The following is a 57,119-nucleotide window of genomic DNA, read 5'->3' as shown; positions in this document are numbered from 1 at the left end:
CCACATGGACTGGCAGGTGGTCGAGAAGGACCATCGCAAGGGCCTGCGCCTGACCTTTCGCGACGAAGGGCCGGGCATCCCCGACATCAAGCTGGCCATGACCGATGGCTGGACCAGCGGCGGCGGCCTGGGCCTGGGCCTGACCGGGGCAAAGCGCCTGGTGGACGAGTTCGAACTGGATACCGCCCCCGGGGCCGGCACGCGCGTGACGATTCTGCGATGGGCCTGAGTATCCTGGGCAGCCTGACCCAGGTGCTGCCGATAGAAGACGAGAGCCAGGTCGGTCATGCCCGGCGCTGCGTGCAACGCCTGGCCGAACAGCAGGGTTTCGATGACACCGACGCCGGGCGCGCCGCGCTGCTGGCCACCGAGCTTGCGAGCAACCTGCTCAAGCATGCCGGGCGCGGTGAACTGCACCTGCGGGTGCTGCCCAACAGCGGCTACAGCGGGCTGGAACTGATCGCCATCGACCGTGGCGCAGGCTTCGACCTGCACCACTGCCTGGCCGACGGGTTCTCCACCGGCGGTACCCAGGGCATCGGCCTGGGCGCGATCAAGCGCCTGGCCGATGTGTTCGATGTGTACGCCGACAGCCGTGGCGCCGCCGTGCTGGCGCGCCTGTACCCGCGCAGCAGCGCGGCCTGCGACCTGCGCTGGGGCGCCAGCCAGCACAGCCTGCATCACGACCCGGCCTGTGGCGATGCCTGGTACCTGGCCTACGACGGCCAGCGCATCAGTGCCCTGGTGGTCGACGGGCTGGGCCACGGCGAGCTCGCCGAACGGGCCGCCCACGCCGGCACCCAGGCCTTTGCCCAGGCCCCGTTCGCCGACCCCGCGCAGGTGCTCGAGGCGATGCACGTCAACATGCAGGGCACCCGTGGCGGCGCCGCGGCCTTCGCCCAGTACGACAACGGCGCGCTGCGTTTCAGCGGCGTCGGCAACATCGGCGCGCACCTGCTCGCACCCGGTAGCAGTCGTGGCCTGGCCTCGCACCCGGGTATCGTCGGCGGGCAATTCCGCCGCGTGCGCCCCTTTGACTATGCTGATGTGCAAGCCAACCTGCTGGTGCTCTACAGCGACGGGCTGCAATCGCGCTGGGACCTGCAGCAGTATCCTGGCCTCATGCATCAGCACCCGGCACTGATCGCCGCCGTGCTGCATCGCGACTTCTGCCGAGGCCGCGATGATGTCACCGTGCTGGTTGTTGCCCTGGAGACCCTAAGTGGCTGATTCCCCTACCCTTGCCGACACCGAGGCGCAGGCGCTGATCGCGCGGCTGCGTGAAGAGGGCGACGCCCTGCGCGCCGAACTCGAAGAAACCAACCAGGGCGTGCTGGCCCTGTATGCCGAGCTGGATATCCAGGCCGAGCAACTGCGCCAGGCCTCGGACCTCAAGAGCCGCTTCCTGTCGTACATGAGCCACGAGTTTCGCACGCCGCTGGGTTCGATCCTGAGCATCGCCCGCCTGCTCAGCGACGAGCTGGACGGCCCGCTGAGCCCCGAGCAGCACAAGCAGGTGACCTTCGTCAGCAATTCGGCGCGCGAACTGAGCGACATGGTCGACGACCTGCTCGACCTGGCCAAGATCGAGGCCGGGCGCATCACCATCTCGCCGGCCTGGTTCGACATGCTCGACCTGTTCGCGGCCCTGCGCGGCATGTTCCGGCCGATCGTCGATGCCTCGGCGGTCGACCTGATCTTCGAAGAGCCCCAGGGCCTGCCGCGCCTGTACAGCGACGACAAGAAGCTGGCGCAGATCCTGCGCAACTTCATTTCCAACGCGCTGAAATTCACCGCCCGCGGCGAAGTGCGGGTATCGTCGCAACTGGAAGACGACGGCCAGATCCGCTTTGCGGTGCACGACACCGGCATCGGCATCCCGGGCGAGCTGCACGATACGCTGTTCGAGGACTTCGCACAGATCGACTCGCCGCTGCAGAAGCGCCTGCGCGGCACCGGCCTGGGCCTGTCGCTGTGCAAGCGCTTCGCGGCGCTGCTGGGTGGCCGGGTCGGGGTCGAGAGTACGCCCGGGGTCGGTTCGACCTTCTACGTAGTGATCCCCTTGGCGCTGGCCCAGGAGCCTGGTGATGAAGCCTGACATCCGCCTGCTGATCGTCGACGACAACATCGTCACCCGCTATGCCCTGCGCCGGCGCCTGGAATGCCATGGCTACCGCATCGACGAGGCCGGCACCGGTGGCGAGGGCCTGGAGCTGATTGCCAGCCAGACCTACGATGCGCTGATCCTGGACGTACACCTGCCGGACATGAGCGGCTTCGATATCGTGCGCATCCTGCGCGCCACCCCGGCCACCGCGTTGCTGCCGGTGATCCACGTATCGGCGGCCGCCATCGGTACCGGCGACATCATCACCGGGCTGGACGCCGGGGCCGACGCCTACCTGATCCACCCGGTCGACCCCGAGGTGTTGCTGGCCACCCTGCGCACGCTGCTGCGGGTACGCGACACCGAGCAGGCGCTGCGCGAGAGCGAGGCGCGCTTTCGCGAGATCTTCGTCAGCACCGCCGCGCCCATCGCGCTGCTGGGCACCGGGCTCAAGGTGCACGAATGCAACCAGGCGTTCGCCCAGCTGATCCAGGACAACCTGAGCCCCGACACCCTGGTCGAGTGCTTTGCCGACGACCAGCAGCCGGTGATCGACGAACTGCTGCGCAGGCTCGGCACCCGGGACCGCTGGAAGGGCCTGCTGCACATGCGCGTCAACGGCCAGCTGCGCGAGACCCAGTGGCAGGTGTCGCCCTACCGCAGCGGCGAGTCGAGCCTGATCTTCGTCGAGGACGTGACCGAACAGCGCCACCGCGAACGCACCCAGCGCGCCGAACTGGACAGCGCGACCACCCTGCTGGCCCAGGAAGTGGCCGAACGCGCGCGCACCGAGGCGCAGTTGCTGCAGGTGCAGAAGATGGACGCACTGGGCAAGCTTACCGGCGGCATCGCCCATGACTTCAACAACATGCTCACCGGCATCATCACCAGCCTGGAGCTGATCAAGAAACGCATCGAGCAGGGCCGCGTCGACAAGGTGCAGTCCTACGCCGACGCTGCACTGGGCGCCGCCATGGGGGCCGCCACCCTGACCCACCGCCTGCTCGCCTTTGCCCGCCAGCAACCGCTGGACCCCCGCCCGGCCGACATCAACCAGCACATCCGCTCGCTGGAGGAACTGCTGCGACGCACCATCGGCGAACACATCAGCCTGCACCTGAACCTGAGCGAGCACCTCAGCGTGGCCCTGGTAGACCCGATCCAGCTGGAGAACGCCGTGCTCAACCTGGTGATCAACGCGCGCGACGCGCTGCCCCAGGGTGGCAACATCTGGATCAGCACCTACGCGGCGCACACCCAGGACGACCTCAAGCTGGCCGATGGCGCCTACGTGGCATTGTCGGTGCGCGACGACGGCAGCGGCATCGCCCCCGAGGTGATCGGCAAGGTCTTCGACCCGTTCTTCACCACCAAGCCCATCGGCCAGGGCACCGGGCTGGGGCTGTCGACCATCTACGGCTTCGCCCGCCAGTCGGCCGGCGACGTGCAGATCCGCAGCACCGGCGGGCGCGGTACCGAAGTGACGCTGCTGCTGCCGGCCAGCCAGAGCCCGCTGTTGAGCATCACCGAACCCACACCCGACACCGTGATCAGTACCGCCGGCGAGCATGTGCTGGTGGTGGAGGACATGTCGGTGGTGCGCAGTTTCGTCTGCGAGGTGCTGACCGATGCCGGGTACCGCTGCACCCCGGCGCCGGACGTCGAAAGCGCCCTGCAGAAACTGCATGCCGACCCGAGCATCGCCCTGCTGCTCAGCGACGTGGGCCTGCCGCACATGAACGGGCGCGAGCTGGCCAATGTCGCGCGCACGCTGCGCCCGAGCCTGCCGGTGCTGTTCATGACCGGCTACGCCGAGAACGCCATCGACCGGCAGCATTTTCTCGGTGAGCGCATGGACATCGTCACCAAGCCGTTCCAGATCCACGAACTGCTGGACAAGGTTCGGCGCAGCCTCGACGCCTGAGCCGCCTCAGCCCAGGGCCCGGGCCAGAAACGGCGCGGTACGGCTGTGGGCACTGGCCGCCACCTGCTGCGGCGTGCCGCAGGCCACCAGCGTGCCGCCCTGGTCCCCCGCCCCCGGGCCGATGTCGATCACCCAGTCGCTCTGGGCCACCACGCGCATGTCGTGCTCCACCACGATCACCGTATGCCCGGCATCCACCAGGCGCCCCAGTTGCAGCATCAGCCGGTCGATATCCTGCGGATGCAGGCCGTTGGTGGGTTCGTCGAGCACATACAGGGTGGCCCCGCGGGCCATGCGCTGCAGTTCGGTGGCCAGCTTGATGCGCTGCGCCTCACCGCCCGACAGCTCGGTGGCCGGCTGGCCCAGGCGCAGGTAGCCCAGCCCGATTTCGTGCAGCACCGCCAGGGCACGCTGCACCGCCGGCTGCTGCTCGAACACCGCCAGCGCCTGGGTCACCGTCAGCTGCAGCACCTGGGCGATGTTCAGGCCCTGCCAGGTGACCGCCAGGGTCTGCGGGTTGTAGCGGGCGCCATGGCAGGTGGGGCACGGTGCGTAGACGCTGGGCATGAACAGCAGCTCGACGCTGACAAAGCCTTCGCCTTCGCAGGTTTCGCAACGGCCCTTGGCCACGTTGAACGAGAAGCGCCCGGCATCGAAGCCCTGTTCGCGGGCCGCATCGGTGGCGGCGAACAGTTTGCGCACGTGGTCGAACAGGCCGGTGTAGGTCGCAAGGTTCGAGCGCGGGGTACGGCCGATGGGCTTCTGGTCCACCTGCACCAGCCGGCGGATCTGCTCCAGGCCCGCCGTGACCTGGCCGCCGCTGGCCTGCGCCACGTCATCCTCCAGGCTCTGCTCCTGGGGCTCGCTGGGCGCGGTGGCCTGGCCCAGGTGCGCGCCCACCAGCTCCAGCAGCGCCTGGCTGACCAGGCTGGACTTGCCCGAGCCGGAAATCCCGGTGACGGCCGTGAAGCACCCAAGGGGGAAGGCCGCATCGAGGTTGTGCAGGTTGTTGCGCGTCACGCCCTCCAGGCGCAGCCAGCCGCCGGGTTCACGCGGGGTGCGCGGCGCGGCGGCCTGGGCGCCGAACAGATAGTTGCGGGTCTGCGAGGCCTCGACCTCGGCCAACCCGGCCGGGGGCCCGCTGTACAGCACCTGGCCGCCCTGCTCGCCCGCCGCCGGGCCCACGTCCACCAGCCAGTCGGCGCGGCGCATGGTGTCCAGGTCGTGCTCGACCACGAACACCGAATTGCCCGCGGCCTTGAGGCGCAGCAGGGCCTCGTACAGCGCCTCGCCATCGGCCGGGTGCAGGCCGGCCGAGGGTTCGTCCAGTACATAGATCACGCCGAACAGCTGCGAGTTGAGCTGGGTGGCCAGGCGCAGGCGCTGCAGCTCGCCCGACGACAGGGTCGGCGTGCTGCGCTCCAGGGCCAGGTAACCCAGGCCCAGGTCGATCAGGGTGGCCACCCGTTCGAGCAGGTCCTGGGCGATGCGCTGCGCGGCCAGGCGTTTTTCCAGCGAGAGGTTGGGTGTGTGGCGCACGTCCGGGCCGCCGGCATGGGCGTTGTCGCCCCTGGCCGCGCGCTGCTGGCGGGCGTCACGGGTTTGCGCGTGGGTCAGCACCGCACCCTGCTCGTCGCCATGCTCGACATAGGTGGCGCTGGCCACCGGCTTGAGCACCTCGGCCAGCTGCAGCAAGGGCAACTGCGCCAGCTCGGCAATGTCCAGCCCGGCGAAGGTCACGGTCAGGGCCTCGCGCTTGAGCCGCTTGCCCGCGCACAACGGGCAGGCGCTGGCCCGCATGAACTGGCTGACGCGCTTGCGCATCAGCGCGCTCTGCGAATGGGTGAAGGTGTGCAGCACATAGCGCCGCGCGCCGCTGAAGGTGCCTTGATAGCTGGGTTCGAGCTTGCGCTTGAGGGCGTCGCGGGTCTGGGCCGGGGTCATGCCGGCATACACCGGCACGGTGGGGGTCTCTTCGGTGAACAGGATCCAATCGCGCTGCTCCTGGGGCAGGTCGCGCCACGGAATGTCGACGTCATAGCCCAGGGTCACGAGGATGTCGCGCTGGTTCTGGCCCTGCCACGCCAGCGGCCACGAGGCCACCGCACGCTCGCGGATGGTCAGCGACGGGTCGGGCACCATCGAGGCCTCGTCCACCTCGTAGACCCGGCCCAGGCCGTGGCACTCGGGGCATGCGCCCTGGGGCGTATTGGGCGAGAAGTCCTCGGCATACAGCATCGGCTGGCCGTCCGGGTAACTGCCGGCGCGCGAATAGAGCATGCGGATCAGGCTCGACAGCGTGGTCACGCTGCCCACCGAGGAGCGCGCGCTGGGGGTGCCGCGCTGCTGTTGCAGGGCCACCGCCGGCGGCAGGCCTTCGATGGCGTCCACATCCGGCACCCCGACCTGGTCGATCAGGCGTCGCGCATAGGGCGCCACCGACTCGAAATAGCGGCGCTGGGCCTCGGCATACAGGGTCGAGAACGCCAGCGACGACTTGCCCGAGCCGGACACGCCGGTGAACACCACCAGCGCATCGCGGGGGATGTCCACATCCACGTTCTTCAGGTTGTGTTCGCGCGCGCCGCGCACCTTGACCATGCCGGCCGGGCCGGCATGGGGCGTGGTGGATCGAGGTGAATTCATGGTCGGACCTTGGTCGGCGAGGGTCTGGAATTGGAGCGGCGTGCGCGGCGGAACGTTCCACCGCCGCCCTGGGGCCTCAGCTCAGCGCGGCCCGCAGGCGTTGACGCAGGCGCGAGCCGAACACATTGATCAGCAACCCCACCATCACCAGCACCCCACCCCAGCATTGCAGGGTACTCAGGCGCTCACCCAGCAGCAACGCCGAGGAGCTCAGCCCCACCACTGGCACCAGCAGCGAAAACGGTGCGACCTTGCCCGCCGGGTAGCGCGACAGCAGGCCGCTCCACAGGCTGTAGCCGAGCATGGTGGCGATGAAGGCCAGGTACGCCAGGGCCAGGATCGAGTTCAGGCCGATGCCGCGCAGCGAGCTTTCGATCAGCGCCGGCCCTTCGAGCCACCACGACAGGGCGAAGAATGGCAACGGCGGAATCAGCGCGCCCCAGATCACCAGCGCCACCAGGTCGATGTTGCCGAAGCGGCGCGTGATGATGTTGCCCATGGCCCAGCATGCGGCGGCGCACAGGGTCAGCACCAGCGCCAAAAATGGCACGTGGCTGCCATTCTCGCTGCCGATCAGCGCCAGGCCCCCGGCGGCCACCAGCAGCCCCAGCAGGCTGGCGGCGCGCAGCCGCTCACCGAGAAACATCGCGGCAAAGAACAGCGTGAAGAAGGCTTGCGACTGCAGCACCAGCGATGCCAGGCCCGGCGGCATGCCGTTGCCCATGGCCTCGAACAGAAAGGCGAACTGGCCCAGCGAGATGGTGGTGCCGTAGGCCAGCAACCAGCGCCACGGCAGTTGCGGGCGCTTGATGAAGAAGATCGCCGGAAACAGCACCAGCACGAAGCGCAGGCCACCCAGCAGCATGGGCGGCAGGCCGTCGAGGCCGACCTTGATCACCACGAAATTCAGGCCCCAGGCGACGATCACCACCAGCGCCAGCAACAGGTCCTTTAACGGCATTCTGCCCTCACCAATTTGTAATATTTCGAAACAGCATATCCTTATTCCCAGGTTCAGTTGTACCCGTCGGCGGCGCATGCCTGTGTGACCAGCAGCTGCCCGGCAGCCCACACCACAAAAAACGCCGCGCAACCTGCAGAACCGTCGTATAAATACTGGCCCGGTGCCTAACGCCCCGTCCTGCCAGAGGCCAGTCTCCATGCCCCTCAAACCCTTCTGCGGTGCCAAACTCGCCCTGCTGTTCCACGACCACCTGCTGACCTACAAGCGCGACGTGAAAAGCACCATCCCCTTCCCCGGCTGCTGGGACTTTGCCGGCGGGGGGCGCGAAGGTGATGAGACCCCGGTGGAATGCGCGCTGCGCGAGCTGGACGAAGAGTTCGCCCTGCGCCTGCCCCCCGAACGCATCGAATGGCGCCGCAACTACCCCAGCCTGGCCAGACCCGGCTGGGAGTCCTGGTTTCTGGTGGGGCACATCACGCAGGGGGAAATCGATGCCATCGAATTTGGCGACGAAGGCCAGTACTGGCAGATGATGCCGATCAGCGATTACCTGAAACACGCTGAAGGTGTGTGGTATCTGCAGGATCGGCTGCGGGACTATCTGGCGCAGGCCAGTTGAACCCGTTGGGTGGCGAACCACCCGGCAGGAACGGATTGCGCCGGCGCAAGGGCCGGCGCGGCGGGTACTTACATGTGGCTGTGGTCGTGCATCGAGTGCTCGCCGTGACCGTCGGTGGCGGTCAGCGAACGCACCGGGGCGTCGACCTTGATCGACTCCTTCTGGCCCTTGGCGTCTTCGACGATCAGGGTCAGCGGCACCGTGTCGCCTTCCTTCACCTGCTTGACCAGGCCCATCAGCATCACGTGGTAGCCATTGGTGTCGAGCACCACCGGCTTGCCGGCGGGCAGGTCCAGCGCCTTGACTTCACTCATGCTCATCACGTCGTTGTGCATCTGCATCTGGTGCACCTGCACGGTCTTGGCCACCGGCGACTCGACACCCACCAGCTTGCTGTCGGTGCTGGCAGTGAGGGTCATGAACGCACCGGTCGACTGCTGCTGCGGCACGCTGGCGCGCACCCAGGGCTCGCCCACGGTGGTCTGGGCAACGGCGGGCAGCGCCGCACCGAACAGGGACAGCAACGCCATCGCGCCAAGCGCGTGTTTCACGGGAGAACGCATTAACAAACCTCCATTACGGTAAGCAGGTCTTCGGTGCATTCCTTGGCATTGAGGGAATGCGAGAGGCCAAGGCGCAGCACGCCACGCGAGTCGAACACGTAGCTGGTCGAGCTGTGGGAAATGGTATAGGTGTCGCCGGCCGGCACCTTCTCGTAGAACACGCCGAATTCCTTGGCCACTGCGGCCGTCTCTTCCAGGGTACCGGACAGCGCCACGAACGAGGGATCGAAGGCCTTGACGTAGGCGTCCAGCACTTCGGGGGTGTCGCGCTCGGGGTCCAGGCTGATGAACACCACCTGCAGGAAGTCGGCGTCGCGGCCCATCAGCTTCTTGATCTGCACCGCGCGGGCCAGGGTGGTGGGGCACACCGCCGGGCATTGGGTGAAGCCGAAGAACACCATCGGCATCGAGCCCTGGAAGCTCGACAGGGTCATTACGTTGCCTTGCGGGTCCTTGAGCTTGAAGGTGCGGCCGAGGATCTTGTTGCTCAGGTCCTTGCCGTATTTGAAGTCCAGCGCGCCGGAGTTGTTGCAACCTGCCAGGGCACCGAGGCCGAGCAGGCCGAGCCCGGCGATCACCGTGCGCCGGGTCAGTAAATCGTTCATGTAACCATCCTTTTGGGAAGGTGCCGGCCCCGAGAGCGGGAGCCTTGTGCAAGGGTTTTGCGAGGCGGCATTTTGTCACGCAGGGTCGACGGGTTCCAGCGCGCAGCGCCAGATGGGTGCGGTCTGATGTCGCAGCATGGCAGTCAAGATTGTAAGGAAGATTTACCGAGCAAATAGAAATGTTATACAGTAACCATTCAATTCGCCCCCTCTGCCTGCGACCTTTCAATGACTAGCGCTACTGCCCTCCCCGCCGCCGCCAAACCGAGCCAACGCCTGCTGTCCATCGATGCCCTCAGGGGCCTGGTGATCCTGTTCATGCTGCTGGACCACGTGCGCGAAACCTTCTTCTTGCACCGCCAGGTCAGCGATCCGATGGCCATCGACAGCACCGAACCTGCGCTGTTTGTCAGCCGTACGCTGGCCCACCTGTGCGCCCCGGTGTTCGTGCTGCTGACCGGTCTGTCGGCCTGGCTGTATGGCCAGAAGCACCAGGGCCGGGGCGATGTGTCGGCCTTTCTGTTCAAGCGCGGGCTGTTTCTGGTGGTGCTGGAGTTCACCCTGGTGAACATCGCCTGGACCTTCCAGCTGCCACCCAGCGTGATCTACCTGCAGGTGATCTGGGCCATCGGCATCAGCATGATCGCCCTGGCGGCCCTGGTGTGGTTGCCGCGCCCGCTGTTGCTGGTGCTGGGCGCCGCGATCGTGGCCGGTCACAACCTGCTCGACGGCCTGCACTTTGCGCAGGGCTCTGCGCTGCACGTGCCGTGGGCGATCCTGCATGACCGCGGCTGGCTCGAGTTCTCCGACAGCCTGCGCCTGCGTACCTCGTACCCGGTGCTGCCGTGGGTCGGGGTGATCGCGCTGGGCTACGGCCTGGGGCCCTGGTTCGCCCACTCGATGCCGGCCGCCACGCGCCAGCGCCGTCTGCTGCTGGCAGGCCTGGCAACCCTGATCGGCTTTGTCGCCCTGCGCCTGCTCAACGGCTACGGCGAGGCGCCATGGACGGTTCAGGCCGACACCGCGCACACCCTGATGAGCTTCTTCAACATCACCAAGTACCCGCCCTCGCTGCTGTTCCTGGCCCTGACCCTGGGGGCTGGCCTGCTGTTGCTGCTGGGCCTGGAGCGCGCCGGGCAGCGCCGGTGGATCAGTACCCTGGCGGTGTTCGGCGCCGCACCGATGTTCTTCTACCTGCTGCACCTGTATGTGCTGAAAGTGGCGTACCTGGCCTGCGTTGCACTGCTGGGCCTGAACCAGGGCAATTACTTCGGCTTCGATGGTATCTGGGCGGTGTGGCTGACCGCCGTGCTGCTGGCCGTGGCGCTGTTCCCGCCGGTGCACTGGTTTGCCGCGTTCAAGGCCCGCCGTCGCGACATTGCCTGGCTCAAGTACCTCTGAGGCTGGCGGGGTTTTGTTTCCCTGCGGGCGGCGTGATCGACTACCATGCCGCCCGCCGGTTTCCACACGGAATCAATAGGGAATCCGAGACGCCACTGCATGGCGTCAAACGGAACTGCCCCCGCAACTGTAAGTGCCGAGCCTGCTCCTGAAATGCCACTGGGTGACCCCCGGGAAGGCCGGAGCCAGGTGACGACGCACCAGTCAGGAGACCTGCCGGCACAGCAACAATCACTAACCGGCGGGGTGTCCGGGGAGTACATCTGTGCCGCGAGCGCCCCGCGCGCCGAACGGCCTTGCCCTGCCCTCGCGGCAGCGCCTGTCGATGTGTTTCCAGGTTGTACACCCCTGCCCGTGTACGGTTCGAATGGAGATCGCATCATGCAGTTGCCCCGCCTTGTCACCCTGCTCGCGGGCCTGGGTCTGTCGACCCTGGCCCAGGCCGCCCCGACCCACTACCCGCTCACGCTGCAGAACTGCGGCATGCCGCTGACCTTCCAGCACGCGCCCGACAGCGCCGTGACCATCGGCCAGGCCGGCACCGAGATGTTCTACGCACTGGGCCTGGGCGACAGGCTGGTCGGCACCTCGCTGTGGTTCAACGATGTGCTGGCGCAGTACAAGGTGCAGAACGACAAGGTCGAGCGCCTGGCCGACAACGACCCCAGCTTCGAGGCGGTGATCGGCAAGCGCCCGCAACTGGTGGCGGTGCAGCTGGAGTGGATGGTCGGCCCGCAGGGCGTGGTCGGCACGCGCGAGCAGTTCCATGAGCTGAACATCCCCACCTACCTGATGCCGTCCGACTGCGAGGGCAAGGACAACCTGGTCGGCGCCGACGGCACCCGCCTGGAGCCGTTTCGCATCGACAGCATCTACAACAGCATCAGCCAGCTGGCCGAGATCTTCGACGTGCAGGCGCGTGGCGAGCGGTTGAACAGCGAGCTCAAGGCACGCCTGGCCAAGGCTGCCGCCACCGTGAAGGGCAAGGATCTGAAGGACACCAGCGCCCTGTTCTGGTTCTCCAGCGCAGACCTGGACATCGACCCGTACGTGGCCGGGCGCAAGGGTATCCCCGACTACATGCTGCAGACCCTGGGCGTGCGCAACGTGGTGCAGTCCGATGAGGAATGGCCGACCGTGGGCTGGGAAACCATCGCCAAGGCCAACCCCACCTTCCTGGTGATCGCGCGCATGGACCGTCGTCGCTTCCCGGCCGATGACTACCAGAAGAAACTCGAATTCCTGCGCAGCGACCCGGTCACGCGCAACATGGACGCGGTCAGACACAACCGCATCGTGATTCTCGATGCGCACGCCATGCAGGCCAGCACGCGCCTGTTCAGCGGCATGGAGACCCTGGCCTCGGCCATCAACGGCTTCGACCTGGCGCCATGACAGGCAGCGTTGTGCGCGGCCTGCTCGCGTGCCTGGCCCTGCTGCTGGCGATACTGGCAGGGGTGGCGATTGGCGAAACGCCGATCGCCCCCTCGGTGGTGCTGCAGGTGCTGGCCAACAAGCTGTGGGCCGCCGGGCACCTGCTGGACCCGATCGATGAAGGCATCGTGTGGAACTACCGCCTGACACGTGCGCTGGTGGCCGCCGCCTGCGGCGCGGGGCTGGCCACCTGCGGGGTGGTACTGCAGTCGCTGCTGCGCAACCCGCTGGCCGACCCGTACCTGCTCGGCATCTCGGCCGGCGCCTCCACCGGCGCGGTGCTGGTGGCGCTGCTGGGGCTGGGCGCGGGGGCGATCACGCTGTCGCTGGGCGCCTTCGTCGGGGCCATCGCGGCCTTCGCGCTGGTGGCGCTGCTGGCCCGTGCCAGCGGGCCGTCCAACAGCACGGGGCAGATCATCCTCGCCGGGATCGCCGGCTCGCAGCTGTTCAACGCGCTCACCGCCTTTCTGATCACCCGGTCGGCCAGTGCCGAGCAGGCGCGCGGCATCCTGTTCTGGCTGCTGGGCAACCTCAGTGGCGTGCGCTGGCCGTCGGTGTGGCTGGCGCTGCCGGTGGCGCTGGCCGGCCTTGCGGTGTGCGTATGGCATCGGCGGGCGCTGGACGCCTTCACCTTCGGCAGCGACTCGGCCGCCTCGCTGGGCATCCCGGTACGCCGCGTGCAGGTGCTGCTGATCAGCTGCGCGGCACTGGTGACGGCAGTGATGGTGTCGATCGTGGGCGCCATCGGCTTTGTCGGGCTGGTGATTCCGCATGCGATGCGGCTGCTGTTCGGTACCCCCCATGCGCGCCTGCTGCCGGCCAGCGCGCTGGGTGGCGCGCTGTTCCTGATTGCCGCCGACGTGCTCTCGCGCACCCTGATCAAGGGCCAGGTGATTCCGGTGGGGGTGATCACGGCGCTGGTCGGCGCACCGGTGTTCGCATTGATACTGATTGGCCGCAGGAGCGCCCGATGAACGCTGTCACCCACCCGCTGGATGAAGCTGCACTGCGCTGCACCGGGCTGGGTTTGAAGGTGCGCGATGCCGTGCTGCTGGACGCGGTCGACCTTGAGGTGCGCCGTGGCGAGACCCTGGGTATCGTCGGCCCCAACGGCTCGGGCAAGTCCACCCTGCTCAAGCTGCTGGCCGGGCTGCGCACGCCCACCTGCGGCGAGGTGCAGCTGGGCAGCAACGCGCTCAGGCAGCTGCCACGCCGCGAGGTGGCGCGGCGGTTGGCAGTGGTCGAGCAACAGGCCGACACCAGCGATGCGATCAACGTGTTCGATGCCGTGGCCCTGGGCCGCACGCCGTGGTTGTCGGCGTTGCGCCCGTGGTCGGCAGACGATCACGCCATCGTGCAGCAGGCCCTGGCCGACGTGGATGCCACCCACCTGGCACCACGCAGCTGGCGCAGCCTCTCCGGTGGCGAGCGCCAGCGCGTGCACATCGCCCGGGCCCTGGCGCAACGCCCGCAACTGCTGTTGCTCGACGAGCCGACCAACCACCTCGACATCCAGCACCAGCTGGACATTCTGCGCCTGGTTCAGGCGCTGCCGGTGACCACCCTGATCGCCCTGCACGACCTCAACCAGGCCCTCACCTGCGATCGCCTGGCCGTGCTCGAGCGCGGGCGCCTGGTGGATGTCGGCCCGCCTTTGCAGGTGCTGACCCCGCAACGCCTGCAGGCCACCTTCGGGGTGCAGGCGCACTACCTGACCGACCCCTTCGACGGCGCGCAGATCCTGCGCGTTCGTTCCCCTTGACCTGAAATGGATAGCCCGCCCATGCGCCTTGCCGCCTTGCCCCTGCTGCTCGCCAGCGCCCTGCTCGCCCCTTCGGTATCGGCCGAGGTGCACGAAGTGAAAATGCTCAACCGTGGTGCGACCGGCAGCATGGTGTACGAGCCGGACTACCTGCGCATCGCCCCCGGCGATTCGGTGAAGTTCATCGCCACCCAGAGCGGGCACAATGCCGCCTCGCTGCCCGGCCTGCTGCCCGAAGGCGCCGAGGCGTTCAAGGGCAGGATCAACCAGCAAATCGAGCAGACCTTCAACGTGCCGGGCCTGTACGGCATCCAGTGCATCCCGCACCTGTCGATGGGCATGGTGATGCTGATCCAGGTCGGTGAGCCCGCCGCCACGCCACCAAGCCTGCCGAGCACCTTGCCCAGGCGTGCAGCAGATCGTCTTGCCGCCCTGCTGCAACGCGAGGCCGCACAATGATCGCACTGCGCACCCGTTCGGCCCTGCTGCTGGCATTGGCCGGGCCGGCGCCCCTGGTGCTGGCCGAATCGGCCCAGGAGCAGGCCAACGGCCTTATCGAAGACAGCACCTGGAGCCTGCTCAACCGCAGCGTGTACGACAACCGCGAATACCGCCACGGCGCGCGCAACAGCGGCGCACGCAATGCCTACAAGCCCCGTGCCGAGCGCAACGGTTATGCCGAGGAATGGGCCTATGGCCTGATGGGCACGTTGCAGTCGGGCTTCACCCAGGGCCTGATCGGCGTGGGCGTGGATGCCCATGCCTACCTCGGCGTGCAACTGGACAGCGGCGGCGGACGCGCCGGCAAGGCGCGCCTGCTGGGGCTGGACAACCACGGCCACCCCAAGAACGAATTCAGCCGCGGCGGCGCGGCGGTCAAGCTTCGGGCCTCCTCCACCGTGCTGTCGTATGGCGAACAGCGGGTCAAGACCCCGGTGTTCAGCTCGTCCGACAGCCGCCTGCTGCCCGAAACCGCCACCGGGGTGCTGGTCACCAGCAACGAGTTCGAAGGGGTGAAACTGGTAGGCGGGCACTTCACCGAGAGCACCGACCGCAACGCCAGCAGCCATGACCAGGGGTTCGTGGTGAACTACTCCAACGCAGCAAAGGGCGATGCCTTCGACCTGGCCGGGGTGGTCTACAGCGCAAGCCCGAGCCTCAGCGCCAGCCTGTACACCTCGCGCTACGAAGATACCTGGAACCAGCACTACCTGGGCGGCACCTTCAGCCATGCACTGGACGCCAACCGCTCGCTCACCTTCAACCTCAACCTTTACCGCACCACCGACACCGGCAAGGCGTTGTCCGGGCAGATCGACAACACCACCTGGAGCCTGCTCTCGACCTACGCACAAGGGCCGCACAGCTTCAGCCTGGGCTACCAGAAGGTCGATGGCGACACACCGTTCGACTATGTGACCCGTGGCGCGATCTTCATCAGCAACGCCGTGCAATTGTCGGACTTCAACGCCCCCAACGAGCAGTCGTGGCAGGCCCGCTACGACCTGGCGATGACCCCGTGGGGCCTGCCCGGGCTGGTGCTGAGTGCGGCGTATGTGCGCGGCAGCCGCATCGATGGCAGCCACGTCGACCCGCGTGGCGGCTATGCGTACCTGGGCTACGGCGAAGGCGGCAAGCACTGGGAGCGCGACCTGGAGGCGCGCTACGTGGTGCAGGGCGGCGTGGCCAAGGGCACCACCGTGTCGCTGCGGCACAACGTGCACCGGGGCAACACTGCCCAGGCCGAGCTGGATGCCGACCAGATCCGATTGGCGGTGGAATACCCGCTCAACGGGCGCTTCTGAGGTTCAGCCGGCGGGCAGGCGACATTGCATGTGGGTGGTCTGCCACACCGGGTCGGCTTCCACATCGATGATCTCGAAGCCATGTTTTTGCCAGAAACCAATGGCGCCTGGCAGAAACGGATGGGTGTGCAGGTACAGCACCTGCACCTGGTCCTGCAGCGCCAGCTCACGCAACGCGCGGTACAACTCACCGGCCAGCCCGCTGCGGCGATAGGCCGGCAACACGAACAGGCGCACCACTTCCACCACCTTCTGCCCACGGTAGTCGAGCTGGCGGAAGCGGTGGTCGTAAGGCAGGTAGCCGATGGCCGCGACGATCTGGCCATTGCAGCGGGCCAGCAGGAAACGCCCCGCGCCGTGCAGGTAGACCTGTTCGAACTGCTGCAGGTCTGCCGGCATCCCGGTGGCGGCGAGCTTGGGGAACAGCGCGGCGCGGGCCTGCATCACGAATGCTACGGCAGCCTGCCTGTCGTCGGCGCCGGCCTGGTGCAGCGTGATCGGCTCAGGGCGCATAGCGCAGCGGCAGGCGGGTGGAGTACTTGATCTGCTCCATGGAGAAGCTGGAGCTGATGTCGGACAGGCCCGGAATGCGGATCAACTGCTTGTACACCGCGTCGTAGGCGGCCACGTCCGGCACCACCACGCGCAGCAGGTAGTCGGTGTCGCCGGCCATGCGGTACACCTCCAGCACTTCGTCGATACCGGCCACGGCGGCATGAAAGCCGGCCAGCCAGTCGGCGTTGTGCTGGGTGGTCTTGATCGAGACGAACACCACCACGCCGACATTGAGCTTCTTGCCGTCGAGCAGGGCCACGCGGCCGCGGATGATGCCGGCCTCTTCGAGCTTCTGGATGCGCCGCCAGCAGGCGGTGGTGCCCAGGCCGATCTGCTCGGCGATATCGCCCACCGCGCGGGTGCAGTCGGTTTGCAGAAGGTCGAGTATTGCCCGGTCCAGCTTGTCCATGCAGAAGCCTTTTGGTGGGGAGAGGCGTCGGGCATTTTCCATCAGGTGGGCGGGGTGTGTCACGGGGCAGACAGCAGTGCGGTGACGGTGGCGGCCCCTTGCAGGAGCTGGCCTTGCCAGCGAAGGGGCCGGGGAACCGTCAGACACGAAACCCCGGGCCTGTAAAAACGTTACCGCATGCAAACGCCTACAGCGTCGCCACACTGCTCACGATGCGCAGCGAAAGGCCCTCATAGCCATCCAGATTGATGGTCATCTCCCCCGCTTCGCTCAGCTCGCCCTCCAGCCGTTCGTTGATCATGTCCACCACCGCGCCGGGGCTTACATCCGGCAGATGCAGGGTTTCGCTCAGTGGCTCGGCACCGAAGTTGAGTGCGGTGATCTGGATGCCCTTGCCTGCCGGCAGCTCGTGCACCATCAGCAGCAAGGCCGGGTTGGCCACCTCGGGGATCAGGATCTGCCGGCTCGCCGCAATCGCATAGGCCTGGCGCACAGCGAGCATGCGTTTCAGGCTGCTGGCAAAACTGTCGGGCTGCTGCAACTGGCTGGCCAGGCTGCCATACAGCGAACGCGCACGCGGCAGGCCCTCGGCCGAGAGCTGCGCCTCCACGTCCAGGTCGGCCAGGTCATAGGCGCCGCGATGAATCCAGCGGGTGTCGCCGTCACCCATCAGCCCCTCCACCTGCTCGGGCTCCAGCGGCAAGGCGCCGACCAGGTCCCAGCCCGACAGCGCAAACACCCCCGGCTGCATGGCGTTGTACATGGCCAGCAGCAGGTGCACCTTCTGGATCAGCGCCAGCTGCTCGGCGTCGATGCTGCCCAGGTCGCGAATGCCCAGCGCGGCGGTGATGATGCTGACCGTGGTGCACGACACGCCATTGGTCACGAACTTGAGGTTGTACGGCGCGTGCTCGCCCGCCAGGCCCTCGTACATCTCGCTGCGGATATGCTCGCGCAGGATGTTGCCGGGGAAGGTCTGGCCCTTGTACAGGTAGCTGTCGTTGGCGTGCAGGGTCCAGAAATGCACCAGCTCCAGGGTCAGTTCATCGTGGTTCTGCAGGGCATGGATCAACGAGGCGGGGTCGATCTTGAACGCATGCATCTGGTGCAGCATCAGGCGCAGGAACTCGGTGTCACCGGTCAGCAGCGCGTGCTGGTAGGCCGGGCGCGTGACGAAGTCGTAGGACAGGTCGGCGCCGCCGTGGGACATGTTGGCGATGTCGTCCAGGGTCAGGTTCAGTTCCTGGAAGCTGAAACCACCGGCCTTGCGGATCATGCCGCCCAGCAACTGGTTGCCGGTGACCGACAGCGGGTGGCTCTCCGACCAGGCCGGCCCTTCGGCGCGCCGCTCCACGCCGAGAAAGCCATTGGCATCCAGACGCAGGCCACGGGCGCCGAGCACGTCGATGGCGTGCAGGGCGTCGCCGATGATCAGTTGCTGCGCGGCAAAGCTTGGGTCCAACCAGTTCAGCGATGGCTGGCCCTCCTTGAAGTAGTGCAGGTACACCCAGCGTCGCAGCTTGCCGTCGACCCCGAGTACCGGCGGCGTGGCGCTCCAGTCGGTTTCCTTGATGCCGGGTTCGAAGAAGATCACCCGCTGCAACTGGCCAACGATGTAGTGGCGGGCCTTGAGCTCGTCGCACATGGCCGGCGTGAGGTTGGCCGCATCGCGCCCGGCCGGCACCTCGGGCAGTAGGCCCCAGTCGGCTTCGCGGATCTCGATCATGTGGTACAGCCCGGGATAGTCGCCGTAGGCCATCTCGGCCAGGCGAAAATCGGCGCCCTTGCCGGTGTGCGCCGGGATCGAGTCGTCGATGGTCACCGCGTTGTGCGCCGAGGCCACCTTGCTCAGGTGCACCAGCTCGGCCTCGCTGCCGTAGCGCGGGTCGATGTCGAAGCTGATGCGGTCGAAGTTGCCGTCCACGCTGGGGGTGAACTCGCGCTGGGTGATGCCGCCCGAGCGCTTCAACGGCCCGGTGTGCACGCCCTGGATGCCCAGCTCCGACAGCGCCTGCCACAGCTGCTCATGGGCCAGCGCCTGCAACACCGAACCGCCCTCCTCGACGATGATCGAGGCCGGGTACACCGTCAGCCACACCGAGGCGATGGCACTGGCGTCGCGGGCGCGGGCCTCGGCGTAAGGGTGCAGCCACATGCGCGCCTGCCCTGCATACAGCCGGGCGCGGTCGCGGGCGGCTTGCAGCATGGACTGGCCTTGCAGCCATTCGATGGTGTCCTGGCCTCGCTGGGTCATACGCTTGCTCCTTCGACGGGGGGCGTGGGGTCGTGCCCTCAAGGTGTGAGTGGGTTTGACTGCAATCGTTCGCATTTTTTGCTGCGACCAGCGGGCAGATGTGGCAGAGCTCCGCCGCACGGCGCGCCTACCCCGGCCCACACGCCCTCAAACCCACCCCTCCAGCCGCAACGTCGCGCGTACCAGCCGCTGCTCCTCCTCCTCGATCTCCTTGAGGTTCGCGCAGATGCCCTGGATATGCGCAATCGCCGCCTTGCGCGCCTGCTCCGGCATTCGCCCGGTCACGGCGTTGTACAGCCGCGCATGCTGGCGGTCGATCTGGCGCTTCTGCACATCGCGGTGGTACAGGTTGTTCACCGAGGCGAACACCGAGTTCAACAGCAGGTCGGTCAGCGAGCGCAGCGTCTGCACCAGCACCGGGTTGTGCGAGGCCTCGCAGATCGCCAGGTGAAACGCATGGTCCAGGTGCGCATGCTCCGAGGCCGTCAGTGGCTGCTCATGGGCCGCCAGCAACGCCTCGTAGCTGCGCCGTATGAGCACGAAGTCCGCCTCGGTGCCGCGCAGCGCCGCCAGGCGTGCCGACTCCCCTTCCAGCAGGCTGCGCACCTCGAACAGGTCGTACAGGGTGCGCGGCTGCGAACTGAACAGGTGCATCAATGCCGAGGTGCTGCCCTGCCCCGACAACTGCGCGACATATGAACCCTTGCCATGCGCAGTCTCGATGATGCCTTTGGCGCGCAGCAGCTTGAGCCCTTCGCGCAGGGCCGTGCGCGACACGCCGAGCTTTTCGGTCAGGCGCCGCTCCGACGGCAGCGCCTGGCCGACCTTGAGCACGCCATCGACGATCAGCCGCTCGATGCGCTCGCACACCACGTCTGCCACCTGCATTGAAAGCGGTTCGCCCATCGTTCCTCCAACTGGTATGACCAGACACCGCGGGCTTTATTACCCTTGCCAGATCAATACATAACTAACTGTATTTATTGAATATTCATGAAAAAGCCGGAAAAACCGCAGCAACAAACTGGTTCGACCAGTGATTTGAGCGATAGACACTAAGCCGCCGCCGGCCAATGATGCAAGTGAGCCGTGTTCCATCGAGCTTCCATAACAACAAGACAAGGGTCGTTAGCCTGCCCATGAACATTCTCTACGACGAACGCGTCGATGGTGCGCTGCACAGCGTCGACCGGGCCGAGTTCCTGCACACCCTGCAGAGCCGCCTGCCCGACCTGGATATCCTGCACGCCGCCGAAGACCTCAAGCCCTACGAGTGCGACGGCCTCTCGGCCTACCGCACCACGCCGATGCTGGTGGTGCTGCCGCGCCATCTGGAAGAGGTGCAGAGCGTGTTGCGCCTGTGCCACGAGCGCAAGGTGCCGGTGGTGGCACGTGGCGCCGGCACCGGTTTGTCCGGCGGCGCGCTGCCGCTGGAAAAGGGCGTGCTGCTGGTAATGGCGCGCTTCAACAAGATTCTTGAAATCGACCCGGCCGGGCGCTTTGCCCGCGTGCAGCCCGGCGTACGCAACCTGGCGATTTCCCAGGCTGCCGCGCCGCATGGGCTGTACTACGCACCCGACCCCTCCTCGCAGATCGCCTGCTCGATCGGCGGTAACGTTGCCGAGAACGCCGGCGGCGTGCACTGCCTCAAGTACGGCCTGACCGTGCACAACGTGCTCAAGGTCGAGATACTCAGCGTCGAGGGCGAACGCATGACCCTGGGCAGCGATGCCCTGGACGCCCCCGGCTTCGACCTGCTGGCGCTGTTCACAGGTTCCGAGGGCATGCTCGGCATCATCACCGAAGTCACCGTCAAGCTGCTGCCCAAGCCGCAGGTGGCCAAGGTGCTGCTGGCCGCCTTCGACTCGGTGGAAAAGGCCGGCCGCGCCGTGGGCGACATCATCGCCGCCGGTATCATCCCCGGCGGCCTGGAGATGATGGACAACCTGGCGATTCGCGCCGCCGAAGACTTCATCCACGCCGGTTACCCGGTAGAGGCCGAGGCCATCCTGCTGTGTGAACTGGACGGCGTCGAGGCCGACGTGCACGACGACTGCGAGCGCGTGCGCGTGCTGCTCGAACAGGCCGGTGCCACCGAAGTGCGCCTGGCCCGCGACGAAGCCGAGCGCGTGCGCTTCTGGGCCGGGCGCAAGAACGCCTTCCCCGCCGTGGGCAGGCTGTCGCCCGACTACTACTGCATGGACGGCACCATACCCCGGCGCGAACTGCCCCACGTGCTGGGGGCCATCGCCGACCTCTCGGCCGAGTACAACCTTCGCGTGGCCAACGTGTTCCATGCCGGCGACGGCAACATGCACCCGCTGATCCTGTTCGATGCCAACACCCCCGGCGAGCTGGAACGCGCCGAGGCGTTCGGCGGCAAGATCCTCGAGCTGTGCGTGAAGGTCGGCGGCAGCATCACCGGCGAGCACGGCGTGGGCCGCGAGAAGATCAACCAGATGTGCGCCCAGTTCAACAGCGACGAGCTGAGCCTGTTCCATGCGGTAAAGGCTGCGTTCGACCCGCTGGGCCTGCTCAACCCGGGCAAGAACATCCCCACCCTGCACCGCTGCGCCGAATTCGGCGCCATGCACGTGCACCACGGCCAACTGCCCTTCCCGGACCTGGAGCGCTTCTGATGAGCACCGTACTGTTCGACCCGGCCCACGGCAGCGACCGCAGCGCCGACCTGCTGGCCCGCGTGCAGCAGGCCATCGCCGAGCGCACCCCGCTGTTGATCCGCGGCGGTGCCAGCAAGACCTTCTACGGCCGCCCCGTCGACGCCCAGCCACTGGACCTCGCCGGACACACCGGCATCGTCTCCTACGACCCCACCGAACTGGTGATCACCGCCCGTGCCGGCACGCCCCTGCGCGAGCTGCAGGCCGCGCTGGAGCGTGGCGGGCAGATGCTTGCCTGCGAAGTGCCGTGCTTTGGCGACAACGCCACGGTCGGCGGCATGCTCGCTGCCGGCCTGTCGGGCCCGCGTCGCCCATGGGCGGGTTCGGTACGCGACTTCGTACTGGGCACGCGCATGATCAGCGGCCTGGGCACGCACCTGCGCTTTGGCGGCGAGGTGATGAAGAACGTCGCCGGCTACGACCTGTCGCGCCTGCTGGCTGGCAGCCTGGGGTGCCTGGGGGTGATCACCGAAGCCTCGTTCAAGGTGCTGCCCAAGTACCGCTGCCGGGTCAGCCTGCGCCAGGCCATGCCGCTGCAGATGGCCCTGGACAAGCTCGGCGAATGGGGCCAGCAGCCGATCCCGCTGACCGCCGCCAGCCATGACGGCAGCACCCTGTACCTGCGCCTGGAAGGCAACGAGGGTTCGGTACGCGCCGCCGCTGAACGCCTGGGCGGCGATGCGCTGGATGACAGCTACTGGGACGACCTGCGCGAACAGCGCCTGGCGTTCTTCGACGACCCGCGCCCGCTGTGGCGCCTGTCGGTGCCGGCACTGACGGCGCCGCTGGCGATCGAGGGCGAGCAGTTGATCGACTGGGGCGGCGCGCAACGCTGGCTCAAGAGCAGCGCCGATGCCGACAGCATCCGCCAGCTCGCCGCCGCCGCCAACGGGCACGCCACCTGCTTCACCCCGGGCGTGGTGGACAGCCCGTTCCAGCCGCTGGCCGCACCGATCCTGCGGTTTCACCAGACGCTCAAGCGCAACCTGGACCCTCAGGGCATCTTCAACCCCGGCCGCCAGTACGCCGACGTCTGACCCAGGAGCCACCATGCAGACCAACCTGAGCGAAGCGGCCAAGCGCCTGCCCCACGCCGACGAAGCCGAACGCATCCTGCGCAGTTGCGTGCACTGCGGCTTCTGCAATGCCACCTGCCCCACCTACCAGGAACTGGGCGACGAGCTGGACGGCCCGCGCGGACGCATCTACCTGATCAAGCAATTCCTCGAGCAGGACACCGTCAGCGAGAAGACCCAGCAGCACCTGGACCGCTGCCTGACCTGCCGCAACTGCGAAACCACCTGCCCGTCGGGGGTGGAGTACCACAAGCTGCTGGACATCGGTCGCGACGCCATCGAGGCCCGTGTGCCCCGCCCGCTGGGCCAGCGCCTGCTGCGCAGCGGCCTGCGCGCCGTGGTGCCGCGCCCGGCCCTGTTCCAGGCGCTGGTGAGTACCGGCGAGCTGCTGCGCCCAGTGCTGCCCGAGGCATTCAGGACCCACCTGCCACGCAGCGTGGCACCGGCCCGGCAACGCCCCCAGGCCACCCATGCACGGCGCGTGCTGATGCTCGAAGGCTGCGTGCAGCGCAGCCTGTCGCCCAACACCAACGCCGCCACCGCGCGCGTGCTCGACCGCCTGGGCATCAGCATCACGCCGATTGCCCAGGCCGGCTGCTGCGGCGCGGTGGACTATCACCTCAACGCGCAGGACACCGGGCTTGAACGTGCGCGGCGCAACATCGATGCCTGGTGGCCAGCCGTGGAAGCCGGCGCCGAAGCCATCGTGCAGACCGCCAGCGGCTGCGGCGCCTTCGTCAAGGAATACGCCTACCTGCTGCGCGACGACCCGGCCTACGCGGCCAAGGCCGAGCGCATCAGCGCCCTGGCGCGGGACATCGTCGAAGTGATCCGCGCCGAACCGCTGGAGCGCTTCGAGGCGTGCTGCGACCAGACCCTGGCCTTCCACTGCCCGTGTACCCTGCAGCACGCACAAAAACTTGGCGGCGCAGTTGAAGCCGTACTCAAACGCCTGGGCTTCAACCTTACCGAGGTACCCGACAGCCACCTGTGCTGCGGTTCGGCCGGCACCTATTCGCTGACCCAGCCGGTGCTGTCCAGGCAACTGCGCGACAACAAGCTCGATGCGCTGGAAAGTGGCCACCCCGACGTGATCGCCACGGCCAACATCGGCTGCCAGACCCACCTCGACGGTGCCGGGCGAACCCCCGTGCGGCACTGGATCGAACTCGTTGACCAAGCCCTCAACCCAGGAGCCTGATTTCATGCAAAGCAAACCCGTAATGACCCTGAGCGACGTGCAGCAGATTCTCGCCGCCGCCCGTGCCGAGGCCCAGGCCAACCAGTGGGCCGTGAGCATTGCCGTGGTCGACGACGGCGGCCACCCGCTGGGCTTCGAGCGCCTGGACGGCTGCGCGCCGGTGAGTGCCTACATCGCCACCGAAAAGGCCCGCAGCGCGGCGCTGGGCCGACGTGAAACCAAGCTGTACGAAGACATGATCAATGGCGGGCGCACGGCGTTCCTGTCGGTGCCGGTGATCAGCGGCACGCTCGAAGGCGGCGTGCCGGTGATCGTCGACGGCCAGGTGGTCGGCGCGGTGGGTGTGTCGGGGGTCAAGTCCGAACAGGACGCCCAGGTGGCCAAGGCCGGCGTTGCCGCCGTTAAAGACTGATCAGGAGCAACCGAACATGAACGACCGTATTCAGCGTCAACGCCTGCAGGTCGCGAGCGCCCTGCAGCACTTCATCGAAACCGAGGCCCTGCCCGGCACCGGTGTGCCGGAGGCCAACTTCTGGCAAGGCTTCGACGCCCTGGTGCACGACCTGGCGCCGAAGAACCGCGCCCTGCTCGCCGAACGCGACCGCCTGCAGGCCGCGCTGGACACCTGGCACCGCGCCCACCCGGGCCCGGTGGCCGACATGCCGGCCTACCGCGCCTTCCTGAGCGAGATCGGCTACCTGGTGCCGGTGCCTGAACAGGTGGCGGTGAGCACCTCCAACGTCGACAGCGAGCTGTGCGAACAGGCCGGCCCGCAGCTGGTGGTGCCGGTGATGAACGCGCGCTATGCGCTCAACGCCGCAAACGCACGCTGGGGCTCGCTGTATGACGCGCTGTATGGCACCGACGCGATCAGCGACGCCGACGGCGCCGAGGCTGGCGAGGGCTACAACCCGCGCCGTGGCCAGAAGGTCATCGCCTTTGCACGCAAGGCCCTGGACCAGGCTGCACCGCTGGCCGGCGGCTCGCACGCCGAGGCCAAGGCCTACCGCATCGAGGACGGGCAACTGCGCGTCGACCTCATCAGCGGCCTGACCACCACACTCAAAGACCCCGCCAAATTCGTCGGTTTCCAGGGTGATGCCGCCCTGCCGAACGCCGTGCTGCTGAAGAACAACGGCCTGCACCTGGAGATCCAGATCGACCCCACCAGCGCCATCGGCCAGACCGATGCGGCCGGGGTCAAGGACGTGCTGGTCGAAGCCGCCCTGAGCACCATCCTCGACTGCGAGGACTCGGTGGCCGCGGTGGATGCCGAAGACAAGACCCTGATCTACCGCAACCTGCTGGGCCTGATGAAAGGCGACCTGAGCGAAGCGATCAGCAAGGGCGGCAAGACCCGCGTGCGCCGCCTCAACCCGGACCGCGTCTACACCTCGGCCGATGGCGCAACGCTGACCCTGCATGGCCGTTCGCTGCTGTTCGTGCGTAACGTCGGCCACCTGATGACCAACCCGGCGATTCTCGATGGCGATGGCGCCGAGATTCCCGAGGGCATCATGGACGCGGTGCTCACCGGCCTGATCGCCATCCACGACCTGCAGCGGCGCGGCAACTCGCGCAGCGGCAGCGTGTACATCGTCAAGCCGAAGATGCACGGCCCTGCCGAAGTGGCGTTTGCCGCCGAACTGTTCGGGCGTGTCGAAGACCTGCTGGCGCTGCCGCGCAACACCCTGAAGATGGGCATCATGGACGAGGAGCGGCGCACCTCGGTGAACCTCAAGGCGTGCATCGGCGCAGCGCACGAGCGGGTGGTGTTCATCAACACGGGCTTTCTCGACCGTACCGGCGACGAGATGCACAGCGCCATGGAAGCCGGCCCGATGCTGCGCAAGGGCGACATGAAGTCCACGCCGTGGATCACCGCCTACGAGCGCAACAACGTGCTGGTGGGGCTGGCCTGCGGGCTCAAGGGGCGCGCGCAGATCGGCAAGGGCATGTGGGCCATGCCCGACCTGATGGCCGACATGCTGGTGCAGAAGATCGGCCACCCCAAGGCCGGTGCCACCACCGCATGGGTGCCCTCGCCCACGGCCGCCACGCTGCATGCGCTGCACTATCACCAGGTGGACGTGCAGGGGGTGCAGAGCGAATTGCAGCGCATCGACCTGGCCGGCGAGCGTGACAGCCTGCTCAACGACCTGCTGACCATTCCGGTATCGCCGCGTCCGAACTGGAGCGATGCGGAAAAACTGCAGGAGCTGGAGAACAACTGCCAGGGCATTCTCGGCTACGTGGTGCGCTGGGTGGAGCAAGGAGTCGGGTGCTCCAAGGTACCGGACATCCACAACGTCGGCCTGATGGAAGACCGTGCGACCTTGCGTATATCCAGCCAGCACATTGCCAACTGGCTGCTGCATGGCACGGTGAGCGAGGCCAAGGTACGCGAGGTGCTCGAACGCATGGCGGTGGTGGTCGACCGGCAGAATGCCGGGGATGCGGCATACCGCCCGATGGCGCCGGACTTCGCCACCTCGATGGCGTTCCAGGCCGCCAGCGACCTGGTGTTCAAGGGGCGTGAGCAGCCGAGCGGGTATACCGAGCCGCTGCTGCATGCGTGGCGCTTGAGGTTCAAGGCGGCGAACTGACGGGCCTCTTCGCCCGCAAGGCTGGCTCCTGCAGGAACCAGCCTTGCGGGCGAAGGCCCCGGCAACTACACGATGGGCAACCCATTGTTGACCACTTCCCGCGTATACGACGCCAGCTGCTTGGCATCCATGCTGGCCACCAGGTCGGCCTCGATGGGCCGGTGCGCCACGATACTCACATCGGTGCAGCCCAGGGCGTTGTGGCGGATCCGGCGCACTGCCGGGCTGATGGTCACGGGGATGATGCCGATGCCCATTTCCTTGGCGATGCGAAATGCACCGGTCTTGAACGGCAGCACGCCCTGCCCTGTGTTGCGCGTGCCCTCGGGGAAGATCCAGAGCGATGTATTGCTGTGGGCCACGCGGGTGGCGATGCGCCGCAGGCTGGTGATCGACGCGCGCGGGTTGCTGCGGTCGATGAACAGGCTGCCGGTCAGCCAGTACAGTTGCCCGGCCAACGGCAGCCAGCGCAACGACTGCTTGCCCACGATCACCGTGCCTGGGCGCAGCGCCTGGGCCACGACAAACGCATCGTGGTTGCTCTGGTGGTTGGCCACATAGATGTAGGAGCGGTCGGGCGCGATGGCGTCGAAACCACCGACCTCGACGCGCACGCCAAAGATCCAGTTGATGGCCCTGTAGACCTTGCAGGCCAGGTAGAGGTTGTCCTGCTTGCGCGGGTTGAGCAACAGCACCAGGCACAGGAACGGAAACGTCACCACCACGAACAGCACGACCAACAGCCAACGCACACACGCAATCATTGCACTATCACCTTCCTAGGCACTTGGTCTCCTACCCGCAACATCAAGATACGGTCATCGCGGGCACACAATAACAAATGGATATATCCAAAGCACCCTGTGATAACGTCAATTCAACTTTCGTTGGGGTTGCTGCTTCTCATGCCGGTTAAAACGGCGCTAATCAATGCTGAGGCCATCTCTACCGAATGCACCGTCGACCATGCCAGGCCCCGACACTCCTGCGCGTTTGCCTCAACGGTTTTCAAGCTCGTCGAGGCCGCACATTTAAGGTAAAGGGCCGCATGTACCAGAGCCTCTTCGGCACTGATACCGGAACGGACACAGAACAGTGCTGGATACTCGGCAGATTGGCCTATCATCGTTTCCGCCGTTTCACACAGCAGAAGTCCAGGACGCTCGTCGACTATTTTTTTCATGATGAAGTCCATGTCAGAGTTTTGAACCCGTAGTTAAGCAAAGTTGCGACGGGCCCAATAGCTGCCTGTTAGGGCAGGAAAAGCTGGCCTGTATGGGTTGACTGGATTTGGCAATATCCATTTTCAATTCGTATAAAAACATGCACTTTCATGTTTAAAAATCTTGCTCATAACATTGAGTTTCATTTTTCAGCTCTCGAGTGACATTCAAGTGAGTGATTGGCGCGAAAGGTTCATTGCCGTGGTGACGGGGTGCCGCAACGAAGGCGAGCTGTTCAGCGAGCTGACCCGGCTTACCCGCGAGCTGGACTTCGAGTTCTGTTCCTATGGGCTGAAGAATCCGCTGCCGATCGCCGCCCCGCAGTTCATCCTGCGCTCCAACTACCCCAGCGCCTGGGAAGCCAGGTACGTGGCCGAGGACTATTTTTCCTGCGACCCGACGGTGGCCCACGGGCTGACCCGCACCACGCCCCTGCAGTGGGCTGCCGCGCAACAGCAGCACCAGCAGGCATTCTGGGAAGAGGCGCGGCACTACAGCCTGGACCACGGCTGGTGCCTGTCGGTGCAGGGCGACTACGGCACCATCGGCCTGCTGTCCCTGTCCCGCCCGGATGACCCGATCTCCACACTGGAACTGGACGCCAAGGAAGCCAAGCTCATCTGGCTGTCGCAACTGGCGCACAGTGCCATGACCGGCTTCTTTGCCCAGACCCACCTGCCCGAGGCCCAGAAGGCCCTGACCGCACGGGAGAAAGAAGTGCTCAAATGGACCGCCGTGGGCAAGACCTACAGCGAGATCAGCATCATCCTCACCATCGACAGCCGCACGGTGAAGTTCCACCTGGTCAACGCCATGCGCAAGCTGCAGGCCAGCAACAAGGCCGAGGCGACGGTGAAGGCAATTCTGCTGGGGATGCTTTTCTAGGCCAGGGCTGCATCAATAGCTGAAAATTCCCGACACAGCGACTAAGGTAGGCACAGATCGGTGCCCGCCCCTGGCCCGAGACAACAAGATGACGGTGAGCCGCCCCTGCGCGCGCCACGGTCGACGGGAGCCCAGCATGCAGCATACCCAGACCAGCCCGAGCGATCTTGCGGCCTTCGTCGACGATCACTTCCCCGAGCGCGGCATCCGCCCCGACCCTGTCATTGCGCAGTCCTGGTACCGCAGCGTGGTCGAGCATCGCCTCGACCCCGGCGCCGCCGGGCGTACCCATGTGCTGGGCGCCGACGCCATCCGCCAGCATCAACAGCAGCACCAGCAATACCTGGCCATCGCCAGCCAGGGCGTCAGCGGCCTGGCCAGGCGCGTGGTGCCGGCCGGGTTCGCGGTGCTGCTCAGCGACGAACACGGCATCACCCTCGACACCCGCCTGCCCGAAGCCAGCCACATCTATACCCAGGCCGGGCTGGTGGTGGGCGCGCGCTGGGACGAGTCGATTGCCGGCACCAACGGCATCGGCACCACCCTGGCCGCCGCGCAGCCGCTGATCATCCACCGCGAAGAGCACTTTCTGGCCTCCAACTTTCGCCTGAGCTGCTCGGTGGCACCGATCTTCGACGCCCAGGGCCTGCTGCGTGGCTGCCTGAACGCCACTTGCCTGAACAGCAACGGGCCCAAGGAGGCGCAGTACCTGACCCTGCAACTGGTGATCCTGTATGCGCGGCTGATCGAGAACGCGCACTTTCGCGAGTGCTACCGCGACCGCCTCACCCTGTCGCTCAAGCCCATCGACGACATAGCCGACCTGGCCAACGAGCAGTTGCTGGCGCTGGACGACAACGGCCGCATCATCGGCGCCAACCGCGCCACCTTCGTTGCCCACCAGCGCGATGCGGCGCCGCTGCTGGGTGCGCGCATCGACAGCCTGCTGCCAACCTCGGTGGATGAACTGCTGCACCTGACCCAGGGCGGTGCACGCGGCGTGCGCCTGCGCGGGCAGCAGGACGACGCCTTGCTGGATGTGGGCCTGCGCATACCGTCGCAGCGCCACCGCCCTGCCCCGGCCAGACCGCCGGTGCGCAGCAGCCACCCCGACCTGCAGCAGCTGGCCGGCGGCGATGCGCGCCTGCAACAGGCGGTGCAGCGGGTGCGCAAGGTGCTCGACAAGGACCTGCCGATACTGATCACCGGCGAGACCGGCACCGGCAAGGAGGCATTCGCCCGCGCCATCCACCAGGCCAGTGCGCGGCGCGCCGGGCCGTTCATCGCGCTCAATTGCGCGGCGATTCCCGAGACGCTGATCGAGAGCGAGCTGTTCGGCTACCGCGGCGGCAGCTTCACCGGGGCCGACAAGAAGGGCATGAAGGGCAAGCTGGAACTGGCCGCCGGCGGCACGCTGTTTCTGGACGAGATAGGCGACATGCCGGCGCACCTGCAAACCCGTTTGCTACGGGTGCTGGCCGAGCGCGAGATCTTCCCGATTGGCGCCCAGGCGCCGGTGGCGCTGGACGTGCAGGTGGTGTCGGCGACCCACCAGGACCTGCACGGGATGATTGGCGACAAGCGCTTTCGCGAGGACCTCTACTACCGCCTGGGCGGCATGAGCCTGGCGTTGCCGGCCTTGCGCGAACGCAGTGACCGGGGCGCGTTGATCGAGCAGTTACTGGCGGCGCAGAGCAGCGGCGTGCGGCTGACCGAACAGGCCCGCCAGTGCCTGCATGCCCATGCGTGGCCGGGCAACATTCGTCAGTTGCTCAATGCGTTGCGCTACGCGGTGGCGTTGGCCGAGGACGGGGTGATCGACGTGGATTGCCTGCCGGCGGAAGTGGTGCAGGTGGTGCGCGGCGAGCCGCTGCGCATCGACAGCCAGGACCCGGCCAGCGAGTTGCTGCAAAGGTTGCGGCGCCATCGCTGGAACATCAGTGCGGTGGCGGCTGAACTGGGGGTGGCGCGCTCGACGCTGTATCGGCAGATGAAGAAGTACGGGGTGGTGCAGCCCAATGATCGGTTGTGATGGCAGGGGTTGCTGTGCAACCCATCGCGGGTCGAGCCCGCTCCCACAGGCTGTGGGAGCGGGCTTGACCCGCGATGAGGCCCTAACAGGCTACCTGGGCCTCAGATCTGGATGTAGACCACATGGGTATGCGTGTACTCATACAACCCATGCTTGCCATCGGCCCCACCGATCCCCGACTTGCGCGTGCCGGCATGGAAGCCCTGCATGGCCTCGAAGTTCTCGCGGTTGATGTAGGTCTCGCCGAAATCCAGCGCGTTGCTGGCATGCATCGCTGCACTCAGGCTGCGCGTGTACAGCGATGAGGTCAGCCCGTATTCACTGTCGTTGGCCAGCGCAATCGCCTCGTCCAGGCTCTCCACGATCTGGATCGGCAACACCGGCCCGAAGATCTCCTTGCGCATGATCTCCATGTCGGCCGAGCAGCCGGCCAGCACCGTCGGCTGGTAGTGGAAGCCCTGCCCGCGATCGGCCACCGCGCCCCCGGTCACCAACTGCGCGCCCTGCCCGGTGGCGGTGCGCACCATCTGCCCGACCTTGTCCAGGGCGGCCTGGTTGATCAGCGGGCCCATGTCCAGATCCGCCTCGGCCAGCGGGTCACCATAACGGGTGGCGGCCATGGCGCTGGCCAGTTTGTCGGTGAACTCATCCGCCACCTCGCGCTGCACGTACACCCGCTCGGCGCAGTTGCACACCTGCCCGGTGTTGATCACCCGCGACGCGGTGATCGACTTGACCGCCAGCTCCAGATCCGCATCAGCCAGCACGATGGCCGGCGCCTTGCCGCCCAGCTCCAGGTTGAGCTTGGTGATGTTCGGCGCCGCCGCGGCCATGATCCGCGAGCCGGTGCCCACGCTGCCGGTGAAGCTGATCAGGTCGATGCCGGCGTGGCTGGTCAGGCGATGGCCCACGGTCGCCCCGGTACCGCACACCACGTTGAACACACCGCTGGGCAGGTCGGTCTCGGCCACCAGGCGGGCGAACTCGAAGCAGTTGATCGGTGTTTCCTCGCTGGGCTTGATCACGATGGTGTTGCCCGTGAGCAGGGCCGGCGCCATCTTGCGGGCGATCAGAAAGAACGGGAAGTTCCACGGCAGAATCCCGGCCACCACACCCAGCGGCTTGCGCAGCAGAAAGATGCTTTCACCGGCGCGGTCGCTGGTGAGCACCTCGCCTTCCAGGCGTCGCGCCCACTCGGCCATGTAGTCCAGGTAGTCGGCAGTGAAGTTGACTTCAACCAGGGCCAGGCCGAGCACCTTGCCCTGCTCGGCGGTGATGATGCGCGCCAGGCGCTCGGCGTTGTCACGCACCTTGCTGGCGATCTTGCGCAGGTAGCCGGCGCGCTCGATGGCCGGGCGCGTGGCCCAGCCCTTCTGGGCCTTGCGCGCGGCGGCAATGGCCTGCTCCACCTGCGCGTCACTGGCCTGGGGCACGCGCCCCAGCAGTCGTCCATTGGCCGGGTTGTGCACCTCGATCTGCGCGTCGCTGTCGACGAACGCATTGGCGATGTAGTTCTGGTAGATGACGTCACTCATGGGTCAATGGCTCCTTTTCAATGGGATGACTTGGCGCTGAACTGCTTCCAGGTATCGCCTTCCTGATGAAGGTCGTGGGCGCGCTTGATCAGGTACTGGTGGATCTGGTCGACCTGCTCGGGGGTGAAGGCGTCGGCGAACGACGGCATGCCATCCGGCACGCGGCCACCGAAGAGGATGCCCAGGAACATCTGGTGTTTTTCCGGGGTGAGCTTGCGCAGGTCGGGCAGCACGCCGCCGCTGACCGCGTGGATACCGTGGCACTGCGAGCAGTAACCGTCGTACAGCTTGGCGCCCGCCTCGATCGAAGCGGTGTCGTTGCTCAACGCGGGTGGTTTGGGGGTGTCCGGGCGTGGCGCCGGCTCTTGCAGCTTGGCGGTGCCGCCCAGCTTGTAGGTCAGCACCTGGGCGTACGGCTGCACGCCGGCCCGCAGCGACAGGGCCCCGGCAAAGGTGGAGAACGCGCCGCCCCAGCCGGCCATGAAGGTCACGTACTGCTCGCCGTCCACGCTATAGGTGACGGGCGCGGCCATCACGCCGCTGGCAGCCGGTTGCTCCCAGAGTTTTTCGCCGGTGTCGGCGGCATAGGCGATCACCCGCCCGTCGGCGCTGCCCTCGAACACCAGGTTGCCCGCAGTACTCAAGGTGCCGCCGTTGAAGATGGTCACGTAGGGCACTTCCCAGGCGGCCTGCTGCTTGACCGGGTCCCAGGCGATCAGCTTGCCCGACCAGCTCTTGGCCATCTCCAGCAGGCCTTCGGCGCCTTCGGGCATCATCCCGGTGCGCAGGCCCAGCTGGTACATGCTCTTGAACGGGTTGCGCTTGGGCGCCTCGGGGATGTGCTCGTAGTAGGCCGACATGATGTGCGCCGGGATGTACACCAGCCCGGTGTCGGGGTTGTACGACATCGGCTGCCAGTCATGCGCACCCCAGAACGCCGGGGTCACCAGGTTGCGCTTGCCGTTCTTCCAGTAGGCGGCGTTCTCTTCGTCCAGGATCGGCCGCCCGGTCTTCATGTCCATGCCCTTGGTCCAGCTCTGCGGCACGATGCCCTTGGCCGACAGCAACTCGCCGGTGGCGCGGTCGATCACATAGAAGAAGCCGTTTTTCGGCGCCTGCATCAGCACCTTGCGCGGCTTGCCGTCGATGGGCAGCTCGGCCAGGATCATGTGCTGGGTGGCGGTGTAGTCCCAGGCATCGCCCGGGGTGGTCTGGTAGTGCCACACGTATTCGCCGGTGTCGGCATTGACCGCCACGATGGACGACAGGAACAGGTTGTCGCCCTTGGCCTGGCTACGCCATTTGGGGTCCCACAGCGAGCCGTTGCCCACGCCGATGTACAGCAGGTTCAGCTCCGGGTCGTAGGCGAACGAGTCCCAGGCGGTGCCGCCACCGCCCTGCTCCACATAGGCATCGCCGAACCAGGTCTTGGCGGCGATCTCCATGCCCTTGCCCTCAGGCGGCAGCTTGGGGTCGCCCGGCACGGTGTAGAAGCGCCACGCCTCCTTGCCGGTTTCGGCGTCGTAGGCGGTGACATAGCCCCGCACGCCGAACTCGGCGCCGCCGTTGCCGATCACCACCTTGCCGTTGACCACCCGAGGGGCGCCGGTGATGGTGTAGCTGCGCTTGTGGTCGGCGCGGGTGTCGACCGACCAGGCGCGCTGGCCGGTCTTGGCGTCGATGGCCTCCAGGCGCCCGTCGAGCACGCCCACGTAGACCTTGCCCTTCCACACCGCCACGCCACGGTTGACCGCGTCGCAACAGGCTTCGCCGGCGCGGTGGCGGTCCGATTGCGGGTCGTACTTCCAGATCAGCCTGCCGTCGCGCGCATCCAGCGCGTACACCACCGAGAACGGCCCGGTGGTGTACATCACCCCGTCGACCACGATGGGGGTGGCTTCCACGCCACGGTCCAGGTCCAGCTTGTAGCTCCAGGCCAGGCCCAGCTGGCCGACGTTCTGGTCGCTGATCTGCTTGAGCGGGCTGTAGCGCTGTTCGTCGTAGGTGCGCCCGGTGCTCATCCAGTTACCGGGCTCCTTGTCGGCGGCGATGATGCGCGCGCCATCGACGTTGGCCGGGATGTCCGCAGCCAGCGCCGGTGTACCCGCCAGGCTCAGCAGCACGGCAACGGCAAGGGATTTGAGGGGAAGCGAGGCGAGGCCAGTCTGTCTCATGGGAGTGTCCTGTTCTTATTAGTGGCGCAGTCTTCGCGCTGCGCCATCAGCTCATCGCAACCGCCATGCCAGCTGTGACATGAACCGCCACAACCGCTCTGGCACGCGGCTTTGCGCGCGCCGCACCGATGCCGCCCGCGCTGCAATCAACGCTACAGGTGTTGCATCACCCGCTACACAAGGCGCACACCTGTAGCGCAGTGCTGGCCCGGCGCACGCCACATTCACAAATCGAATGGCAGGGATTTCAACATTTAATTTGTGGATAGCTAAAGATGGTCATAACGTAGCGGTGCAATCCCTGAACGGGGCCGCCCGCCGCAGGCTGGCCCGGGGGACACAACAACAAACATCGAGACTGTCCATGTCCAGAACCACTTACTTCGCCCCCCACGGCGGGCACCCGGCTCAGACCGAGCTGCTGACAGACCGTGCCATGTTCACCGAAGCCTACGCGGTGATCCCCAAGGGCGTGATGCGTGACATCGTCACCAGCCACCTGCCCTTCTGGGACAAGATGCGCATGTGGGTCATCGCCCGCCCGCTGTCGGGTTTCGCCGAGACCTTCTCGCAGTACATCGTCGAAGTTGCCCCTGAAGGCGGCAGCGAGCGCCCGGAGCAGGACAAGAACGCCGAGGCGGTTCTGTTCGTGGTCGAAGGTGAAGTCGACATCACCCTGCAAGGCAAGCCGTACACCCTCAAGCCAGGCGGCTACGCATTCATTCCGCCGGGCGCCGACTGGAGCCTGCGCAACAACAGCGCGGCCAACGTGACCTTCCACTGGATCCGCAAGCACTACCAGGAAGTCGAAGGCCTGGCGCACCCGGAAGCGTTCGTCACCAACGAACAGGACGTTACCCCGATCCCGATGCCGGGCACCGATGGCGCCTGGGTCACCACCCGCTTCGTCGACATGGCCGACATGCGCCACGACATGCACGTCAACATCGTGACCTTCCAGCCGGGCGGCACCATCCCGTTCGCTGAAACCCACGTGATGGAGCACGGCCTGTACGTGCTGGAAGGCAAGGCGGTGTACCGCCTGAATCAGGACTGGGTCGAAGTGGAAGCCGGCGACTTCATGTGGCTGCGCGCCTTCTGCCCGCAGGCCTGCTACTCGGGTGGCCCTGGCCCGTTCCGCTACCTGCTGTACAAGGATGTGAACCGCAACGTGAACCTGACGCTGAACCCAAAGCGTTAAGCAGGTAGCGATGCAGAAAGCCCGCCGTGACTGGCGGGCTTTTTTGTGGGGAAGTGACCCGCAGGCTCACACCGCCTGTGCTTCGAGCAGGCCGGTCAACACGCCCGCCAGCGCTCGTACCATCGGGTCGGCCGTCTGGCGATGCAGAATCAGAATCTCGTAGCTGTCGATCACCGGCAGGCCATCCGCCTCGCCGAGCACCCGGTGCTCGGCGGTGACGGCGCGTGGCGGCAGCAGGCTGATACCCATGCCGTCGGCCACGGCGGCCTGAATGCCGCTGAGGCTGGAGCTGGTGAACGCGATGCGCCAGCGCCGGCCCAGGCTCTCTACTGCGCTGATGATTTCGTCGCGGTACAGCCCGCGTGGCGGAAAGGTCACCAGCGGGATCGGGTCCAGCGCCAGGGCCGGGTTGTGTGCGCTGTCGATCCAGCGCAATTGCTCCGGCCAGCTGGCCACCCCTTCGCGACCGTTGCGCCGCTGCTTGAGCAGCACCAGGTCGAGCTCGCCGTTGTCGTAGCTCTGGCTGAGGTCGCGGCACAGGCCGCTGGTGACTTCGAGCTTGACCTGCGGGTGCTTGCGGTTGAACGCCGACAGCGCGTTGGTGGTGCGCCCGCCAACGAAGTCTTCGGGTACGCCCAGGCGCAGGGTCACGCCGACCGTGGCGCCGGCCAGGGCTTCGAGCATCTGGTCGTTGAGGGCGAGCATGTGGCGGGCATAGCCGAGCAGGGTCTGGCCGGCGTCGGTGGGCAGCACCTCGCGATTGCCGCGCTCGAGCAGGCGGTGACCGACCATCTCCTCGAGGCGCCGGACCTTCTGGCTGATGGTCGACTGGGTGGAATGCAGGCGCGTGGCCGCTGTGGTGAAACTGCCGCAGTCGGCCACCACCACGATGGCGCGCAGCAGGTCGAGGTCGAACAGAGACCTATTCGGTTTCAGACTGAGGGTCATGCGTAGATTCGATTCATGAATGGTGCAAGGGTTCTACCATGCGCCCCCCGGCGCGGCAACCAGTGACATGAACCCGCAGGCACCGGCCCTGTCGGCGAAGTGGCCGTCTATCGTCGATAGAACCAACTGTTGATTGAATAGTTTAAATACATCCAAACGTTAAACCGATTACTACCCGATCAGGTAGTTACGCAGTGCGCGCCAGTGGGATCTAATTCATGTGCGTGGAGGGCCCAACGCACATTGAACCTGTTGAACACGGAGTGTTTATGTCGACCCGCATGTTTATCACCGCCGCACCGGTGGGTGCAGTGTCTCGTTTCGTCTCACCGAAAGAGCCGAAGTTTCTCGATAACTCGGAACTCGCCGCCCAGGACGACTCACTTGAAAGTGTATTGTTGAATGCAGGTTGGAAACGCGTTGCGGCGGGCGGCCTGCGCACCCGCGTCAACCCCGGCGCCGGTACCCGGGCGCTTGTGGCTGTCAGTGCAACAACCCTCGAATGGCTCGAATCAAGGAAGACCCAGCAGGACATCGTGTTCACTCTGACCGGCAGCGGCTGGCAGCTGGATAACGACGGCGCGCTGGTTCAGCATGATCCCCTGCACCAGGGCTACCTGCCGCCAAGCCTGGTCGAAGCGCTGCGCAGCGACTCCCCCGCAGCCTATGAAACCTTGATTTCACAGGGCTGGGAGGTCTGCGCAGCCGGTTACTGGAACCCCATGCGGGCCGCGTCACCGTACCTTCCCATTACCCCGGACGCCATTATCGAAGCCAGCGTGCACGCCGCCGCCGAAGGCGCGGCGATCCTCCACCTGCACACCCGCGACCTGTCCGACAGCCACACCCTGTCGATCCCCGGCAACACGCAGACCATCACCCTGGGGGCCCAGCAAAACCATATCGATGTCGACCAGTACAACCAGATAGTACCGGCACTGCATCAACGTATTCCTTCGGCCATCATCAACCTCTCGACCAGTGTACGCGGCGGTCGCAACTTCGAAAGCCCGATACGCCGGGCGCACTTGCATCACTATGGCCTGAATAAACGCGGGCCAGATGTAAGTTCATTCAGCCCCGGCCCGGTTATATTCCAGGCCGGTGGCGGTTATGAAAACTCACCCCAGTTTCTTGAACAGCAACTTGAACACTTGAACACCTGCGCCATTCGCCCGGAAGTTGAAGTGTTCAACAGTTCGATACTTGATAATGCACTCGGCCCGAACCTGCGCGGGCTGTCCCAGGCAGGCAACCCGATACTGTTCATGCTGGTCGCCGGCGTGGATCAGTTCCGCCGAGCCGAAGACGGCAGTGTCAGCGACGATTCGCTGATTCCGGTAGCCGACCGGGAAGCAGTCTATGGGCTGATCAAGCAGGACACCCCGGCGTCTCTGGCGCACGCCATCGAACTGGCGTCGTCGCGCTTGCAGCCGTTTGTGCAACGCATCCGCCGTGAAGTGCCCGACGCGGTCATTTCAATCCTGGCACCCGGGCCGATGCTGAGGATACTGGCGGAGGTGGCGCTGAGCCTGCGCCTGGACGGTGTACGAGTCGGCCTGGAAGATGCGTTGCATGTACCGGATACGCTGGCGCCCGGCGGCTCGCGCAAGGCCACCACCGCCGATCAGGTGCGCTACGTGCGCAAGCGGCTCGAAGCACTGGGCGTGAGCCTGCAAGACGCCGAGCAGACCCGCGACCGGCTGAACATGCCGCTGGACCAGGTGAGACTGTTTCGCGAGGCAGCGGCAACGCTGAAAAGCCTGGAACTGGAAGGCACCCCCACGGCGCCACGCCCCATCGCCCGGGCACTGCTTGATGCGCTCCAACCCCTGCAGCAGCGCTACCTGGAACGTGAGGCGGCGTTCATCGGGCATGTATCGGCACGCCTCGCCGAAACCCTGGCCGGGCAGGCACCCGTCAGCGCAGAGCGCCTGGCCGAGGTGGCGATCGAGACCATTTTCGACAGCGGCCTGTACGTGCGCTACTTCATCGAAGAGCGTGACCGTTACCGCCTGCCGCTGAACCAGTTCGGCAAGCGCCTGTATGCCGTGCAGGCGCTCAACTTCATTCGTGAATTGAACGACGAACACGGCGTGACGAACTTTGCCTGGGACCAGGCGCTGGACACCCTGGCGACGCAGGACCAGTTACCCCGCGACAGCTATCGAATCGTACCGCACCAGTACAAGGGCCAGGACCTGCGCTTTCTTGAATACCTGGCGTCGCTACCGTGTCGCTACAACAGCAGCAGAACCCTGGTGGTCAACACTGTACTGCGCACCGACGCCGACTACAGCATGACCATGGCCCTGCTGTTCGAAGGCATTCACCAACTGACCTCGCGCCTGCGCCGCGATTCGTCTGCCGAACGCAAGGCACACGGCACGCGGCTTTACCACGTGCAGGCGCAGGACGTGCAGGATGTGCACGCAACTGCCCTGCCCAACCCTATACGCCACTACCAATGGGCCGTACTGCCCAGCACACCCACCACCAATTACCCGCAAGGCATTGCCTTGGGCAAGGGCCTGGCTTCGACCTTCTCGAGTTTCCTGCAAGGCATCGGGCAATCGTCGGTGGCGCTGCTGGGCATTGTGCATTCGGGCCTTGATGCCCAGGACAACCCGATCATCGAATCGGCCATGCTGCACAACCGGTTCATCCTCGGCACGCAGTGGCACAGCCAGGTCGTCAGCCACTCGGCACGCCTGATCTATGAGCAGGTGATACTGCCCCGCATCATTGCGCAACCCAACGCCCTCAGGTTCTGCCCCGATGGCTTGGTGGCCCGCGATGACAACGGGTTGCCACTGGACCACGCCGGACGCCCCGCCACCCGGCTTTCCTTCCAGGGCATCGAAGACCTTCAGCGCCTGCACTTCTGTGCCCACAGCTCTGGCGCCGCCACATTGCAGCAACTGGACAATGCCATGCGCGAGGACATGCAGCGCCTGGGCTACTCCGTTCTGGAACAGGAGGAAATATTCAACCGTGCGGTGGCCATTTCGTTCGGCTCCGCCACCGACATCGACACCACCCTGCAAGGCACGCCGGTCATCGATATCACCGCCTACAACGATATACGCAGCCTGGCCGGTACCACCACGCACGACTACATCCCGGCCAAGGCCTGCGCCAACACCGCGACCATCGCGCAGCTTCACGGCGGCGTGGCTGCACAGCACCGCTACGATCAGGCCAGCTGGGCGTTCTACAAGGAAGGCAAGGGACGCAAATTGCTGCGCCTCAAGGATGTGGTGCTGCGCCACGACCCGGTACGGGCCCATGACGGTCACTCGATCCGACGTTATCTGGAGGGTGCACCGGCCACCTTGCACGACCTGTTGAACCTGTTCCTCGAGGCGCCGTTGAACATCCGCGCCGACATGCTCATGCGCGAGTTCTACGCCACTCAACAGACCACCCGTCACTGAAGGGATGCCTGAATGAAAATCGCAATTGTGGGCGCTGGATGCAGCGCCGTTCTGCTCTGCAAGGAACTGGCACGCCAGGGGCATGACGCAGCGGTGTCGGAAATCACCGTGTACGAAACCACCGGCCACTTCGGCCCGGGGCTACCCTACGGCCAGGCCACCACGACACCGGAGTTCATTCTGAACATGGCCACTTCCACCCTGGGCACGGACGTCGAACATGCCTATGGGTTCCTGAAATGGCTCAAGGCCCAGCCTGGTTGCGAAACCACCGACCTGAACGACTATGTCAGCCGCCGGCAGATGGGCCAGTACCTGGCCAAGGAGCTGGAGCTTGCCCGTCACACCCTGGCCCGGTTCAACATCCGATTGCGAACCCTCGCGCAAACCGTCATCGACGTGAAGGCCGAGCACCCCGGTTACACCGTGACCACCGCACAGGGCGATGAACGCTTCGACAACGTTGTGCTGGCGGTCGGGCACTTGAAGAAGCAGACGCCCTACCCCGACCTGGCGCACTACTACGCCAACCCCTATCACGATCTGGAGCGCCTGAAGACGCAGGTCAGACCGGGGGCCACCGTCGGCATCCTGGGCACCAAGCTGACCGCAGTGGACATGGCCCTCATGCTCAGCGGGCTGGGCGCCGGACATGTCGCGATCTACTCCAATTCGGGGCGTATCCCGCTGGTGCGCGGGGCCGTGCTCGACAACCCGGTGGGCACGCAGCGACGCTTGCCAGAGCGCGTCTCGATCAGTGGCTTCCTGAACAGCTTTCGCCGCATGCGCAGCTTCAGCGCCGAGTACAAGGGCCTGTTTGCACCGCTGGAACCGCTGGAACGCCTGCAGCGGGAGATCCAGGCGGCGGCCCATGTGCGTGACTGGCAGATCTGGCTGGACGCCACCAAGACCTGGATCGACGAGTTCTGGACACGGCTGGACAACGTGCAGAAGCGTCGCTTCCAGCGCAAGTACCAGGGCCTGTGGATGTCCTATCGCCACCCCATGCCGCTGGACAATGCACTCAAGCTCGAAGCGCTGATCAAGGCAGGCCGGGTATCCATTCACCGCGGCTACAAAGCCACCCGCGCGGATGCGCAAGGCAACATCCTGATCGACCTCAGCGGGCAGACCCTGAGCGTCGACTACGCCATCGACGCCACCGGTTTTGCCGGCAACCTGGCGCGGCTGGACTCACCGCTGATAGAAAACCTGCTCGACCGCGGCCTGATCCGGCAGAACAGCCACGGCGGCATCGCGATCAACCCTACCACCCACCTGATCGATGGGCAGCGGGGGGTGTATGCGATCGGGCCATTGACCCAGGGCTCGCTGTTCTATGTGTCAGCGATCGAACGCCTGGCGGTGCATGCGCGCAACCTGGTCACTCACCTGATGACCAACAACAGCCGCGTGCAACCGTCGTTGTCGAGCCTGCAGCAATAGGCATCTGCTCACGACAGCAGGCCCAGCGCGAACGCGCGGGCCACCGCTGCCGTGCGGTTCTTGCCGCCGAGCTTGGCCACCGCATTCTTGGTGTGGAACTTGACGGTGTTGACCGAAATGCTCAGTGCCAGCGCCACCTCCTTGCAGTTCTTGCCGGCGGCATAGTGCTTCAAGGCCTCGCGCTCGCGTGCGGTCAGCCTGTCGTCGCCAGGGCTTGCAGAGGGGTCGAGGTGATCACTGTCCAGCGGGGTATGCGACATGACTCATTCTTCCTTAAAGAGTAAGTGCATCAGCAGTGCTATTCAGCCGATGAGGTTGGGTACCGAGGAAATCAGCAGCGAAATGCCGGAGACCGTGAGCAGGCTCAGCACGACGCGGCGAAACTGCACGTCGCTGATGCCGATATACAGGCGTGTGCCGAGGAACGTCGGAATCAGCATCGCCGGCGCGACAATGGCGAAGTACGGCAGCATCTCGCGCGTGGCAATGCCGGTACTGAGGTAGGTGCCCATGGTGACCAGCAGCATGGACAGGTTGAAGTTCTGGATAATCGAGCGCTGCACGTCGCGGTCGTACCCCTTGAGGGTGCACCACAGGGTCGGCACAGTGCCGGTGAAACCGCCCAGCCCGCCCATGATGCCGCCGGCCATGCCGATCACACCGTCGGCGATCTTGCCCTCGGCAGTGATTTTCGGCAGGTTCTTGGCAAACAGCATGGCTGGGCACCAACTCACCAGCAGGGTGCCCAGAATGGCCTTGAACCAGTTCATGTCCAAGCTGGGCAGCAGCGCGACGCCGAGTGGGATGCCGGCCAGGCCGCCAAGCACGAAGGGCAGCAGGCGCTGCATGTTGAAGCCCCGGCGTACCGAAATGGCCGCCACCACCTGGCCGGTCAGCGCCCCGAACACCGCCAGTGTGGCAGCCAGCTTCGGGTCGAGTACCCAGGCCCAGAACGACATGGCCACCAGGCCGAATGCAAAACCCGAGAGCCCCTGAACAAAGCCGGCCACCACTGCTCCGACCGTTACAATCAAATAAACCGTAAGCACCTGATATCCCCCTTTCCCTGGCGCACCCTCATGGTGCGCCTGGCGGGAAGTATGGTACCGGGTCTGTAAAGTTGGAAATTTGAATCCTGTATCAGCCTATAAAACAATGTTATTGCGACACTTCAATCTGTCGTGACCAGCCACTGTTCATTGACCGGTGACGTCGATAAAACAGCAACTTTTGCGGCGCGTTTGAGTGCCCGTGCAAAGAGCGCCTGTTCGACCGCATTGGCACCATTGATACGCTGAAACAGGCTCATGGGTGACAGCCGCCAGCCAAGGCGATGGCGCACCCTGCCGACATTGCACAGGCGCACGAGCTCTTCGGCAACATCTGCCGGCACGATGGCCACGGCCTGCTCGTTGGTCGCCACCAGCTCACCGATGAACCTGGACGACAAGCTCTCGACCATGGGTGAAGGGGGGGTGATGCCGGCATTGAGGAAGAAGTCGATGAGTTGCTCGCGGATCGGCGTCTGGCGTGGGCCGAGCACCCAGTCCAGCCGAGCCAGTGCCTGCAGGTCGAGTGGCCGCTGGTTGAGGTGCGTCGCCAGGCGTTCGTGGGCAATCAGCCGGGGTTCCTGGTGATACAGCACCTCGTGTTGCAGATCGGGCACGTCCGGCAGCGCGGACGTGCGGCCGATCACGCAGTCGAGTTCGTGGGCCTGCAGGCGCTCCAGCAGGTGGGCGCTGGAGCCCTCGTGCAAGGTCACCGATATGCGCTTGCCGCAGGAGCGGGTCTGGTTGATGGCGGTGGCCAGCAGGCGCCCGGGTAGAAACGGTATGACGCCCACGTTCAAGTGTGCTGCACGACCCTGGGTCATGGCTTCGATGTCCATCGCCCAGTGATCGAGGTCGGCCAGCATCCCCCTGGAGCGGGCGACGATCAGGTTGCCCAGTTCAGTGGGCAGCATGCCGCGCGGTGAGCGTACAAAAAGGGGGGCGCTGAACAGGCTTTCGAGGTCGGCGAGGATCTGAGTGATCGCCGGTTGGCTGGTGGACAGCCGCAGCGCAACCTGGGTCAGCGAGCCATGCGCCTGAATGGCCTGAAGCACCAGCAGGTGTTTCATTTTCAGGCGGCTGGCAAGTCGTCGTGACAGTGAGGTTTCAAAGGGTAAGCGAGTCCTTTCGGTTTTCATACAATTCCATCATAAGAAAGTTATTATCCGTTCTATGCAGAACGTACACGCCCGTATGAGGTTAGTACGAAACACGCGCAATGATTGGCCGCAATTAAAACTTCCCAATTATTTAAATTGCACACTTCCCGACACTGTTTGCAGGTATAAGTTCGCCACAAAAAACCGTCAAACCAACACTACCCCTACCCCCCATATCGGTAAAACGCCCAGCAACCACACCGCCAGACGCGGCCAGTACGGCAACAGCATCGCCACCCCGAACCCGGCCAGTGAAATACCGCCAAACCAGGCTACCGGCCCCATCGCCCAGCCCCAGGCCACGCCACTGACCCACAGGCTGATGGCCAGCGCCGACCAGCCCGCCGACCGCAGGGCCACCCGCATCCAGGGTGCAGGTGCCCTGCCCCACACCTGCTTGTAGTGCCGCTCCAGCCCCAGGCACAACGCCAACATGCCCACATAGGCAAACACCACAGCGCCGATCATCAGCATGTCATTGCCCCTCCACCGCTACCGTCGCACGCTTGCGCGCAGGTTTTTCTTCACGCGGCGCCACGCAGCGCCATGCCGCATACGCCAGCAACCCACCCAGCACCACGCTGGTGGCCTCCAGCACGCGGTGCGCCGGGTCGTGCTGCGCGGTCAACGCGCCCAGCACCGGCAGGCCGATGCACAGTACCGCGGTCAGCCCCAGCTGCTCGGCCCAGGCGCGCTGCGCCGGACGCAAACCGGCATGCAGCAGCGACAGCAACCACACCGCGAAGAACGCCTTGACCTCCCAGTTGGCCCGCTGCGCCAGCTCCACCGGCAGCAGGCGGTTGGCCCACAGCAAGCCTGCGCAGGCCAGCATCAGGCCGGCGACGAACGCCACGTTGAAGCTCTCGGCCACCTTGTACCAACGCTGCGCCGACACCGAGGCACTGGCGTACTTGCGCCGGCGCTTGACGCAGAACAGCACCAGCCCGGTGCCGATCATCGCGGTGCTGACCAACGCACACACGAAGTACAGCCAGCGCATCGGATAGCCGCCGAACTGCGCGAAGTGCAGCCCCGCCATCACCCGCTGGGTGAGCACGGCAGGCCGCATGTCGGGCACATCGCGCAGCAGCTCGCCGCTGACGCCGTCGAACACCATGGCCTGCCCCTTGCTCAGGGCGATGCGATAGCCCAGGGTCGGGCGCACCTCGATCCGCGCGGCCGCCGTACCGGGGTTGGAGATACCGATGCTGCTGATGGCGCCCAGCCGCTCTTGCGCGCTGGCCAGTACCGGGGCCAGGTCCACCAGCGCGGCTGGCTGCTTGAGCGCCGCGCGCGGCGTGGGCAGACGCTGCTCGCCCTGGGCCTTGTAGTACGCCTGGTTGTCACCCTCGAACAGCGCATCCACCGCCGCCGGCATGTAGATCAGCAAAAAGATCACCAGCCCGGTGTAGGTGATCATCAGGTGAAACGGCAACAGCAGCACCGCGCTGGCGTTGTGAAAATCCAGCCACGAGCGCTGGCCCTTGCCGGGGCGGAAGGTGAAGAACTCCTTGAAGATCTTCTTGTGGATCACGATGCCGCTGACCAGCCCCACCAGCATCACGATCGCCAGGGCGCCGACCACGAAGATGCCCCAGTTGCGCGGCAGGTTCAGGGTGAAGTGAAAGCGGAAGAAGAAGCTGCCGCCGGCCGTTTCGCGCACCTCGATCGGCTCGCCGGTATGCGGGTCGAGCGCGGTGCCGCCACCGCGTCGACGCTCGCCGGACGCTACCTGCAAACCGGGCGAACGTGCATCCGGCAGGCTGATGTTCCAGTTGCTGGCGCCCGGTGCATGCTGGGTCAGGTAGGCCAGCCCGCGTTGCGCGGCCTGCAACTGGGTGAGGTCGTGGCTGCGCACCTCGGGGCGCATCCAGTTGTCGATTTCGCTGTCGAACACCGCCAGCGTACCGGTGGCGAATATCGCGAACAGAAGCCAGCCGAAGATCAGGCCGGCCCAGGTGTGCAGCCACGCCATGGATTGGGTGAAGGTATTTTTCATCTCACAGGCTCCACAACTGCGGCCAGAAGCCGACCGCCGCCAACGGCACCGCCAGCGCCGCCGGCCACCACGCACGCAGGGCATCGCGACTGGCGAAGGCCCACAGGAACGCGCAGGTGTAGAACGCAAAGGACGGCAGGCTGGCCACGATCACCGCATCCACCGCAGGCATTGGCAGCACACGGGCCAGAAAAGCCGTGGCCGCATAGCTGAATGCATAGCCGCCCAGCAAGGCGGCTGCCGCGCGCGACACAATCAACAACCAGACCGGTCGGGTGTTGCTCATCAGGTTTCTCCTTGTGCTGCCGCTGGCAGGCGCAGGTTCACGCGCAGGCCCGGCTTGAGGTTCTGTGCCCATACCTGGCCGCCCTGCAACGGCACCCGGCAACGGGCGATCGTCAGGCCCAGGCCGAAGCCGTCGCCGCCCGGGCGTGCGGCGTCGAGTCGGGTGAAGGGTTGGAAGATGGTCTCCAGCGCAGCCTCGGCCACGCCGGGGCCCTGGTCGTCGATCCACAGGTGCCAGCAATCGCCATCGCGCCGGCCGCCCAGGCGCACCTGCCCGTTGGCAGGCGAATGGCGGATGGCATTGCGCACGATGTTTTCCATCGCCTGGGCCAGGCCGTTGAGGTGGCCGCGCACCAGGCAGTCTTCGGTGAGCGCCATGGGCAGTTGCCCCTCGCGCCAGCCGGACTCGAAACAGGCGTTCTCGCGTACCACCTCCCACAGGGTCTGCACCTCGACCGTGTCCAGCGCCAGTTGCGGGCGCTCGGTGCCGAGCCACACCAGCTCCAGGGTGTCGTCGACCAGCTGGCGCATGCACTGCACCTCGCGGGTCAGGCGCTCGCGCAACACGTCATCGTCGGGCTCGTTTTCGGCGGCCATGTGCAGGCGCGTCAACGGCGTGCGCAACTCGTGGGACAGGTCGGCGAGCAGGCGCTGCTGCAGCGACACGGTCTTTTCGAGGCGCTCGGCCATGTGGTCGAAGGCCCGCCCCAGATCGCCCAGTTCGTCGCTACGCCGGGAAATCGCCGGGTCGACCCGGGTGTCCAGGCGGTCGGCACGCAGGGCATTGGCCTGGGCGCGCAGGTGCGCCAGCGGGCCGATCAGCACGCGGTACAGCAGAAAGCCCGCCAGCAGTGCCAACAGCGCCGGCAGCAGCCCGTGGATCAGCAGTTGCACCAGCAGTGGACGCATCGACGGCATGAAGCGCTCGGGCAACTGGATCACCAGCCTGCCGGCCTGGGGCGCCTCGGGGAACGGCACGCTGATCGCCGGCAGCTCGGTGGAGCGCTTGCTCATGGGCCAGTCGAGCTCGCGCATGAACGTCACGTACTTCTGCTGCTCATCGGTCAGCGTCTGGCTGCTCAACGAGCGCAGGTCGCTGCCCAGCACCAGCGCCCAGCCCGGCTCGCGGATCTTCAGGTCGGCCAGCCACCGGTCGACGCCTGGCGTACCGCCGCTGCGCCACGCCGCGTGGGCCTCCACGGCATAGCCCTTGAGCACCTGGCGCGCCTCCTCGCCCAGGTGATAGCTCCTGCGCTCCAGGTGCGCACCGCCCGAGCGGCTGAACCAGATGATCGACAGGCACAGCACCACCAGCAGCGCGCACAGTTTCCACAGCAGCGAGTGACGTCCGGGCAAGCTCATGCCGGCACCTGTGTCAGCACGTAGCCCTTGCCCCATACCGTGGCCAGGCGGCCGGCATAGCCGATGGCGGCCAGCTTGCGGCGCACGTGGCTGACGTGCATGTCCAGCACGCGGTCCTGCTGGGAGAACGGCCTGTGCAGCACCTGCTGGTAGAGGAACGGCTTGCTCAGCACTTCCTCGGGGTGCGCCAGCAGCACTTGCATCAGGCGGTACTCGATGGGGGTGAAGCTGGCCACCGCGGTGCCCAGCTGCATGTCCTGGCGCATGTCCTTGCGCAGCGCCGCCGGCTCGCCCTGCGCGCCTTCCGGCGCGGCCCGCTCATAGGCGACCCGGCGCAGTACCGCATCGATGCGCACGTCCATCTCGTTCATGCTGAACGGCTTGGGCAGGTAGTCGTCGGCGCCCTGGCTGAAGCCGACGATGCGGTCCTGCTCGGCACCCAGTGCCGACATCAGGATCACCGGCACCATGAACCGCTCGCGCAATTCACCCAGCAGTTGCAGGCCGTCGCGACCGGGCAGGAGGATGTCCATGAGGATCAGGTCGAAGGCCGTCCAGGCCTGCAGGTCGGTGCTGTCGTCCACGCCATGACAGACGCTCACATCGAAACCGCGGCGACGCAGGTGCTGTTCCAGATGGGCCGCCAGCAGCGGATCGTCCTCGACGGCCAGAATCTTCGTGGCAGGTTGTGCTGATAGATAACTCACGCTTCACCTTGGGTAGTACGGGTGTAGAGGGCCTGAAAACACAAAAAAGCCGCCCCGGGCCGATCGATGCGCGATCGACCCGGGGCAGCCTGTAGGCAATGGCGGCTCAGAACGAGATGTTCAGTGCCGCGAACAGCGCCCGGCCCGGCTGGTTGTAGGTGTTGGCGCCCGAACTGCTGGCGTTGCCACCCCGGTGGATTTGCTTGTCGAACACGTTGTTCACGCCAAAGCGCACGTCGTAGTTCTTGGTGATCTTGTAGCCGGTGCTCACATCGACCAGGCCGTAGGCTTCGACGTCCTGCTGGGCATCCAGGTCGTAGTTCTGCTGGGTGCGGTAGTTGTAGGTCGGCGACTTCTGCTTGCCGAAATAGGTACCGGCGACCTGGAACGACAGCTTGTCGGTGGCACGCCAGTCCAGGGTGCTGTTGACCGTGTACTTGGGAATCACGCTCAGCGGCTCGCCGGTGTCGCGGTTGTCGTTGTTGAGCATCAGGGTGAGGTTGGTGTTCCAGTCCAGCGACGGGGTCAGCTCGACGAAGAAGTTGCCTTCCACCCCTTCCACCAATGCCTTGCCGGCGTTTTCCCAATGGGTCACGCGGCGACCGCTGTTGATGTCGTAGATCACGTCGGTGCCACCGATGATCTTGTTCTTGTAGTCGTTGCGAAAGTACGTCGCGCTGGTGCGCCAGGTGCCACGGTCGTAGAGCAGGCCGATTTCCTTGTTGACGCTGGTTTCGGGGTCGAGGTTGGGGTTGCCCTGCAGGTAGCAGCCACCGTTGTTGGTCTGCTGGGTGCTGCAACCGTTGCCCCGGCTGTAGAGCAGGTAGTTGGGGTTGGCCTGGTACAGGTTCGGGGTCTTGTAGGCCCGTGCGATACCGCCCTTGACGGTGAGGTCGTCGGTGAGCTTGTGCGCCACGTTCAGGCTCGGGCTGTAGTTGTCGCCGAACTCTTCGTGGTGGTCCAGGCGCAGGCCCGGGGTGATGGTGGTGTCGCCGATCACGATGTTGTCTTCGGCGAACAGGGCAAAGCTCTTGGCCGACATCTTCGAGTCGCTGCGATCGAAGCCTGCGATTTCATTGCCGGCACCACCGCTGGGGTCGAAGCTTTGCGGACGCAGCGAGCCCTTGTCGTTGAGCACTTCGTACAGGTACTCGCCACCCAGGGTCAGCACATGTTCGCTGCTGTCGAGGCTGAACGGCAGGTTCACTTCGCTGGACAGGCGCGTGTTGCGCAGGCGCGACATGTCGGCACCGGTGTCGTTGATCGAGCCTTCCGGGCCACCGGCCAGACCTTCGTTGAGGCGCCAGTTGCGCACGTATTCATACGACAGCGACGACTTGGTCGAGCCCCACTGGAAGTCGCCCAGGTGCGTGAGGTCGTAGGTGCTGCGTTGCATCACGTTGGTTTCGTGGCCGTACAGGCTGGAGATGCGCTCCACGTCACCGCCGCCGTTGCTGTTCATGGTGTCGCCGGCGTAGATATTGCCCTGGCGGCTGTAGCCGCTGCCCAGCTCCAGGCGGTGTTCATCGTTCAGGCGCCAGCTGAGCAGGCCGTTGATGTCCTTGTTGCGCACGCCTTCGCGGCCGGCCACCAGCGCGCTGTTGGCGCTCTTGGCGTTGATGTCCAGGTCATCGGCGTCGGTCTTGGCCAGGCCGCCATACACACGGAACGCCAGGTCGTCGGTGAGGCCGCCGCTGAGGCTGAAGTTGGTGCGCTTGCTGGCGCCTTCGGCGTGGTCTTCGGGCAGCGTGGTGAACAGGCTGACGTTGCCCTGCAGCTCCTGGGTGGGGCGCTTGGTGATGATGTTGACCACCCCGCCCATTGCGCCGGAGCCATAGCGTGCAGCAGCCGGGCCGCGCAGGATCTCGATGCGCTCCACCGCCTCGGCCGGTACCCAGTTGGTTTCGCCACGGGTGTCGCGGTCGCCGTTCCAGCCGTAGCGCACTGCGTTGCGGGCGCTGGAGGGCTTGCCGTCGATCAGGATCAGGGTGTTTTCCGGGCCCATGCCGCGCAGGTCGATCTGGCGGTTGTTGCCGCGTGCGCCGCTGGCGCTGTTGCCGGTGAGGTTGACCCCCGGTTCGCGACGGATGATGTCGGACAGGTCGTTGGCGGGCGGGTGACGCTTGATGTCCTCGGCGGTGATGATCGAAGAGCCCAGTGCCTGCTTGGCTTCCTGCTCGGCGGTGACCATGGTGTTCTGGATCACCAGGGTGTTCTCGCCGTTCTGCTCGTCATCGGCCTGGGCCGAGGTGGCAATCAGGGCCGGCGATGACAGCGCGACAAAGGCCCAGGCCAGGCTGTTGGGGGTACTTCTGGACTGCATTTCACGTCTCCGTCACATCAAGCACAAGGGCAGCCTGCACGGCAGGGCTGCCACAAAGAGACGCCAAATATAATGATTCTCAAATGGGTTTAAATCTTATTTACGAAATTTACATATGGTTCCGCATGGGCTGATAACCAATCTGTCTAATTTAATAAACAAACCATCAGTCATCACCCGCGAAAAAACGGAAAAATCGGCAATTTTGCGTTTTATCTGCGAGCACCCCGCCTCAAAGTGGAAATATTAATTGACACTTGTCTGTCAATTTTCTTATGGTCCTTGCCTCCTGTATGCCATCACTGCGCCACCCCTGCCGAGCACCGCCCAACGATGCCCACCCGCGATCCAGAGTGGGCCGTTGCTGCTCGACACCGTGAAATCAAGGACCTGATCATGTTGCTGCGTCGCCTGCGAATTCAATGGAAGATCACCTTGCTGGCGGGCCTGTGCCTGCTGGCCGTCGTGGTGGTGCTGATGGTGGCGACACGGGTGCAGTCCTCGCGCAGCGCCACGCTGGTGAGCAGCGCCAGCACCCAGATGCTCGACCAGAACGCGCGCCTGCGCCTGCACACCTACGCGCAGCTGCAGGCGGCGCAGATCCAGCGCTACTTCCAGAGCGCCTACCTGTACGGCAACGGTTTTGCAGACCTGGTGATGTACCTGCGCGCCCAGGGCAATGGCGACCTGCGCCAGGCCCTGACCCGCGAAACCGAACGGGCGCTGGGCAACAACCCCGAGCTGCTCGGGCTGTACCTGGTGTTCCTGCCCGATGCGCTGGACGGCAAGGACGCGGCCTTCGTCAACCAGGCCGGCGCTGGCAGCAACGAGGCCGGACGGTTCTCGTTGTACTGGTCGCAGCCCAGCCCCGGCACCCTGGAGCGCGAGGCGATGCCTGAATCGATGCTCGCCGACACCAGCGTGTCGGCCAATGGCTCGGTCTCCAACCGCTGGCTGACCTGCACCCTGGAGAGCGGTGACACCTGCATGGTGGAGCCCTACTTCGACACCGTGGGCGACCGCACCCCGCTGACCACCAGCATCTCCATCCCGCTCAAGCACAACGGCAAGCTGATCGGCGTGCTGGGTGTGGACATCAGCCTGGACAACCTGCAGCTGCTGAGCCTGGAGGGGCGCAAGGACCTGTTCGACGGCAACGGGCAGGTGAGCATCGTCAGCGCGACCGGCCTGCTGGCCGGGCACAGCGAGGACAGCGGCCAGTTGAGCAAGCACTTCGAGCAGGTGTTCGGCACCGACTCCAGGGCCCTGGCCGAACAGATGCGTGCCGGCAAGTCGGCCGAATTCAACGACAACGGCCTGCTGCAGGTGAGCCAGTCGTTCGCCCCGGTGCCCGGTGCCCAGCCGTGGAGCGTGCTGCTGGAGGTGCCCGAGCAGGTGCTGCGTGCGCCGGCCGTGGCACTCAACAATCGCCTGGACACCTACAATGCCAGCGCCAACCTCGGCAGCCTGTTGATGGCACTGGTGGCCGCGGTGGTGGGGTTGCTGGTGATCTGGCTGACCGCGCGCGGCGTGACCCGCCCGATACTGGACGTGGCGGCGATGCTCAAGGACATCGCCAGTGGCGAGGGCGACCTGACCCGGCGCCTGGAGTATGCGGGCAAGGACGAGCTGGGTGAGCTGGCGGGCTGGTTCAACCGGTTTCTCGACAAGCTGCAGCCGGTGATTGCCGACGTGAAGGCCTCGGTGCACGACGCACGCGGCACCGCCGACCAGTCGGCGGCACTGGCCAGCCAGACCAGCGCCGGCATGCATCAGCAGTACCGCGAGGTGGACCAGGTGGCGACGGCGTCGCACGAGATGAGCGCGACTGCGCAGGATGTGGCGCGCAACGCCGCGCAGGCCGCCGAGGCTGCGCGCGGCGCCGACCATGCCAGCCGCGAAGGCCTGGAGCTTATTGGCGACACCACCCGCGCCATCGAACAACTGGCCGGCGAGATGACCACCAGCATGCAGGAGGTGGAACACCTGGCCACGCGCAGCGAGCAGATCGGCTCGGTGCTGGACGTGATCCGTTCGATTGCCGGGCAGACCAACCTGCTGGCATTGAATGCCGCCATCGAGGCAGCGCGGGCGGGGGAAGCCGGGCGTGGCTTTGCGGTGGTGGCCGATGAAGTGCGCAACCTGGCCAAGCGCACCCAGGACTCGGTGGACGAGATTCGCGTCGATATAGAAGGGTTGCAGCAAGGCACCCGCGAGGTGGTGGAGGCCATGCACAACAGCCACCGCCAGGCGCAGGACAGCGCGGCGCGTGTGGAGCAGGCATTGCCGGCCCTGCAGCGCATTGGCGATGCGGTGGCGGTGATCACCGACATGAACCTGCAGATCGCTTCGGCGGCGGAGGAACAGAGTGCCGTGGCCGAGGAAGTGAACCGCAACGTGGCGAGCATTCGCGACGTGACCGAATCGTTGTCCGGGCAAGCCGAGGAATCGGCGCAGATCAGCCAGACACTCAACCGGCTGGCCAATCATCAGCAGGGGCTGATGGCGATGTTCAGGGTGTGATGCGGTTGGCGAGGCGCAACGGTTTAGGCATGAATACGGTCGGCGGCGCGCCATAACGAAAAAAATACTAACTCTTTGGATTCAAATAGAAGATTTTTTCTACAAACACCAAACAAACCGAACAACAGTCAAAAATTTTCTCCGTCATCGTCGGTAGGCTACCTACCTGCCCTTCACGTGCACAAAAAGACGATGACCATGCCAGAACTACCGCTGTACCTCGACTACGCCGCTACTACTCCGGTCGATGACCGGGTGATCGAAGCCATGCTGGCCTGCCTCGGCCGCCAGGGCAATTTCGGCAACCCCGCCTCCACTGGCCACGGCTATGGCCAGGCCGCCCGACAGGCCGTGGACCACGCGCGCCAGCAAGTGGCCGACCGGGTTGGCGCTACCGCAGACGCCCTTGTATGGACCTCGGGCGCCACCGAGTCCAACAACCTGGCCCTCAAAGGCATTGCCCAGGGCCAGCCTGGGCGCCGTCACCTGATCACCAGTTGCCTGGAGCACAAGGCGGTGATCGACACCGCCCATGAACTGGAGCGCCAGGGCCACACGGTCACCTGGCTCAAGCCCGATGCACAGGGGCTGATCCAGCCCGAGGCCGTGCAGGCGGCCTTGCGCGAGGACACCGCACTGGTGTCGTTGATGTGGGTGAACAACGAACTCGGCACCCTCACCGACATCGCCCGCATCGGCGACATCGTGCGCGAACACGGCGCACTGCTGCACGTGGACGCGGCGCAGGCGGTGGGCAAGGTGGCCATCGACCTGGGCACGCTGGCGGTCGACCTGATGTCGTTTTCGGCGCACAAGGTCTATGGGCCCAAAGGCATCGGTGCGCTCTACGTCGGCCCGCGTGCGCGCCCCGTGCTGCAGGCGCAGATGCATGGCGGCGGGCACGAGGGCGGTATGCGCTCGGGTACGCTGGCTACGCATCAGATTGTGGGCATGGGCGCGGCGTTCGAGCTGGCGGGCGTGCAAGGTGATGCGCAAAGCATGCGCATCGAGCAACTGAGCCAGCGCCTGCGTGAAGGCTTGCTGGCCCTGCCGGGCGTGACCCTGAATGGGTGCGCGCAGCAGCGTGTCCCGCACACCTTGAACCTGTGCATCAGCCGCAGCGGGTTCAACAGCACGCAGGTGGCCGGCAGCCTGGCGCTGTCGTCGACCTCCGCGTGCAGCTCGGCCACCCAGGCCCCTTCGCATGTGCTGCTGGCACTGGGGCTGGATGCCGGCCAGGCGCTGAGCAGTGTGCGGGTGAGCGTGGGGCGGTACACCGAGATGGCAGATGTGGAGCGGGCAATCGAGGTGTTCAGGGCTGCGCTGCAGGCGCCGGCAGGGTTCTGGTAAAGCGGCCTGCAGGAGCCGGCTTGCCGGCGATGGTGCGTACAGCACCCCTGGCCCGGCATGGCCGGGCATCGCCAGCAAGGCTGGCTCCTACACCCTTGCCACGGCTTACTCGGCTTGCACGTAAGCCGCCGGTTTGTCGGCCACCCGGTTGCGCTTCACGAAATAGGCCACCACCACCAGCACCGTGGTGGCCGCGATGAACCACAGTTGCAGGCGCGATGCCGGGTCGATGGCCTGGCTGCCGATCACGGCGAGCAGCGCAAGCAGTGCCACGACGTTGGCATAAGGGAAGAACCAGGCGCGGAAGGCCTTGGGGTCGACCGGTTCGTGACGGGTTTTCAGGCGCATGGCCAGGTGGGCAATGATGATGAAGATCCACACGATCATCACGAAGGTGCCGCTGCTCTTGGCCAGGGTCATGAACAGGTCGCCGCCGCTGAGAAAGTGCACGGTCAGAATCGTCAGGCAGATGCACAGGCTGAGCAGCAAGGCATTGAGCGGCACGCCCTTGGCCGTGGTGTGCGAGAACAGCTTGGGCGCATGCCCACGCTGGCTCAGGGAGAACAGCATGCGCGAGTTGGAGAACATGAACGAGTTCATCACCGACATGAACGAGACGAACAGCACGATCTTCATCGCCACCGCCGCGCCACCGAACCCGGCCAGGGTGAACAGCGACACATAGGGCGACGCCAGGTTGGCCTTGTCGGTCCACGGCAGGCACAGGATCAGGATCGACACCGAGCCCACGTAGAACAGCATCACGCGCAGGATCACGCTCTTGATCGCGCGGATCACGTTGCGGCGCGGGTTCTCGGACTCGCCAGCCGCCACGGCGGCGATTTCACTGCCGCCCAGCGAGAAGATCACCACGATCACCCCCGCCATCACCGGCGACAGGCCATTGGGCATGAAGCCGTCGTGCGCGGTCAGGTTCACCAGGCCAGGGGACGGGATGTCGCTGTGCAGGCCGAGCAGAATCGACACGCCCAGCAGCATGAAGATGAGGATGGTGGCGACCTTCAGCGCGGCCAGCCAGTACTCCACTTCGGCGAACGACTTCACCGAGTAGGCGTTGCTCGCCATCAGGGTCACCAGCATGATGAACGCGCCCGCCCAGATCGGCAGCCAGGGCAGAAAGTCATGCAGGATGGCGCCCAGCAGCACGGCCTCCAGGGTGATCGTCATCATCGACTTGAACCAGTACAGCCAGCCGACGGTAAAGCCGGCCCACTCGCCCAGGTACATGTTGGCGTAGGTGGAGAACGACCCCGCATCGGGGGTGCGGCAGGCCATCTCGCCAAGCATGAACATCACCAGGGTGACCACGATGCCGCCGATGAAATACGACAGGATCGCGGCGGGGCCGGCCGACGCGATCAGCGAGCCGGAGCCCATGAAAAGCCCGGCCCCGATCACGCCCCCCAGCGCGATCATGGTGATGTGACGTTGCTTCAGGCTCTGCTTGAGACTGTTGGATTGCATTTCCTTTACCTCTCTTATTATTGGGAGAAGACGGCAACGTTCTGCAGCGAGATGACGCGTCACGCTTGCAGAAGGCCGCTCCTCACGCAGGCATCGTCATGTGCCTGCGCCGCACGCTTCAGCCTTTTTCAGGCAATGGCTATCAGGGTGGCACCTTGGACGGCAAGGCCGGCTACCTCAAGCGATTTCTGCGCACAACATCCTGCATTTTTTTCCTGAGGGGCTGCAGCGGGTTTGTGGTAGGCGGCGAGCGAGTGGGCCCTGACGGTCATGTGCCGGCAGGGCTCGCAACTATCGGATAAATAAAACTTTATTCACCCGGTTATTACTTGATAACTTCACCTGCCGTGAAGCGGTTGATAACGTTTTAAGTCTCGCGCCCTAAGTAGTACGACTCTCGACCCGGCTCCCCTTCTTTGGTATTCCCCCACCGCGGCTTGCTTGACACACAAGTACCGCCCTCGCAATGCTTGCCCCCAGCAAAACCCCACGATGAATAACAACAATAACAATTGAACAAGGAGTTCGCCGATGCTTGGCTACTATGCGCAATACAGTAGTGTGTACATCACCACCCTGATGATCGTGACCACGCTGTTCTTCGCCCTGCCGATCTTCATTGCGCCACTCACCTGGGCGCGCCTGATGCAATGGACCATCCCGGAACATACCCACCTGGCCATCTATTTCGGCCGCTGCCTGGGCGCGTTCATTCTGGTGGTTGAAGTGGCCATGTTGCGCTCGGCCACCACCGGCACCAGTTTCAGTTATGCCTTCGACATACTCTTCGTGGTATTCACCCTGATGTTCGTGGTGCATGTCTATGGCGCGATAAAACGTATTCAGCCTATTACCGAAACACTGGAAATCGGCTTCTGGATGATTCTGTTCGTATTGAACATGCTGTTCTACCCCACCACCAGCATTACCCTTTAATACCTGACCCAGCCACTTGAAGGCTGACGCCACCGCGGCGTCGGCCTCTGTGTGCCTGCCCGTCGCCTGTCAACTTTTATTCAGGAATTGAAGATGCTCGATACCGAGGAAGCCCGTTCGCACGCCGCCTTGATGGATCTGGTGCGTCAACTGCTGGAGCAGGCGACCGGTGTCGAGGCCCACACCCTGTACAACGATGCGCCCTTCCACGAGATCGGCCTCACGTCGCTGGCCATCCTGAATTTCAACGAGCTGATCCAGCCCCTCTTCGCCGACCTGAACAAGACCCTGCTGTTCGACTGCCGCTGCATCCGCGACGTTGCCACGCACCTGCTGCGCGAGCATCCGCAGGCCAGCGCCAGCTACCTGCCTGTCCCTTATACCCATCTGACGCTGCCGACGAAGACCCCCATGCACTTAACTGTTGTCCCCCTAACGCTAAAAAAC

47 protein-coding genes, 2 pseudogenes and 1 riboswitch (1 of these 50 running past the window's edge) are annotated in these 57,119 nt (G+C 65.5%); of the genes and pseudogenes, 26 read left to right on the top strand and 23 right to left on the bottom strand.

Annotation, left to right across the window (positions count from 1 at the left end; all coding sequences use genetic code 11):
• The 4 genes in view from MF6396_RS24575 to MF6396_RS24560 are tightly spaced (each overlapping or abutting the next) and all read left to right on the top strand, a layout consistent with a single transcriptional unit that may run on beyond the window.
• A protein-coding gene (locus MF6396_RS24575; RefSeq protein WP_043861202.1) for an anti-sigma regulatory factor crosses the window boundary here: on the top strand, positions 1-229 show its 3' portion. Its footprint begins 176 nt before the window's first position; 229 of the gene's 405 nt are visible here — the last part of the coding sequence; its start codon lies beyond the left edge, outside the window; it ends in the stop codon at positions 227-229.
• Positions 220-1,230: an ATP-binding protein gene (locus tag MF6396_RS24570; protein ID WP_177346344.1), complete on the top strand. Its 1,011-nt coding sequence runs from the start codon at positions 220-222 to the stop codon at positions 1,228-1,230. Before MF6396_RS24575 ends, MF6396_RS24570 begins: the two co-directional genes overlap by 10 nt.
• Positions 1,223-2,098 (top strand): sensor histidine kinase, encoded by an 876-nt coding sequence (locus MF6396_RS24565; protein ID WP_043861201.1) that lies wholly within the window; start codon positions 1,223-1,225, stop codon positions 2,096-2,098. Before MF6396_RS24570 ends, MF6396_RS24565 begins: the two co-directional genes overlap by 8 nt.
• Positions 2,088-4,031 carry a response regulator gene (locus MF6396_RS24560; protein WP_078481755.1) on the top strand — a complete coding sequence of 648 codons (1,944 nt, stop codon included), beginning with the start codon at positions 2,088-2,090 and terminating at the stop codon, positions 4,029-4,031. Before MF6396_RS24565 ends, MF6396_RS24560 begins: the two co-directional genes overlap by 11 nt.
• Before the next feature lie 6 nt (positions 4,032-4,037).
• On the opposite strand, the gene MF6396_RS24555 is transcribed toward MF6396_RS24560, so the two are convergent.
• On the bottom strand, positions 4,038-6,677 hold the full coding sequence (locus MF6396_RS24555; protein ID WP_078481754.1) for an excinuclease ABC subunit UvrA: 2,640 nt from the start codon (positions 6,675-6,677) through the stop codon (positions 4,038-4,040).
• A 76-nt stretch (positions 6,678-6,753) separates the two neighbouring features.
• Positions 6,754-7,638, bottom strand: coding sequence for an EamA family transporter (locus MF6396_RS24550; protein WP_054915147.1), 885 nt, complete (start codon positions 7,636-7,638; stop codon positions 6,754-6,756).
• Between the two features lie 199 nt (positions 7,639-7,837).
• On the opposite strand from MF6396_RS24550, the gene MF6396_RS24545 reads away from it, so the two are divergent.
• Positions 7,838-8,260 carry an NUDIX hydrolase gene (locus MF6396_RS24545; RefSeq protein WP_043861197.1) on the top strand — a complete coding sequence of 141 codons (423 nt, stop codon included), beginning with the start codon at positions 7,838-7,840 and terminating at the stop codon, positions 8,258-8,260.
• A gap of 68 nt (positions 8,261-8,328) precedes the next feature.
• On the opposite strand, the gene MF6396_RS24540 is transcribed toward MF6396_RS24545, so the two are convergent.
• Positions 8,329-8,823 carry a copper chaperone PCu(A)C gene (locus tag MF6396_RS24540; RefSeq protein WP_043861196.1) on the bottom strand — a complete coding sequence of 165 codons (495 nt, stop codon included), beginning with the start codon at positions 8,821-8,823 and terminating at the stop codon, positions 8,329-8,331.
• Positions 8,823-9,428 (bottom strand): SCO family protein, encoded by a 606-nt coding sequence (locus MF6396_RS24535; protein WP_058541261.1) that lies wholly within the window; start codon positions 9,426-9,428, stop codon positions 8,823-8,825. Before MF6396_RS24535 ends, MF6396_RS24540 begins: the two co-directional genes overlap by 1 nt.
• A gap of 228 nt (positions 9,429-9,656) precedes the next feature.
• On the opposite strand from MF6396_RS24535, the gene MF6396_RS24530 reads away from it, so the two are divergent.
• From MF6396_RS24530 to MF6396_RS24505, 6 genes and pseudogenes are all read left to right on the top strand, one after another.
• Complete coding sequence (locus tag MF6396_RS24530) at positions 9,657-10,829, top strand: DUF1624 domain-containing protein (protein WP_078481753.1); 1,173 nt, start codon at positions 9,657-9,659, stop codon at positions 10,827-10,829.
• A gap of 40 nt (positions 10,830-10,869) precedes the next feature.
• Positions 10,870-11,064, top strand: a riboswitch (cobalamin riboswitch).
• Positions 11,065-11,210: 146 nt separating this feature from the next.
• Positions 11,211-12,224 carry an ABC transporter substrate-binding protein gene (locus MF6396_RS24525; protein ID WP_058541263.1) on the top strand — a complete coding sequence of 338 codons (1,014 nt, stop codon included), beginning with the start codon at positions 11,211-11,213 and terminating at the stop codon, positions 12,222-12,224.
• The gene (locus MF6396_RS24520) at positions 12,221-13,237 is read left to right on the top strand and encodes a FecCD family ABC transporter permease (protein WP_078481752.1); all 1,017 of its coding nucleotides are present in this window, start codon (positions 12,221-12,223) and stop codon (positions 13,235-13,237) included. The genes MF6396_RS24525 and MF6396_RS24520 overlap by 4 nt, the downstream gene beginning before the upstream one ends.
• A pseudogene (locus MF6396_RS24515) lies at positions 13,234-13,773 on the top strand (ABC transporter ATP-binding protein); the annotation flags it as partial. The gene MF6396_RS24520 and the pseudogene MF6396_RS24515, both read left to right, overlap by 4 nt.
• A gap of 273 nt (positions 13,774-14,046) precedes the next feature.
• Positions 14,047-14,484, top strand: coding sequence for a pseudoazurin (locus MF6396_RS24510; protein ID WP_058541265.1), 438 nt, complete (start codon positions 14,047-14,049; stop codon positions 14,482-14,484).
• Positions 14,481-15,830 (top strand): OprD family porin, encoded by a 1,350-nt coding sequence (locus MF6396_RS24505; RefSeq protein WP_058541266.1) that lies wholly within the window; start codon positions 14,481-14,483, stop codon positions 15,828-15,830. Before MF6396_RS24510 ends, MF6396_RS24505 begins: the two co-directional genes overlap by 4 nt.
• Before the next feature lie 3 nt (positions 15,831-15,833).
• On the opposite strand, the gene MF6396_RS24500 is transcribed toward MF6396_RS24505, so the two are convergent.
• From MF6396_RS24500 to glcC, 4 genes are all read right to left on the bottom strand, one after another.
• Positions 15,834-16,343: a GNAT family N-acetyltransferase gene (locus MF6396_RS24500; RefSeq protein WP_043861188.1), complete on the bottom strand. Its 510-nt coding sequence runs from the start codon at positions 16,341-16,343 to the stop codon at positions 15,834-15,836.
• Positions 16,333-16,794, bottom strand: a complete 462-nt coding sequence (locus MF6396_RS24495; RefSeq protein ID WP_043861187.1) for an Lrp/AsnC family transcriptional regulator — start codon at positions 16,792-16,794, stop codon at positions 16,333-16,335. Before MF6396_RS24495 ends, MF6396_RS24500 begins: the two co-directional genes overlap by 11 nt.
• A 187-nt stretch (positions 16,795-16,981) precedes the next feature.
• Positions 16,982-19,048, bottom strand: a complete 2,067-nt coding sequence (treS, locus tag MF6396_RS24490; RefSeq protein ID WP_043861177.1) for a maltose alpha-D-glucosyltransferase — start codon at positions 19,046-19,048, stop codon at positions 16,982-16,984.
• Between the two features lie 147 nt (positions 19,049-19,195).
• Positions 19,196-19,954, bottom strand: coding sequence for a transcriptional regulator GlcC (gene glcC / locus MF6396_RS24485; RefSeq protein ID WP_078481750.1), 759 nt, complete (start codon positions 19,952-19,954; stop codon positions 19,196-19,198).
• 233 nt (positions 19,955-20,187) lie between these two features.
• Here glcC and glcD point away from each other — a divergent pair, with 233 nt between their 5' ends.
• From glcD to MF6396_RS24460, 5 genes are read left to right on the top strand one after another with little or no spacing between them, the layout of a single operon-like run.
• A complete protein-coding gene (gene glcD, locus MF6396_RS24480; RefSeq protein WP_078481749.1) occupies positions 20,188-21,687 on the top strand; it encodes a glycolate oxidase subunit GlcD in 1,500 nt (499 codons plus the stop codon).
• Entirely contained in the window at positions 21,687-22,766 is a 1,080-nt protein-coding gene (gene glcE / locus MF6396_RS24475) for a glycolate oxidase subunit GlcE (protein ID WP_078481748.1), read from the top strand. Before glcD ends, glcE begins: the two co-directional genes overlap by 1 nt.
• Before the next feature lie 13 nt (positions 22,767-22,779).
• On the top strand, positions 22,780-24,006 hold the full coding sequence (glcF, locus tag MF6396_RS24470) for a glycolate oxidase subunit GlcF (RefSeq protein ID WP_043861168.1): 1,227 nt from the start codon (positions 22,780-22,782) through the stop codon (positions 24,004-24,006).
• Positions 24,007-24,010: 4 nt separating this feature from the next.
• Positions 24,011-24,418, top strand: a complete 408-nt coding sequence (locus tag MF6396_RS24465; RefSeq protein ID WP_043861167.1) for a heme-binding protein — start codon at positions 24,011-24,013, stop codon at positions 24,416-24,418.
• A gap of 16 nt (positions 24,419-24,434) precedes the next feature.
• A complete protein-coding gene (locus tag MF6396_RS24460) occupies positions 24,435-26,612 on the top strand; it encodes a malate synthase G (RefSeq protein WP_078481747.1) in 2,178 nt (725 codons plus the stop codon).
• Between the two features lie 65 nt (positions 26,613-26,677).
• Here MF6396_RS24460 and MF6396_RS24455 read toward each other — a convergent pair whose 3' ends face one another.
• Together MF6396_RS24455 and MF6396_RS24450 are read right to left on the bottom strand one after the other, a co-directional pair.
• The gene (locus MF6396_RS24455; protein ID WP_160328371.1) at positions 26,678-27,364 is read right to left on the bottom strand and encodes a lysophospholipid acyltransferase family protein; all 687 of its coding nucleotides are present in this window, start codon (positions 27,362-27,364) and stop codon (positions 26,678-26,680) included.
• Between the two features lie 125 nt (positions 27,365-27,489).
• Positions 27,490-27,795, bottom strand: a complete 306-nt coding sequence (locus MF6396_RS24450; protein WP_078481746.1) for a DUF3077 domain-containing protein — start codon at positions 27,793-27,795, stop codon at positions 27,490-27,492.
• Positions 27,796-28,006: 211 nt separating this feature from the next.
• On the opposite strand from MF6396_RS24450, the gene MF6396_RS24445 reads away from it, so the two are divergent.
• Positions 28,007-28,720, top strand: a complete 714-nt coding sequence (locus tag MF6396_RS24445) for a LuxR family transcriptional regulator (protein WP_058541272.1) — start codon at positions 28,007-28,009, stop codon at positions 28,718-28,720.
• A gap of 136 nt (positions 28,721-28,856) precedes the next feature.
• Positions 28,857-30,752 (top strand): sigma-54-dependent Fis family transcriptional regulator, encoded by a 1,896-nt coding sequence (locus tag MF6396_RS24440; RefSeq protein WP_054915157.1) that lies wholly within the window; start codon positions 28,857-28,859, stop codon positions 30,750-30,752.
• Positions 30,753-30,853: 101 nt separating this feature from the next.
• Here the strand turns inward: MF6396_RS24440 and aldA are convergent, their stop codons facing one another.
• Complete coding sequence (aldA, locus tag MF6396_RS24435; RefSeq protein ID WP_078481745.1) at positions 30,854-32,287, bottom strand: aldehyde dehydrogenase; 1,434 nt, start codon at positions 32,285-32,287, stop codon at positions 30,854-30,856.
• Positions 32,288-32,304: 17 nt separating this feature from the next.
• Positions 32,305-34,461: a PQQ-dependent dehydrogenase, methanol/ethanol family gene (locus MF6396_RS24430; protein ID WP_054915158.1), complete on the bottom strand. Its 2,157-nt coding sequence runs from the start codon at positions 34,459-34,461 to the stop codon at positions 32,305-32,307.
• Positions 34,462-34,825: 364 nt separating this feature from the next.
• On the opposite strand from MF6396_RS24430, the gene MF6396_RS24425 reads away from it, so the two are divergent.
• Positions 34,826-35,662 (top strand): bifunctional allantoicase/(S)-ureidoglycine aminohydrolase, encoded by an 837-nt coding sequence (locus tag MF6396_RS24425; protein ID WP_043861160.1) that lies wholly within the window; start codon positions 34,826-34,828, stop codon positions 35,660-35,662.
• A gap of 66 nt (positions 35,663-35,728) precedes the next feature.
• On the opposite strand, the gene MF6396_RS24420 is transcribed toward MF6396_RS24425, so the two are convergent.
• Positions 35,729-36,610, bottom strand: a complete 882-nt coding sequence (locus tag MF6396_RS24420; protein WP_058541275.1) for a LysR substrate-binding domain-containing protein — start codon at positions 36,608-36,610, stop codon at positions 35,729-35,731.
• 269 nt (positions 36,611-36,879) lie between these two features.
• Here MF6396_RS24420 and MF6396_RS24415 point away from each other — a divergent pair, with 269 nt between their 5' ends.
• Positions 36,880-40,047: a 3-keto-5-aminohexanoate cleavage protein gene (locus MF6396_RS24415; protein WP_161493046.1), complete on the top strand. Its 3,168-nt coding sequence runs from the start codon at positions 36,880-36,882 to the stop codon at positions 40,045-40,047.
• Positions 40,048-40,059: 12 nt separating this feature from the next.
• Positions 40,060-41,493 carry an FAD/NAD(P)-binding protein gene (locus tag MF6396_RS24410; RefSeq protein WP_058541277.1) on the top strand — a complete coding sequence of 478 codons (1,434 nt, stop codon included), beginning with the start codon at positions 40,060-40,062 and terminating at the stop codon, positions 41,491-41,493.
• 8 nt (positions 41,494-41,501) lie between these two features.
• On the opposite strand, the gene MF6396_RS24405 is transcribed toward MF6396_RS24410, so the two are convergent.
• From MF6396_RS24405 to MF6396_RS24365, 9 genes are all read right to left on the bottom strand, one after another.
• Complete coding sequence (locus MF6396_RS24405; RefSeq protein WP_058541278.1) at positions 41,502-41,753, bottom strand: response regulator transcription factor; 252 nt, start codon at positions 41,751-41,753, stop codon at positions 41,502-41,504.
• Between the two features lie 42 nt (positions 41,754-41,795).
• Positions 41,796-42,503: a sulfite exporter TauE/SafE family protein gene (locus MF6396_RS24400; RefSeq protein ID WP_235593702.1), complete on the bottom strand. Its 708-nt coding sequence runs from the start codon at positions 42,501-42,503 to the stop codon at positions 41,796-41,798.
• A gap of 161 nt (positions 42,504-42,664) precedes the next feature.
• On the bottom strand, positions 42,665-43,612 hold the full coding sequence (locus MF6396_RS24395; protein WP_238596472.1) for a LysR family transcriptional regulator: 948 nt from the start codon (positions 43,610-43,612) through the stop codon (positions 42,665-42,667).
• 237 nt (positions 43,613-43,849) lie between these two features.
• Positions 43,850-44,176 (bottom strand): DUF3325 domain-containing protein, encoded by a 327-nt coding sequence (locus tag MF6396_RS24390; protein WP_058541281.1) that lies wholly within the window; start codon positions 44,174-44,176, stop codon positions 43,850-43,852.
• A gap of 1 nt (position 44,177) precedes the next feature.
• Positions 44,178-45,701, bottom strand: a complete 1,524-nt coding sequence (locus MF6396_RS24385; RefSeq protein ID WP_054915160.1) for a PepSY-associated TM helix domain-containing protein — start codon at positions 45,699-45,701, stop codon at positions 44,178-44,180.
• 1 nt (position 45,702) lies between these two features.
• Positions 45,703-45,987: a hypothetical protein gene (locus MF6396_RS24380; RefSeq protein WP_043861156.1), complete on the bottom strand. Its 285-nt coding sequence runs from the start codon at positions 45,985-45,987 to the stop codon at positions 45,703-45,705.
• Positions 45,987-47,348 (bottom strand): sensor histidine kinase, encoded by a 1,362-nt coding sequence (locus tag MF6396_RS24375; protein ID WP_078481742.1) that lies wholly within the window; start codon positions 47,346-47,348, stop codon positions 45,987-45,989. Before MF6396_RS24375 ends, MF6396_RS24380 begins: the two co-directional genes overlap by 1 nt.
• Entirely contained in the window at positions 47,345-48,055 is a 711-nt protein-coding gene (locus MF6396_RS24370) for a response regulator transcription factor (protein WP_054915163.1), read from the bottom strand. The genes MF6396_RS24375 and MF6396_RS24370 overlap by 4 nt, the downstream gene beginning before the upstream one ends.
• A gap of 106 nt (positions 48,056-48,161) precedes the next feature.
• The gene (locus MF6396_RS24365) at positions 48,162-50,378 is read right to left on the bottom strand and encodes a TonB-dependent siderophore receptor (protein WP_043861153.1); all 2,217 of its coding nucleotides are present in this window, start codon (positions 50,376-50,378) and stop codon (positions 48,162-48,164) included.
• Between the two features lie 333 nt (positions 50,379-50,711).
• On the opposite strand from MF6396_RS24365, the pseudogene MF6396_RS29635 reads away from it, so the two are divergent.
• The 3 genes and pseudogenes from MF6396_RS29635 to MF6396_RS24355 form a co-directional block, all read left to right on the top strand.
• Positions 50,712-52,043, top strand: a pseudogene (locus tag MF6396_RS29635) (PDC sensor domain-containing protein); the annotation flags it as partial.
• A 102-nt stretch (positions 52,044-52,145) separates the two neighbouring features.
• Entirely contained in the window at positions 52,146-52,901 is a 756-nt protein-coding gene (locus tag MF6396_RS29630) for a methyl-accepting chemotaxis protein (protein ID WP_370409154.1), read from the top strand.
• A 198-nt stretch (positions 52,902-53,099) separates the two neighbouring features.
• Positions 53,100-54,251 (top strand): cysteine desulfurase family protein, encoded by a 1,152-nt coding sequence (locus MF6396_RS24355; protein WP_078481740.1) that lies wholly within the window; start codon positions 53,100-53,102, stop codon positions 54,249-54,251.
• A gap of 105 nt (positions 54,252-54,356) precedes the next feature.
• Here MF6396_RS24355 and MF6396_RS24350 read toward each other — a convergent pair whose 3' ends face one another.
• Positions 54,357-55,736 carry an amino acid permease gene (locus tag MF6396_RS24350; protein ID WP_043861150.1) on the bottom strand — a complete coding sequence of 460 codons (1,380 nt, stop codon included), beginning with the start codon at positions 55,734-55,736 and terminating at the stop codon, positions 54,357-54,359.
• Between the two features lie 531 nt (positions 55,737-56,267).
• Between MF6396_RS24350 and MF6396_RS24345 the strand changes: the two genes are divergently transcribed.
• Entirely contained in the window at positions 56,268-56,672 is a 405-nt protein-coding gene (locus MF6396_RS24345) for a hypothetical protein (protein ID WP_043861149.1), read from the top strand.
• Positions 56,673-56,765: 93 nt separating this feature from the next.
• Positions 56,766-57,119 (top strand): acyl carrier protein (locus MF6396_RS24340; RefSeq protein WP_153046114.1); only part of this gene is annotated, 354 nt, incomplete at its 3' end.

The sequence above is a fragment of the Pseudomonas sp. MF6396 genome, from assembly GCF_002018915.1.
GTDB classification, from domain to species: Bacteria; Pseudomonadota; Gammaproteobacteria; order Pseudomonadales; family Pseudomonadaceae; genus Aquipseudomonas; species Aquipseudomonas palmensis.
The sequence above is the reverse complement of the archived record's forward strand: the minus strand, read 5'-3'. Positions and strand labels throughout refer to the sequence as shown.

What these genes read in the sequence shown, in the direction of transcription:
- MF6396_RS24570 (WP_177346344.1), top strand. Translation starts at nt 220, where the DNA reads ATGGGCCTGAGTATCCTGGGCAGCCTGACCCAGGTGCTGCCGATAGAA.
- MF6396_RS24560 (WP_078481755.1), top strand. Translation starts at nt 2,088, where the DNA reads ATGAAGCCTGACATCCGCCTGCTGATCGTCGACGACAACATCGTCACC.
- MF6396_RS24555 (WP_078481754.1), bottom strand. Translation starts at nt 6,677, where the DNA reads ATGAATTCACCTCGATCCACCACGCCCCATGCCGGCCCGGCCGGCATG.
- MF6396_RS24550 (WP_054915147.1), bottom strand. Translation starts at nt 7,638, where the DNA reads ATGCCGTTAAAGGACCTGTTGCTGGCGCTGGTGGTGATCGTCGCCTGG.
- MF6396_RS24545 (WP_043861197.1), top strand. Translation starts at nt 7,838, where the DNA reads ATGCCCCTCAAACCCTTCTGCGGTGCCAAACTCGCCCTGCTGTTCCAC.
- MF6396_RS24540 (WP_043861196.1), bottom strand. Translation starts at nt 8,823, where the DNA reads ATGCGTTCTCCCGTGAAACACGCGCTTGGCGCGATGGCGTTGCTGTCC.
- MF6396_RS24535 (WP_058541261.1), bottom strand. Translation starts at nt 9,428, where the DNA reads ATGAACGATTTACTGACCCGGCGCACGGTGATCGCCGGGCTCGGCCTG.
- MF6396_RS24530 (WP_078481753.1), top strand. Translation starts at nt 9,657, where the DNA reads ATGACTAGCGCTACTGCCCTCCCCGCCGCCGCCAAACCGAGCCAACGC.
- MF6396_RS24525 (WP_058541263.1), top strand. Translation starts at nt 11,211, where the DNA reads ATGCAGTTGCCCCGCCTTGTCACCCTGCTCGCGGGCCTGGGTCTGTCG.
- MF6396_RS24520 (WP_078481752.1), top strand. Translation starts at nt 12,221, where the DNA reads ATGACAGGCAGCGTTGTGCGCGGCCTGCTCGCGTGCCTGGCCCTGCTG.
- MF6396_RS24510 (WP_058541265.1), top strand. Translation starts at nt 14,047, where the DNA reads ATGCGCCTTGCCGCCTTGCCCCTGCTGCTCGCCAGCGCCCTGCTCGCC.
- MF6396_RS24505 (WP_058541266.1), top strand. Translation starts at nt 14,481, where the DNA reads ATGATCGCACTGCGCACCCGTTCGGCCCTGCTGCTGGCATTGGCCGGG.
- MF6396_RS24500 (WP_043861188.1), bottom strand. Translation starts at nt 16,343, where the DNA reads ATGCGCCCTGAGCCGATCACGCTGCACCAGGCCGGCGCCGACGACAGG.
- MF6396_RS24495 (WP_043861187.1), bottom strand. Translation starts at nt 16,794, where the DNA reads ATGGACAAGCTGGACCGGGCAATACTCGACCTTCTGCAAACCGACTGC.
- treS (WP_043861177.1), bottom strand. Translation starts at nt 19,048, where the DNA reads ATGACCCAGCGAGGCCAGGACACCATCGAATGGCTGCAAGGCCAGTCC.
- glcC (WP_078481750.1), bottom strand. Translation starts at nt 19,954, where the DNA reads ATGGGCGAACCGCTTTCAATGCAGGTGGCAGACGTGGTGTGCGAGCGC.
- glcD (WP_078481749.1), top strand. Translation starts at nt 20,188, where the DNA reads ATGAACATTCTCTACGACGAACGCGTCGATGGTGCGCTGCACAGCGTC.
- glcE (WP_078481748.1), top strand. Translation starts at nt 21,687, where the DNA reads ATGAGCACCGTACTGTTCGACCCGGCCCACGGCAGCGACCGCAGCGCC.
- glcF (WP_043861168.1), top strand. Translation starts at nt 22,780, where the DNA reads ATGCAGACCAACCTGAGCGAAGCGGCCAAGCGCCTGCCCCACGCCGAC.
- MF6396_RS24465 (WP_043861167.1), top strand. Translation starts at nt 24,011, where the DNA reads ATGCAAAGCAAACCCGTAATGACCCTGAGCGACGTGCAGCAGATTCTC.
- MF6396_RS24460 (WP_078481747.1), top strand. Translation starts at nt 24,435, where the DNA reads ATGAACGACCGTATTCAGCGTCAACGCCTGCAGGTCGCGAGCGCCCTG.
- MF6396_RS24450 (WP_078481746.1), bottom strand. Translation starts at nt 27,795, where the DNA reads ATGAAAAAAATAGTCGACGAGCGTCCTGGACTTCTGCTGTGTGAAACG.
- MF6396_RS24440 (WP_054915157.1), top strand. Translation starts at nt 28,857, where the DNA reads ATGCAGCATACCCAGACCAGCCCGAGCGATCTTGCGGCCTTCGTCGAC.
- aldA (WP_078481745.1), bottom strand. Translation starts at nt 32,287, where the DNA reads ATGAGTGACGTCATCTACCAGAACTACATCGCCAATGCGTTCGTCGAC.
- MF6396_RS24430 (WP_054915158.1), bottom strand. Translation starts at nt 34,461, where the DNA reads ATGAGACAGACTGGCCTCGCCTCGCTTCCCCTCAAATCCCTTGCCGTT.
- MF6396_RS24425 (WP_043861160.1), top strand. Translation starts at nt 34,826, where the DNA reads ATGTCCAGAACCACTTACTTCGCCCCCCACGGCGGGCACCCGGCTCAG.
- MF6396_RS24420 (WP_058541275.1), bottom strand. Translation starts at nt 36,610, where the DNA reads ATGACCCTCAGTCTGAAACCGAATAGGTCTCTGTTCGACCTCGACCTG.
- MF6396_RS24415 (WP_161493046.1), top strand. Translation starts at nt 36,880, where the DNA reads ATGTCGACCCGCATGTTTATCACCGCCGCACCGGTGGGTGCAGTGTCT.
- MF6396_RS24410 (WP_058541277.1), top strand. Translation starts at nt 40,060, where the DNA reads ATGAAAATCGCAATTGTGGGCGCTGGATGCAGCGCCGTTCTGCTCTGC.
- MF6396_RS24405 (WP_058541278.1), bottom strand. Translation starts at nt 41,753, where the DNA reads ATGTCGCATACCCCGCTGGACAGTGATCACCTCGACCCCTCTGCAAGC.
- MF6396_RS24395 (WP_238596472.1), bottom strand. Translation starts at nt 43,612, where the DNA reads ATGAAACACCTGCTGGTGCTTCAGGCCATTCAGGCGCATGGCTCGCTG.
- MF6396_RS24390 (WP_058541281.1), bottom strand. Translation starts at nt 44,176, where the DNA reads ATGCTGATGATCGGCGCTGTGGTGTTTGCCTATGTGGGCATGTTGGCG.
- MF6396_RS24385 (WP_054915160.1), bottom strand. Translation starts at nt 45,701, where the DNA reads ATGAAAAATACCTTCACCCAATCCATGGCGTGGCTGCACACCTGGGCC.
- MF6396_RS24380 (WP_043861156.1), bottom strand. Translation starts at nt 45,987, where the DNA reads ATGAGCAACACCCGACCGGTCTGGTTGTTGATTGTGTCGCGCGCGGCA.
- MF6396_RS24375 (WP_078481742.1), bottom strand. Translation starts at nt 47,348, where the DNA reads ATGAGCTTGCCCGGACGTCACTCGCTGCTGTGGAAACTGTGCGCGCTG.
- MF6396_RS24365 (WP_043861153.1), bottom strand. Translation starts at nt 50,378, where the DNA reads ATGCAGTCCAGAAGTACCCCCAACAGCCTGGCCTGGGCCTTTGTCGCG.
- MF6396_RS29630 (WP_370409154.1), top strand. Translation starts at nt 52,146, where the DNA reads ATGCATCAGCAGTACCGCGAGGTGGACCAGGTGGCGACGGCGTCGCAC.
- MF6396_RS24355 (WP_078481740.1), top strand. Translation starts at nt 53,100, where the DNA reads ATGCCAGAACTACCGCTGTACCTCGACTACGCCGCTACTACTCCGGTC.
- MF6396_RS24350 (WP_043861150.1), bottom strand. Translation starts at nt 55,736, where the DNA reads ATGCAATCCAACAGTCTCAAGCAGAGCCTGAAGCAACGTCACATCACC.
- MF6396_RS24345 (WP_043861149.1), top strand. Translation starts at nt 56,268, where the DNA reads ATGCTTGGCTACTATGCGCAATACAGTAGTGTGTACATCACCACCCTG.